General features: G+C 73.4%; 37 protein-coding genes (2 of these 37 only partly in view). 25 read left to right on the top strand and 12 right to left on the bottom strand.

Annotation, left to right across the window (positions count from 1 at the left end; translation table 11 throughout):
- Nucleotides 1–597: the 5' portion of a hypothetical protein gene (locus PT931_RS09085; protein WP_456245250.1), read on the bottom strand. Its footprint begins 297 nt before the window's first position; only the first 597 of its 894 coding nucleotides appear in the window; it begins with the start codon at nt 595–597; its stop codon lies beyond the left edge, outside the window.
- A gap of 136 nt (nt 598–733) precedes the next feature.
- Nucleotides 734–1,405: a GOLPH3/VPS74 family protein gene (locus tag PT931_RS09080; protein WP_456245249.1), complete on the bottom strand. Its 672-nt coding sequence runs from the start codon at nt 1,403–1,405 to the stop codon at nt 734–736.
- Between the two features lie 53 nt (nt 1,406–1,458).
- On the opposite strand from PT931_RS09080, the gene PT931_RS09075 reads away from it, so the two are divergent.
- From PT931_RS09075 to PT931_RS09065, 3 genes are all read left to right on the top strand, one after another.
- Nucleotides 1,459–2,049 (top strand): TetR family transcriptional regulator C-terminal domain-containing protein, encoded by a 591-nt coding sequence (locus PT931_RS09075; RefSeq protein ID WP_456245248.1) that lies wholly within the window; start codon nt 1,459–1,461, stop codon nt 2,047–2,049.
- Nucleotides 2,050–2,136: 87 nt separating this feature from the next.
- Entirely contained in the window at nt 2,137–2,868 is a 732-nt protein-coding gene (locus tag PT931_RS09070) for an SDR family NAD(P)-dependent oxidoreductase (protein ID WP_456245247.1), read from the top strand.
- Nucleotides 2,868–3,080 carry a tautomerase family protein gene (locus PT931_RS09065; protein ID WP_456245246.1) on the top strand — a complete coding sequence of 71 codons (213 nt, stop codon included), beginning with the start codon at nt 2,868–2,870 and terminating at the stop codon, nt 3,078–3,080. Before PT931_RS09070 ends, PT931_RS09065 begins: the two co-directional genes overlap by 1 nt.
- A gap of 111 nt (nt 3,081–3,191) precedes the next feature.
- Here PT931_RS09065 and PT931_RS09060 read toward each other — a convergent pair whose 3' ends face one another.
- From PT931_RS09060 to PT931_RS09050, 3 genes are read right to left on the bottom strand one after another with little or no spacing between them, the layout of a single operon-like run.
- Nucleotides 3,192–4,103, bottom strand: a complete 912-nt coding sequence (locus tag PT931_RS09060) for a TauD/TfdA family dioxygenase (RefSeq protein ID WP_456245245.1) — start codon at nt 4,101–4,103, stop codon at nt 3,192–3,194.
- Nucleotides 4,100–9,550 carry an amino acid adenylation domain-containing protein gene (locus PT931_RS09055; RefSeq protein ID WP_456245244.1) on the bottom strand — a complete coding sequence of 1,817 codons (5,451 nt, stop codon included), beginning with the start codon at nt 9,548–9,550 and terminating at the stop codon, nt 4,100–4,102. Before PT931_RS09055 ends, PT931_RS09060 begins: the two co-directional genes overlap by 4 nt.
- On the bottom strand, nt 9,547–12,660 hold the full coding sequence (locus PT931_RS09050; RefSeq protein ID WP_456245243.1) for a non-ribosomal peptide synthetase: 3,114 nt from the start codon (nt 12,658–12,660) through the stop codon (nt 9,547–9,549). The genes PT931_RS09055 and PT931_RS09050 overlap by 4 nt, the downstream gene beginning before the upstream one ends.
- A 212-nt stretch (nt 12,661–12,872) precedes the next feature.
- Here PT931_RS09050 and PT931_RS09045 point away from each other — a divergent pair, with 212 nt between their 5' ends.
- The 7 genes from PT931_RS09045 (at nt 12,873) to PT931_RS09015 (ending at nt 28,314) form a co-directional block, all read left to right on the top strand.
- The gene (locus PT931_RS09045; RefSeq protein WP_456245242.1) at nt 12,873–13,076 is read left to right on the top strand and encodes an MbtH family protein; all 204 of its coding nucleotides are present in this window, start codon (nt 12,873–12,875) and stop codon (nt 13,074–13,076) included.
- Nucleotides 13,073–14,848 (top strand): non-ribosomal peptide synthetase, encoded by a 1,776-nt coding sequence (locus PT931_RS09040; protein ID WP_456245241.1) that lies wholly within the window; start codon nt 13,073–13,075, stop codon nt 14,846–14,848. The genes PT931_RS09045 and PT931_RS09040 overlap by 4 nt, the downstream gene beginning before the upstream one ends.
- On the top strand, nt 14,845–16,494 hold the full coding sequence (locus tag PT931_RS09035; RefSeq protein ID WP_456245240.1) for a beta-ketoacyl synthase N-terminal-like domain-containing protein: 1,650 nt from the start codon (nt 14,845–14,847) through the stop codon (nt 16,492–16,494). Before PT931_RS09040 ends, PT931_RS09035 begins: the two co-directional genes overlap by 4 nt.
- Nucleotides 16,491–18,785, top strand: a complete 2,295-nt coding sequence (locus PT931_RS09030; protein ID WP_456245239.1) for a lantibiotic dehydratase — start codon at nt 16,491–16,493, stop codon at nt 18,783–18,785. Before PT931_RS09035 ends, PT931_RS09030 begins: the two co-directional genes overlap by 4 nt.
- Nucleotides 18,782–22,240: an amino acid adenylation domain-containing protein gene (locus PT931_RS09025; protein WP_456245238.1), complete on the top strand. Its 3,459-nt coding sequence runs from the start codon at nt 18,782–18,784 to the stop codon at nt 22,238–22,240. Before PT931_RS09030 ends, PT931_RS09025 begins: the two co-directional genes overlap by 4 nt.
- Nucleotide 22,241: 1 nt before the next feature.
- Nucleotides 22,242–27,569, top strand: a complete 5,328-nt coding sequence (locus PT931_RS09020) for a beta-ketoacyl synthase N-terminal-like domain-containing protein (protein ID WP_456245237.1) — start codon at nt 22,242–22,244, stop codon at nt 27,567–27,569.
- Nucleotides 27,570–27,921: 352 nt separating this feature from the next.
- On the top strand, nt 27,922–28,314 hold the full coding sequence (locus tag PT931_RS09015; RefSeq protein ID WP_456245236.1) for a hypothetical protein: 393 nt from the start codon (nt 27,922–27,924) through the stop codon (nt 28,312–28,314).
- 69 nt (nt 28,315–28,383) lie between these two features.
- Here PT931_RS09015 and PT931_RS09010 read toward each other — a convergent pair whose 3' ends face one another.
- Nucleotides 28,384–28,914, bottom strand: a complete 531-nt coding sequence (locus PT931_RS09010) for a MepB family protein (protein WP_456245235.1) — start codon at nt 28,912–28,914, stop codon at nt 28,384–28,386.
- 223 nt (nt 28,915–29,137) lie between these two features.
- Between PT931_RS09010 and PT931_RS09005 the strand changes: the two genes are divergently transcribed.
- The 7 genes from PT931_RS09005 (at nt 29,138) to PT931_RS08975 (ending at nt 41,618) form a co-directional block, all read left to right on the top strand.
- Nucleotides 29,138–32,098: a M4 family metallopeptidase gene (locus PT931_RS09005; RefSeq protein ID WP_456245234.1), complete on the top strand. Its 2,961-nt coding sequence runs from the start codon at nt 29,138–29,140 to the stop codon at nt 32,096–32,098.
- 424 nt (nt 32,099–32,522) lie between these two features.
- Nucleotides 32,523–33,692 carry an ROK family protein gene (locus PT931_RS09000; protein ID WP_456245233.1) on the top strand — a complete coding sequence of 390 codons (1,170 nt, stop codon included), beginning with the start codon at nt 32,523–32,525 and terminating at the stop codon, nt 33,690–33,692.
- The gene (locus PT931_RS08995; protein WP_456245232.1) at nt 33,689–34,789 is read left to right on the top strand and encodes a Gfo/Idh/MocA family protein; all 1,101 of its coding nucleotides are present in this window, start codon (nt 33,689–33,691) and stop codon (nt 34,787–34,789) included. The genes PT931_RS09000 and PT931_RS08995 overlap by 4 nt, the downstream gene beginning before the upstream one ends.
- 10 nt (nt 34,790–34,799) lie before the next feature.
- On the top strand, nt 34,800–37,631 hold the full coding sequence (locus PT931_RS08990) for a PQQ-dependent sugar dehydrogenase (RefSeq protein WP_456245231.1): 2,832 nt from the start codon (nt 34,800–34,802) through the stop codon (nt 37,629–37,631).
- A 100-nt stretch (nt 37,632–37,731) separates the two neighbouring features.
- Nucleotides 37,732–39,846: a ThuA domain-containing protein gene (locus PT931_RS08985; protein ID WP_456245230.1), complete on the top strand. Its 2,115-nt coding sequence runs from the start codon at nt 37,732–37,734 to the stop codon at nt 39,844–39,846.
- Between the two features lie 124 nt (nt 39,847–39,970).
- Nucleotides 39,971–40,981, top strand: a complete 1,011-nt coding sequence (locus PT931_RS08980; protein WP_456245229.1) for a sugar phosphate isomerase/epimerase family protein — start codon at nt 39,971–39,973, stop codon at nt 40,979–40,981.
- A 34-nt stretch (nt 40,982–41,015) separates the two neighbouring features.
- The gene (locus PT931_RS08975) at nt 41,016–41,618 is read left to right on the top strand and encodes an EboA domain-containing protein (RefSeq protein WP_456245228.1); all 603 of its coding nucleotides are present in this window, start codon (nt 41,016–41,018) and stop codon (nt 41,616–41,618) included.
- 27 nt (nt 41,619–41,645) lie between these two features.
- Here PT931_RS08975 and PT931_RS08970 read toward each other — a convergent pair whose 3' ends face one another.
- Together PT931_RS08970 and PT931_RS08965 are read right to left on the bottom strand one after the other, a co-directional pair.
- On the bottom strand, nt 41,646–42,173 hold the full coding sequence (locus tag PT931_RS08970; RefSeq protein WP_456245227.1) for a hypothetical protein: 528 nt from the start codon (nt 42,171–42,173) through the stop codon (nt 41,646–41,648).
- Nucleotides 42,174–42,397: 224 nt separating this feature from the next.
- Nucleotides 42,398–43,324 carry a proline dehydrogenase family protein gene (locus PT931_RS08965; protein WP_456245226.1) on the bottom strand — a complete coding sequence of 309 codons (927 nt, stop codon included), beginning with the start codon at nt 43,322–43,324 and terminating at the stop codon, nt 42,398–42,400.
- Between the two features lie 143 nt (nt 43,325–43,467).
- Between PT931_RS08965 and PT931_RS08960 the strand changes: the two genes are divergently transcribed.
- Complete coding sequence (locus tag PT931_RS08960; protein WP_456245225.1) at nt 43,468–44,640, top strand: PucR family transcriptional regulator; 1,173 nt, start codon at nt 43,468–43,470, stop codon at nt 44,638–44,640.
- Here PT931_RS08960 and PT931_RS08955 read toward each other — a convergent pair.
- The 3 genes from PT931_RS08955 to PT931_RS08945 are packed head-to-tail and all read right to left on the bottom strand — an operon-like array spanning nt 44,637 to nt 46,362.
- Entirely contained in the window at nt 44,637–45,104 is a 468-nt protein-coding gene (locus PT931_RS08955) for an NUDIX domain-containing protein (RefSeq protein ID WP_456245224.1), read from the bottom strand. The genes PT931_RS08960 and PT931_RS08955 overlap by 4 nt on opposite strands.
- A gap of 14 nt (nt 45,105–45,118) precedes the next feature.
- Complete coding sequence (locus PT931_RS08950; protein WP_456245223.1) at nt 45,119–45,925, bottom strand: inositol monophosphatase family protein; 807 nt, start codon at nt 45,923–45,925, stop codon at nt 45,119–45,121.
- On the bottom strand, nt 45,922–46,362 hold the full coding sequence (locus PT931_RS08945; RefSeq protein ID WP_456245222.1) for a DUF5919 domain-containing protein: 441 nt from the start codon (nt 46,360–46,362) through the stop codon (nt 45,922–45,924). The genes PT931_RS08950 and PT931_RS08945 overlap by 4 nt, the downstream gene beginning before the upstream one ends.
- 152 nt (nt 46,363–46,514) lie before the next feature.
- Between PT931_RS08945 and PT931_RS08940 the strand changes: the two genes are divergently transcribed.
- Nucleotides 46,515–46,814 (top strand): hypothetical protein, encoded by a 300-nt coding sequence (locus PT931_RS08940; protein ID WP_456245221.1) that lies wholly within the window; start codon nt 46,515–46,517, stop codon nt 46,812–46,814.
- A 262-nt stretch (nt 46,815–47,076) separates the two neighbouring features.
- Here the strand turns inward: PT931_RS08940 and PT931_RS08935 are convergent, their stop codons facing one another.
- A complete protein-coding gene (locus tag PT931_RS08935) occupies nt 47,077–48,507 on the bottom strand; it encodes a PepSY-associated TM helix domain-containing protein (protein ID WP_456245220.1) in 1,431 nt (476 codons plus the stop codon).
- A 188-nt stretch (nt 48,508–48,695) separates the two neighbouring features.
- On the opposite strand from PT931_RS08935, the gene PT931_RS08930 reads away from it, so the two are divergent.
- The 6 genes from PT931_RS08930 to PT931_RS08905 form a co-directional block, all read left to right on the top strand.
- Entirely contained in the window at nt 48,696–49,190 is a 495-nt protein-coding gene (locus PT931_RS08930; protein ID WP_456245219.1) for a TspO/MBR family protein, read from the top strand.
- A 41-nt stretch (nt 49,191–49,231) separates the two neighbouring features.
- Nucleotides 49,232–50,005, top strand: coding sequence for a DUF1206 domain-containing protein (locus PT931_RS08925; RefSeq protein WP_456245218.1), 774 nt, complete (start codon nt 49,232–49,234; stop codon nt 50,003–50,005).
- A 223-nt stretch (nt 50,006–50,228) separates the two neighbouring features.
- Nucleotides 50,229–52,181 (top strand): S8 family serine peptidase, encoded by a 1,953-nt coding sequence (locus PT931_RS08920; protein WP_456245217.1) that lies wholly within the window; start codon nt 50,229–50,231, stop codon nt 52,179–52,181.
- Nucleotides 52,182–52,300: 119 nt separating this feature from the next.
- Entirely contained in the window at nt 52,301–53,233 is a 933-nt protein-coding gene (locus tag PT931_RS08915; RefSeq protein WP_456245216.1) for a hypothetical protein, read from the top strand.
- Nucleotides 53,234–53,512: 279 nt separating this feature from the next.
- Nucleotides 53,513–56,326 carry a glycosyl hydrolase family 95 catalytic domain-containing protein gene (locus tag PT931_RS08910; protein ID WP_456245215.1) on the top strand — a complete coding sequence of 938 codons (2,814 nt, stop codon included), beginning with the start codon at nt 53,513–53,515 and terminating at the stop codon, nt 56,324–56,326.
- A gap of 197 nt (nt 56,327–56,523) precedes the next feature.
- On the top strand, nt 56,524–57,671 hold the 5' portion of the coding sequence (locus PT931_RS08905; protein ID WP_456245214.1) for a serine/threonine-protein kinase. It continues 436 nt past the right edge of the window; the window shows 1,148 of its 1,584 coding nt (coding positions 1–1,148); its start codon is at nt 56,524–56,526; the stop codon falls past the right edge of the window.

The following is a 57,671-nucleotide window of genomic DNA, read 5'->3' as shown; positions in this document are numbered from 1 at the left end:
GAGGAGGGCGTCCACGTCGGCCGTGCGGTACATCGGCACCGTGACCGTGGCGCCCTTGTTCCGGCCGGCGGCGGCCCGGCGGTGCGCGTGCGGGCTGAGCCAGCCGGCGGCGAGGCAGTAGTCGAGGTCGAGGCGGCGCACCCCGAGGTGCGCGGCGGCCTCGTCGAGGGTCAGCAGCCGGTCGGCGGCCAGCTCGGCGACGAGCGCCGGGTCGGCGGCGAGGACCTCCAGGTCGGCCACCGCGTACCGGCCGCCCGCGCCGGGCTCGATGCCCCGCTCGGCCGTGAGCCGCTGGAAGTCCTCCTTGTTCCAGCCGAGCAGCTCCAGCGCCCCGCTCGCGGACTTGCTGACGGCCCGCCAGTTCTGCCGTCGCTCGACGATCTCCGCGATCTGGTCCTTGTCGACCCCGTCGAGGTCGTTGAGCCGGAAGATCGGATTCCCCTTGTACTGCCCGACGGGTACGAGCGCGCCGGCCGCGGCGAGGTCGTCGATGTCGCTGGGCTTGACCCGCAGGCCGGTGCGCTCGGAGAGCCGTTCGGCGGAGCGGTGACTACCGAGCGGGGCGGTCGAGGCGCGGGGAGTTTCCTGTTCGGGCATCACCTACGGTATCCCGGGCCGCACCCCGGGCCGCCGGCACTGCCCCACCCGCCCCGCCGCGTCACACCGGCCGCCACCCACCCGCGTCCCGTCCCGCCCGGCGCGCCCCGCCCAGCGCGTCGCACCGGGCCGGGCCCTAACCGCTGGTCGCCGCCGTGGCGGCCGTCGTGGCCGCGACGCCGGCCAGGACGGCCGCCTGCACCTCCGCGATGGCCTTGCGGACCGCGTCGGCGGCCCACGCCCCCTCGCTGATCTCCTTCAGCCGGGCCTTGACCTGGCCGCGCGGCAGGTCCCCGAAGACCTTCCTCTCGAACCCGACCGCGCCGATCAGGGCGCACAGCGCGGCGGTGCGGGCGGGGACCTCCCCGGTCCCGGTGACGGCGGCCCGGATCCGCCCGAGGGCGTCGGCCTCGGCGGAGGATGTCGCGCCGTGCGCGTCCGGGTAGCGGGTCCGGGGGAAGACGAGCAGGACCTTGTCGTGTTCGGCGCGCAGGATCCCGGCCGCGACGAGCTGGTCGAGCACCTGCTGCCGGCCGTACTTCCCGAGCAGGTTCACCCAAGCCTTGGGGGTCCGGGCCTTCTCGGCCGCGATCCGGGCGAGCGCGGCGTCGGTGGGGGAGTCGCCGACCGGGCGGGGGTCGCGCGCGACGACCTTGCGGCCCGAGACCTCGATGCGTTCGGCGAGCGCGAGCTCCAGCAGCAGCGCCCCGCCCACGCCCGCGGTGAGCTGGGCGGAACCCAATCGGGAACCGCCGGCGGCGTCGCGGGTGAGGAGGACGAGTTCGGCGGCGAGGGAAGGAACGGTCATGCCGTCCAGATTACTGGTTGACATTCCAAGACGACCGGTCGTATGTTCTTCCCATGGCGCGACCGAGACTCAGTGACGGCACCCGTACGCGGCTGCTCGAGGCGGGTGCGGCCGCGTTCCTGGAGAACGGCTACCACGGCACCGGCATCAAACAGATCCTCGACGAGGTGCGGGTGCCCAAGGGCTCGTTCTACAACTACTTCGCCAGCAAGGAGGACCTGGGCGTCGCCGTCATCCGCTACTACCGCGACTGCACCGCCCGGAGCATGGCCGACGCGATGGAGAACGCCCCCGCCCCGCTGGTCGGGCTGCGGACGTTCTTCGAGCGTCAGATGGCCGCGTTCGAGGAGGCCCGGTTCGCCGGGGGCTGCCTGCTGGCGAACCTGGCCGGTGAGCTCGACGGCAGCGACGCCTGTCGGGACGCGCTGGCCGTGGCGTTCCGCGCCTGGCGGGACGACGTGCGCGACGCGCTCGCCGCCGCCCAGCGCGACGGCACGGTCCGGGCGGACATCGACGCGACGGAGCTGGCGGACGTGCTGGTCGAGTCGTGGGAGGGCGCGGTGATCCGGATGAAGATCGACCGCTCGCTCGAACCGCTCGACCGCTGCCTGCGGCGCCAGCTCGACGGCTACTTCCGGCCGTGACCGGGAGGGCCGGAGTCCGGCTCTCTTTTTTTGCCCCAATTCCAAGACGACCGGTCGTATATCGACCGGCCCAGCACAGGAGAGAACATGTCCAGAACCGTCATCGTCACGGGCTCGTCCAGCGGGATCGGGCTCGACATCGCCCGGGGCTTCCTCGACCAGGGCGCGAACGTGGTCCTCAACGGCCGCGACGCCGACAAGCTCAAGGCCGTCGTCGCCGACCTCGGCCAGCCCGACCGGACGGCCGCCGTCGCCGGGGACAACAGCCTCCCGGCCACCCGCGAGGCGCTGGTCCGCACCGCCGTCGAGCGGTTCGGCTCGGTGGACGTGCTGGTCAACAACGCCGGCATCTTCGGGGCCAAGCCGTTCCTCGACGTCACCGAGGAGGACCTCGACAGCTACCTGACCGGGAACCTGAAGAGCACCTACTTCACCACCCAGGCCGTGGTCCGGCAGATGGCCCGGCAGGCCACGGGTGGCGCGGTCGTCAACATCGGCACCGTCCTGATCGACCACGCCGTGACCAGCCTGCCCGCCTCGGCGCCCCTGGTGAGCAAGGGCGGCGTGCACGCGCTGACCACCAGCCTGTCCGCCGAACTCGCCCCGCTCGGCATCCGGGTCAACGCGGTCGCGCCCGGCATCATCCGCACCCCGTTGCACGCCGCGTCCAACGTCGACGGGCTCGGCGGCCTGGCCCTGCTCGACCGGATCGGCGAGGTCTCGGAGACCACGGCGGCCGTGCTGTACCTGGCCGACGCCACGTTCACGACCGGGCACATCCTGCGGGTCGACGGCGGCTACGTCACCGGGAGGGCCTGATGCCGTACGTGAACATCAAGATCACCCGCGAGGGGGGTACGACCGGCGAGCAGAAGGCCGCGCTCATCCACGGGGTGACGGAGCTGCTCCGGCAGGTACTGGACAAGAATCCGGCGACGACGTTCGTGGTCATCGACGAGGTCGAGCTGGAGAACTGGGGCGTCGGCGGCCTGCCCGTCGAGGACTACCGGGCGGCCCAGAAACAGCAGTGACCAGGGCCGGGCGCGCCCTCCGCTCCGACGGGGACGCGCCCGGCGGGTACACCGCAAGCGGCCCCGGGCCCGTGGACGTCCACGGGCCCGGGGCCGGCACCACACCACCGGTCAGGGCGCCGCCGTCATCGCGACCAGGATCCGCCGGTCCCCGGTGAACGGCTGCCGCCCGTGCGCCACCAGCATGTTGTTGACCACCATCACGTCCCCGACCCGCCACGGCAGCGCGAGGCTCACCTCGTCGTAGGCCTCCCGGATCGCGTCCAGGTCCGCGGCCGTGATCGGGGAGCCGTCCGCGAGGGTGGCGTGCCGGGGCAGGTCCTGCACGGCGTACAGCTCCTGGAGCATCTCGCTGACCTCGGCGTCCAGGCTGGACACGTGGAACAGGTTGGCCTGGTTGAACCACACGTCCTCGCCGGTGACCGGTTCCTTCTGGGTGGCGGGCCGGTGGTGCCGGGTGCGCAGGCCGTAGTCCGTCCACTCGAACTGCTGGCCGTGCGCGGCGCAGTACCCCTCGACGACTGTGCGGTCCTCGGTCTGGAACGCCTCCTGCCAGGACAGCCCCAGGTCCTCCTGGAACGCCCGGGTGTAGACCACCCCGTCGGCGAACCGGTCGCGCACCTCCTGCGGGATCCGGCGCAGCATCGCCCGGCTGTCCGCGATCGGGGTCGCGCCCCCGGTCTCGGCGGCCGTGTGGCAGACGAAGAACAACCGCCCGGGCCAGGTGTCGGAGTAGGAGTTCTCGTTGTGCATCGGAATGGACTGCGCCGCCGGGTACTCCGTGGAGGTGTAGATGTTGCCCTGCACCTCGCTGCGCGGCGTGGACCGCTCCGTGTACTCCAACGGCTCCCCGCCCACGGTCCGCACCACCCGGTCGAACAGGTCCAGGTCCGCGGGCAGCCCGCGCAGCAGCACGGCCCCGACGGTGGCCAGGTCGGCGTGGATCGCGTCGAGATCGTCCAGCGACTCGGTCACGGTGTGCACGGCCAGCGACGTGTGGCCGTTGCCGACGAGTTCTCTCATGCCGCTTTCCTCTCTTCCAGGCGGCGCGCGCGTTCCTGGGCGCCGACGAGGTCGTCGGGCAGCGCGTCGGGGACTTCGGTGTCGAACCGGCGCAGGATCCGCATCCGGAACGCGACGACGGTGATCAGGGCCATCACCAGGGCGAACACGATGTAGGTGAGGCCGATGCCCCGGCCCGCGCCGACGCCGAGCACGAGGCCCACGGAGTCGGCGAGCGCGCCGTCGGGGGCCATCGCGGACCCGAACAGCCGCACGGCCAGCGGGGCCAGGATCGCGAACCCGATCGGGAGGGTCGACCAGGCGATGGTCTGGTTGAGGGCGAACACCCGGCCGTGGAACCGCTGGGGCACCTTGACCTGCACGACGGTCACGTAGATGCCCTGCGAGACGGTCATCGCCATGGCCATGGTGAACACGCCGACCGCGACCACGGCCACGGACGGGTGCAGGCCGGTGATGAGGCAGCCGGCGGCGATGCCCAGGTTGCCGATCAGCACGCCGATCATCCGGCGGCTGCGGGGGCCGCCCCACACGGCCATCAGGGTGCCGCCCGCGACCGCGCCCAGCGCCTCGGCGAGGACCGCCTGGGCCACCTGGGCGGGGCCGCCGAACGACAGCACCAGCGGCGGCAGCAGCACCAGGGCGGGGGCGAGGAAGATGTTGGCGATCGCGAAGTACGCGAGCATGGTGCGGAAGCCGCGGTGGTTCCACGAGTACCGCAGGCCGCCCGCGATGGCGGTGAGCAGCCGTTCCTTCGGCCGCCAACCCATGGTGTCGGGGAACCGGACGAACAGCAGCACCGTGACGGCGAGCGCGTAGCTGGCCACGTCGATCGCGAGGATCCCGACCAGTCCGATCGCGGCGAACAGCCCGGCGGCGATCACCGGCATCAGCAGTACCGCGAAACCGTTGCTGAGCTGCGCCAAACCGGTGGCCTGCCCGAGGTACCGCTTGGGCACCAGCTGCGGGACGGCCGCCTGGAACCCGATCCGCTGGAACGCGCCGGCCGCCGAGCCCAGGGACAGCAGCACGTACAGCGGCCACAGCGCGGTCTGCCCGGTCCACAGCAGCAGTGCCAGGGTCAGCTGGATCGCGCCGGCCGTGCAGCTGGCGGCCATCATGATCTTCCGCCGGTCGGTCCGGTCGATGATCGCGCCGGCCACCGGCAGGGTGAGCACCCCGCAGATCAGCGACGCCGCCCACAGCAGGCCGAGCTGGGCCACGGAACCCGTCTTCGTGTACAGCCAGATCGGCACCGCGAACGCGGTCAGCGCCGAGCCGGTCGAGGAGACCAGCTGCCCGACGGCCACGCTGAGGAACCGGCCCATGCTGGGCGCGACGGTGGCCGGCGGCGGGGTGTCGCCGGGGTGCCGCCAGTCGTGCAGCGCCCAGGCCGCGTCCTCGCCCTTGGCAGCCACCTCGACCGCCCGCACGTCGCCGGCCCGGACCGCCGGGTGCACGGTGCTGACGATCTCGGCGAGTTCGTCGGCGCGGTGCTTGAGGAAGAAGTGTCCGGCCTGGTCGAGGACGACGAGGGCCACGGTGTCGGTGAGGAACTGCCATTCCGTGTACCGCTCGGCGTGGTAGTCCGTGACCGGGTCCTCGGAGCCGACCACGGAGATGATCGGCGCGCGGAGCTTGTCGACCTTGTGGTTGAACAGCTCCGTGAAGTACGCCTCCGCGGCGACCCCGTCGGCGCGCATGTTGGTGATGATCCGGTCGGCCTGCTCGGGGTCGAGTTCGCTGGTGTCCACGCCCATCGACGCGAGCCAGTTCGTGTAGAACCGGTTGCTGCGGAACTTCTCCATCCGGGCGCGCAGGTTGCCCCACGCGCCCTTCAGCCGGGCGAACGGGAAGATGGCGCCGATGTACACGGCCTCCAGTTCGCGGCCGGCGGCCTCCAGGCGGCGGGCCACCCCGACGGTGACGGCGTTGCCGACCCCGCAGTGGCCGTACAGGACCAGCGGGCCCTGGACGCGTTCGAGGATCTCGGCGGCCACCCGTTCGACCAGCTCGTCGAAGGGCAGGCCCTCCTCGGACAGCCCGACGTCGTGGCCGGGGATGGCCACCGACCACAGGGCGTGGCCGGCGGGCAGCGCGTCCGCGAGCGGCTGGTACACGATGGCGCTGCCGCCGCCGTAGGGCAGGCAGACGTACGACAGGGTCCGGGCCCCGGGCTTCGTCAGCTCGTACAGCAGCCGGCGCGGCCCCGCCTCGCCCTCGCCGTCGACGAACACGCCCAGCTCGGCGATGGTGCGGTGCGCGAACAGGTCCATCACCCCGACCGCGCGGCCGCCGTCGAGCACCTTGCGCAGCCGCGCGACCACCTGGGTCGCGAGCAGCGAGTGCCCGCCGAGGTCGAAGAAGTCGTCGTGCACGCCGAACGCCTCGGTGTTGAGCACGTCGGCCCACACCCGCCACACGGCCCGTTCGGTGTCGGTGCCGGGTTCGACCAGGGCGGCGGAGGCGTCGCGCTGGGCCTGCGGCGCGGGCAGCGCGGCCCGGTCGAGCTTGCCGTTCGGGGTGAGCGGCAGGGTGTCCAGGCTGGTCACCGTGCCGGGCACCATGTAGTCGGGCAGGGTCGCCTTCAGCGCGGTGCGCAGCTCGGCCGGGACGGCGTCGCCGACGACGTACGCGGCGAGCCGCTGGTCGCCGGGGGAGTCCTCGCGGACCAGGGCCACGGCCTCGCGGACCCCCGGCTGGTCGAGCAGCGCGGCCTCGATCTCGCCGAGTTCGATCCGCTGGCCCCGGAGCTTGACCTGGCCGTCGATCCGGCCGAGGAACTCCACGGTCCCGTCGTGCCGCCACCGGGCCAGGTCACCGGTCCGGTACAGCCGGGCGCCCGGGGTGGTGCCGAACGGGTCGGGGACGAACCGGTCGGCGGTCAGCGCGGGCCGGCGGTGGTAGCCGCGCGCCACGCCCACGCCGCCGAGGTGCAGCTCGCCGGGGACCCCGACCGGCGCGGGCCGGCCGTGCGCGTCCAACACGTACACCGCGAGGTTCTGGATCGGGGCGCCGATCGGCACGCTGGCGAGGTCGGCGAGCGCGTCGGGACGGCAGTGCCAGCTCGTCACGTCGATCGCGGCCTCGGTGGGCCCGTACAGGTTGTACAGCGCGCACTCCGGCAGCCGGGAGGTCAGCGCCACGGCGGAGGCCACCGGGAGCGCCTCGCCGCTGCACAGCACCCGGCGCAGCGACCGGCAGTCCTCGACACCGTCCTCCGCGAGGAACACGGCGAGCATGGACGGCACGAAGTGCGCGGTGGTGATCTGCTCGGCGGTGAGGAGTTCGCGCAGGTAGCCGGCGTCCTTGTGCCCGCCGGGCCGGGCCAGCACGAGGCGCGCGCCGGCCAGCAGCGGCCAGAAGAACTCCCACACCGACACGTCGAAGCTGGCCGGAGTCTTCTGCAGCACGGAGTCCGCGGCGGTCAGCCCGTACTCCTTCTGCATCCAGTCGAGCCGGTTCACGATGCCCCGGTGGGTGTTCGTGACGCCCTTGGGCCGGCCGGTGGAGCCGGAGGTGTAGATGACGTAGGCCGCGTTGGTCGGCCCCGCGAGGGGCTCCGGGTTCCCGTCGGGCTGCCCGGACCACTCCGCCGGGTCGTCCAGGTCCAGGACCAGCGCGTCGGTCGCCGGCAGGTCCGCGCGCAACGCCCGCTGGGTCAGCACCACGGGCGCGGCGGCGTCGCCGAGCATGAAGGCCAACCGCTCCTTCGGGTACTCCGGATCCAGCGGCAGGTACGCCGCCCCCGCCTTGAGCACGCCCAACAGGGCCACCGGCAGCTCCACGGACCGCTGCGCGCACACGCCCACCAGCGACTCCGGCCCGACCCCGAGGGCCCGCAGCCGGTGCGCGACCTGGTTGGCCCGCGCGTTGAGCTCGGCGTACGTGAGGCTCGTGCCCTCCACCGTCAGCGCCACCGCGTCGGGCGCGCCCGCGACCGTGGCCTCGATCAGGGAGTGCAGGGTCGCCTGGTCGGGGAAGGCCGCGCCGGTGGCGTTCCAGCCGTCGGTGACCTGGACCCGTTCCTCGTCGCGCAGCAGGTCCAGGGTGGACACCGGCGCGTCCGGCCGGGCCACGACAGAGGCGAGCAGCGCGCGCAGGTGCCCGGCCATCCGGACCACCGTCGACTCGCCGAACAGCGCCGTGTTGTGCACGAGCCGGCAGCGCAGCCCCGAGGCGATCTCGACGACGTGCAGTTCGAGGTCGAACCGGGTGGCCTTCAGGTCCATCGGGTTCCACTCGAACGACAGGTCCGAGGTGCCGGCCGTGTCGATCCGGCCCATCTCGTAGTTCTGCAGCACGAACATGGCCTGGAACACCGGCGACCGGCTGACGCTGCGCGGCACGCCCAGCGCGGTGACCAGCCGCTCGAACGGCACGTCCGCGTGGTCGAAGGCGTCGAGCACCAGGTGCCGGGTCCGGTCGAGCAGCTCCACGAACGTCGGGTCGCCGGCCAGCTGGGCGCGCAGCGGCAGCATGTTGACGAACATGCCGACGACGCCCTCCAGTTCCGGCCGGGCCCGGCCCGCCGAGGAGGAGCCGACCGCGAAGTCGTCCTGGTCGGCGTACCGGGACAGCAGCACCTGGTACGCGGCGAGCAGGGCCATGAACAGGGTCGACCCGTGCTCGCGGGCGAGGCGGCCCACGTCCTCGGCCAGCTCCGCCGGGATGTGGAACAGGTGCCAGTCGCCGTCGAACGTCTGGGTCGCCGGCCGGGGCCGGTCGGTGGGCAGCTCCAGCGCGGGCACGCCGGCCAGGCGTTCGCTCCAGTGCGCCAGGTTGCGGTCCAGCTCCGTACCGGCCAGGGTGGCGCGCTGCCAGTGCGCGAAGTCCCCGTAGGAGATCGGCAGCTCGGGCAGTCCGGCCCCGGTCCCGGCCCGCGCGCCGTGGTAGGACGCGGCGAGGTCGCGCAGCAGGATGTCCACCGACCAGCCGTCGCCGACGATGTGGTGCGAGGACAGCAGCAGGATGTGGTCCTCTTCGGCCAACGACACCAGCGTCGCGTGCAGCAGCGGCCCGCTGACCAGGTCGAACGTCTCACTCGCCGCCGCCTCGACCACGGCGCGCGCCGCGTCCTCGTCGGCCGCCGCCACGATCCGCAGCGGCACCTCCACCGTGTCCGCGACCTCCACGGTGGGCTGGCCGTTCTCGTCGGCCGGGAACCGCATCCGCAGCGCCTCGTGCCGGGCGGGCAGCGCCGCGAGGGCGTGCCGGAGCGCGTCGAGGTCGATCGGCCCGCGCAGCCGCAACGGCACCGGGATGTTGTACGAGGTGGTCCCCGGAGCGAACTGCTCCATGAACCAGACCCGTTCCTGCTGGTACGACAGCGGCGGGGCGGTGCCGGCGGGCCGGGTCGGGATCGGTGCCGGCCCCTCGGCGGTGGCGGCGCGCTGCCGGAGCCGGCGCTCCAGCAGGGCCGCGCGGGCGGACTTCGTGTCGGTCATGCGGGACCTTCCTCGGCGAGCAGCTGCTCGATCTCGGCGTCGCTGAGCTGGTCGAGCTCCTCGGCGAGTGAGCGTTCGATCTCGGCGGCGAGCTGCGCCACCACCGAGTGCGTGAACAGACCCCGGGTCGGGATCGTCACGCCGGTCCTGCTCCGGAGCCGGGCGATGGCCCGGATCGCGAGCAGGGAGTTGCCCCCCAGTTCGAAGAAGTCGTCGTCCGCGCCGATCCGGTCCAGGCCGAGCAGTTCGGCGAACACCTCGGCGACGAGTTCCTCGGCCGCGCCCTCGGGGGCCGCGAACGGCCGGGCGGCGGCGGGGCCCGGGGCGGGCAGGGCGCGCCGGTCGAGCTTGCCGTTCGGGGTGAGCGGCAGCGCGTCCAGGACGACGAACGCGGAGGGCACCATGTAGTCGGGCAGCACCGCGCCGAGCGCCGCCGGCAGGGTCGCCGGGTCCGCGTCGCCGACCAGGTACCCGACCAGGCGCGGGTCGCCCGGGGTGTCCTCGCGGGCGACCACGGCCGCCTCGCGCACACCCGGCCGGTCGCGCAGCACCGCCTCGATCTCGGCCGGCTCGATCCGGTAGCCGCGGAGTTTGAGCTGCTCGTCGGCCCGGCCCAGGTAGTCCACGGTGCCGTCGGGCCGCCAGCGGGCCAGGTCGCCCGTCCGGTACATCCGCTGGCCCGGGGGACCGTAGGGGCAGGGCAGGAAGCGGTCGGCGGTCAGTCCGGGCCGGCCCAGGTAGCCCCGGGTGACGGGCACCCCCGCGACATACAACTCGCCGGGTACGCCGGGCGGCACGAGCCGCAGCTGCGCGTCGAGGATGTGGATCCGGGTGTTCCAGATCGGCCGGCCCACGGACACCGGCCCGGCGGGCAGCGGCTCCCCGGGCGCGATCCGGGCCGCGACACAGCCGACGGTCGCCTCGGTCGGCCCGTACTCGTTGATGACGGCCGCCCCCGGGTGCCGGGCCCGCCAGGCGTCGACGGCGTCGGCGGACAGCGCCTCCCCGCCCAGCACCAGGTCCCCGGTGGGGGAGGACTCGTCGGGCAGCGTGGCCAGCAGGGCCAGGTGGCTGGGGGTGGCCTTCAGGAACGTCGGCGCCTCCGCCGGCGGCTCGGCCAGGGAGGCCAGCTCCACGGTGCCGCCCGCCGTCAACGGTCCGAACAGGCCGGTGACGGTGAGGTCGAACGCGACGGGGGAGTGCACGAGCGCCCGCCCGGCCAGGCCGGGGTAGGTGTGCCGGGACCAGGCCAGGTAGGCGGTCACCGAGCGGTGTTCGACCATCACGCCCTTGGGGCGGCCGGTCGAGCCGGAGGTGTAGAGCACGTAGGCGAGGTTGCCCGGCCCGGCGACGGGACCTGCGGTCCCGGGTGCCCCGTCCCATTCATCCGGATCGTCCAACCGCAGCTGCTCGACCTCGGAGGCCAGCTTCCCGCAGGTCAGCACCACCTTCGCCCCGGTGTCGGCGACCATGTAGGCCAGCCGGTCGTCCGGCAGGTCCGGATCCAGCGGCACGTACGCGGCGCCCGCCTCCAGGACACCGAGCAGGCCCACGACGAGGTGCACCGAGGGCTCGGCGTGCACCCCGACCACGCTCTCCGGGCCCACGCCCAGGCCCCGGAGCCGCCGCGCGACCCGTGCGACGCGCCCGGAGAGTTCGGAGTATGTCAGCGTTTCGGAGCCGTGCCGCAGTGCCGTCGCGTCCGGGGTGCGGGCGACCTGCTCGGCGAACAGTTCGGGCAGGGTGCGCTCGGGCACGTCGGCCGCCGTGCCGTTCCAGCCGTGCAGGACAGCCTCGTGCTCCTCGTCGGACAGCAGCGGCAGCTCCGACACGGCCGTGTCCGGAGCGGCGAGCGCGCCGGTGAGTAACCGCAGGTAGCGGGCCACCACGGACTCGGCGGTGGCCCGGTCGAACAGGTCCGTGCGGTACAGCAGGCGGCACTCGCCGGCCGTCACGTCGAACGCGAGATCGTCCTTCGTCGTGTTGTACGCCAGCGGCTCGATCCCCGTGTGCGGGATGAAGTTGAACCCCAGCTGGTACAGCGGCTGGGTCCCCGGGTCCCGCTGGGGCGCCAGCGCCTCGACCACGGTCTGGAACGGCAGCGCGCCGTGCTCCATCGCGTCCAGCATCGCCGTGCGGACCTGCCCGACGAGGCCCGCGAACGACGGGTCGGCGGCGGTGTCGACCCGGATCGCGAGCTGGTTGACGAACATGCCGACCAGCGGTTCGAGCTCGGGCAGGTCCCGGCCGGCCGTGGTGACGCCCACGACCAGGTCACCCTGGCCGGACAGCCGGGACAGCACCGCCGCGTACCCCGCGAGGAACACCATGAACGGGGTCGCCGACAGGGTCCGGCCGGCGGCCGTCACCGCGTCCAGCAGGCCCGCCGGCAGGTCGAACCGGACCTCGTCGCCGGCGTAGCCGAGCTGCGCCGGACGGGGGCGGTCGGTGGGCACGGTGTGCACCTCGGGGGCCCCGGCGAGCTGGCCCCGCCAGTACCCCAGATGCTGGTCTTTGACCTGGTCGGTGAGCTGTTGACGTTGCCAGACGGCGTAGTCCGGATAGCCGATCGCCAGCTCCGGCAGCCTGGCCGGCCGGCCCTGCACGGCGGCCGTGGCGAGTTCCTCCAGCTCGGAGGACAGCACCAGGTAGGACCCCGCGTCGAACACGATGTGGTGCACGACGAACGTGACCATCCACCGGTCGTCGGCGATCCGGGACAGGAGGGCGCGCCACAGGGGGGCGTGGTCGGTCGGGATCGCGGTGCGCGCCATGGCGAGGCCGGCCTCGGCGATCCGGGCGGCACGGGCCTCGGCGGGCAGGTCGCGGAGGTCCTCCACCCGCGCGTCCACCGGCACCTCGGCGTGCACGACCTGGGTCAGCACGCCGTCGTCGAGCCGGAAAGCCGTGCGCAGCGGCTCATGCCGCCGGACGAACTCCGACAGCGCCGCGGTCATCTGGTCGGCCTCCGCCGACACCGGCAGCACGACCTGGACAGGCAGGTTGAAAACCGTTGAGCCGGGGTCGAGCTGGTCGGCCAGCCACACCCGTTCCTGGCCGAAGGAAGCGGGGAACTCCCACGGTCCGACAGTCGGCTCTGACTTCGTCACGGACACTCCAAAAAGGGTGGTACGGGTTCGCAAAGTTTGGGCCATTGTAGTCAGTGATCATGGCGTGGCTAATGCCCACCTTTCGCATCGAAGAGAGTGCGTTTGCCCCTGACAAAGATGAATTCTCCCTGGTCGTTGGGGGTGGCAAGGGGCGGGTACAAAGGACGGACGGGCGATGTAGGCTGCCCCCTGGTCGATCATGGGAGGGCACGATGACCAAGATCCTTTGTGTCGTACGCAATGACGAATTGCAATACTCCGTCTGGGTCGCGGACCGCCCGCTCCCCGCTGGCTGGACCAGCACGGGGTTCACCGGCGACCGCGAGGAGTGCCTGGCGCACATCGACGAGGTGTGGACCGACCTGCGGCCCCGGAGCCTGCGCGAGGCGATGGCGTCCGACCCCGCAGCGGCGTGAGCGTCACCGCGGGGTTCGCGGCGGCCGCGCTCCGGCACCCCGGCTCCGTCGCCGTCGTCGACGACGAGGGCGCCGTCACCTACCGGGCCCTGGCGATGGCGGCCGGCGGGCTCGCCACCACCCTCGGGCACGCCCGGTCCGGCCACGCCGGCCGGACCGGCCTGCTCGTGGGCCACGGCGCGCCGTTCATCACGGCCATCCTCGGCACCCTCGCCGCGGGCCGGTGCCACGTGCCCCTGGACCCGGGCTACCCGCGCGACCGGCTCGCGCACATGATCGACCGGGCCGACGTCGACACGATCGTCGCCGGCCGCGCCCAGCTCGACCTGGCCCGTGACCTGGTCGGGGACCGGTCCGTCCGGCTCGTCGTCGCCGAGGACACCCGCCCGGCCCCGCTGGCCGTGCGCGACACCGACCCCGACGCGCCCGCCTACCTCCTGTTCACCTCCGGCTCGACCGGGCGGCCCAAGGCCGTGGCGCAGACCCACCGCAACCTGCTGCACGGTGCCCGCAACCAGGTCACCAGCATGGGCATCACGGCGGCCGACCGGGTGAGCCTGCTCGCGTCGTTCAGCTTCGACGCGGCGATCCCGGACCTGTTCCCGGCGCTGCTGGCCGGCGCGACCGTCGTCCCCGTCGACCTCCGCCGGCACGGGCTCGCCCGGCTCGCGCCGCTGCTCGCCGAGCGCGAGGTGACTGTCTACCATTCGACACCCACGGTGTACCGGTTCCTGCTCGACTCCCTCGCCCCCGCCGACCGGCTGCCCCGGATCCGGGCCGTGCTGCTCGGCGGCGAGGAGATGACCAGGTCCGACGTGGAGCGCGGCCGGCCCCGGTTCGGCCCGGACTGCGTGTTCGTCAACGGCTACGGCGCGACGGAGTTCACGTTCGCCACCCACCACCACGTCACCGGTCCGCTATCCGACAGCGCACAGGTCCCGATCGGCCGCCCGCTGCCCGGCTACGACGTGGCGCTCCGCGACGGCGAGATCATCATCCGCAGCCCGCACCTGGCCCCCGGCTACGTGGGCGACCCCGAACTCACCGCCACCCGGTTCTTCACCGACGCCGACGGCACGCCCGCGTACCGGACCGGTGACCTGGGACAACTCCTGCCCGACGGCACCCTGGTGCACCGGGGCCGCGCCGACCGGCAGGTCAAGATCCGCGGCCACCTGGTCGAACTCGGCGAGATCGAGGCGCACCTGGCCGCGCTGCCCGGCGTCGTCCGCGCGGTCGCCACCACCCGCGTCGACCCGGTCGCCGGCACCGAGATCCTCGCCTACGTGCAGCCCGGCACGCCCGCGCCGACCCCGACCGCCCTGCGCCGGGAACTCGCGCTGCGCCTGCCCGAGCACCTGCTGCCCCGCGCGGTCGTCCTGCTCGACGCGCTGCCGCTCACCCAGAGCGGGAAGGTCGACGTCCTGGCGCTGCCCGCCCCGGCGGCCGTCCCGCGCCAGCGCGCCGCCCCCCTGGCCCGGGAGTCCGAGCGGACCGTCGCGGAGGTGTGGACCGCCGTCCTCGGCGTGACCGTGCAGTCCCCGGCCGACAACTTCTTCGACCTGGGCGGCAACTCGCTGCTGCTCGCCCGGGTCCAACGCGACCTGGAGGCGCGCGGCATGCGGCTGCCGATGGTGACCCTGCTGGAGCACGCCACGGTGTCGGCGCTCGCCGCGCACCTCGACGGAGACTCCGACGGGGTCGAACTGACCGGCGTCACCGACCGGATGGCGCGCCGCCGGGCCGCCCGGCGGGACCGGGCGGCGTCATGAGCGGGGACGACATCGCCGTCGTCGGGCTCGCCGGCCGGTTCCCGGGCGCGGACACCGTCGCCGACCTGTGGCGCAACCTCCTCGACGGGGTGGACGCGATCACCGACCACACCGCCGACGAGCTGCGCGCCCTCGGGATCGGCCCCGGGCTGCTGGCCGACCCGGCGCACGTCCGGGCCAGCGGTTTCGTGCCCGGGGTCGAGGACTTCGACGCGGAGTTCTTCGGCTTCACCCCCGACGAGGCGGCCCGCACCGACCCGCAGCACCGGCTGTTCCTGGAGACCGCCTGGCAGGCCCTCGAGGACGCCGGCCACGACCCGACGCGCGGCACGGCCACCGTCGGGGTGTTCACCTCGGCGGCCGTGAACAAGTACTTCCTGTACCACCTGTTCGGCAACCCGGCGCTCGGCGCGTTCGACCCCGACGACTGGGACGGCCGGCTGCTCCCGCACCAGAGCGCCGACCACCTGCCCGGCCAGGTCGCCTACCGCCTCGGCCTGACGGGCCCGGCCGTGGCCGTACAGACCGCCTGCTCCAGTTCGCTCGTCGCCGTGTGCCTGGCGGCGCAGAGCCTCGCCGACTACCGGTGCGACCTGGCCCTGGCCGGCGGGGTCAGCGTCACCTGGCCGCGCTACCGGCACCCGGGCGGCGGGATGGTCTCGGCCGACGGGCGCTGCCGGGCCTTCGACGCCGACGCCGCCGGATCAGGATTCGGTACGGGTGTCGGGGTCGTCGCGCTCAAGCGGCTCGAGGACGCGGAAGCCGACGGCGACCACGTGTACGCGCTGCTGCCCGGCTGGGCGGTCAGCAACGACGGCGCGGACCGGGCGGGCTTCGCCGTCCCCGGACTGGCCGGCCAGATGTCCGCCGTGGCCGAGGCGATGGAGTGCGCGGAGGTGTCCCCGGCCGACATCGGCTACGTGGAGGCGCACGGCAGCGGTACCCCGCTGGGCGACGCGATCGAGGTGGAGGCCCTGACCCGGGCGTACCGGGCCACGGGCGCGACCGCCACCGGCTACTGCGCGCTCGGCGCCGTGAAGTCCGGCATCGGGCACCTCGACGCCGCCGCCGGGGTGACCGGCCTGATCACGGCGGTCCTCGCCGTCGCGCACGGCCGGATCCCGCCGAACCCGCACTTCGTGAAGCCCAACCCCGAGATCGACTTCGGGTCCTCGCCGTTCTTCGTGCCCACCGCCGCCGGGGACTGGCCGGTCGACGGGCCGAGGATCGCCGGGGTCAGCGCGTTCGGCCTCGGCGGCACCAACGCGCACGTGATCGTCGCCGAGGCGCCCCCGGCACCGGAGACCCGGGCCTCGACCGGGCCCTGGACCCTGCGGTTGTCCGCGCGCACCCCGGCGGCCCTGCGCGCGGCGGCCGACCGGCTCCGCGCGCACCTGCTCGCGCGGCCCGACCTCGACCTCGCCGACGTCGCGCACACCCTCGACGTGGGCCGCCGCCGGTTCGAGTACCGGGCGGCCGTCACCTGTTCCACCGTCGCCGAGGCAGTCGCCCTGCTGGCCGACCCGCCCGCCGACGCCACCGTCCCCGAGCAGCCCGCCGCGCCGGGACAGCGGATCCCGCTGCCCACGTACCCCTTCCAACGCGGCCGGCACTGGATCGACCTTCCCGAACGGAGCACCCCATGACGGCACCCCACCGGTTCCCGCTCGGCGCGGACGGTTGGTCGGTGTGGCGGGACGCCATCCTGCGCACGGCCGGCTTCCCCGCCTCCGGGCTGACCGTGTTCTCCGCGCCGGAGTGCGCCGCCGCCGCCGACCGCGACGACGCCGAGGAGTTCGCCCGGCTGTTCGACGAGGCGATCGGGGCCGGCACGGCGCACCTGGCGACCGTCGCCGCCGACCCGCTGCTCCGCGAGGCGGTCACCTGGCAGAACCCGGGCATGCTCGGCCTGCTCGACAAGGTCGCGCACCCGACGGGCAACCGGAACGCCGACCGGCGGTACCGGGAGGAGATGCTGCTGCGGTACTGGATGCGGTACTGCGGCAAGAACGAGACCATCGGCTTCTTCGGCCCCGGCTGCTGGGTGCGGGTCGACCCGACCGCCCCGGACGCGGTCACCGTGCGGGTCGGGGAGAACCTGACGAAGCTCCGCAAGGTCTCCTTCGAGTACTGGCCGCTGGCCGCCTACGCCGACCTGCTCACCGCCGACCCCGCGATCCGCCGCGACCTGCCCCCGATGCTCCGGCCGCACCTGTGGCTGGTGGGCCGCGACCTGTTCCGCGCCATGCAGCCGCCGGTCCGGCTCACCGCCGTCGAGGCCGCCGCCCTGGCCGCCAGCGACGGTCGGCGACCCGCGCACGAGGTGGCCGCCGGGCTGCTCGCCGACCCGGCGCTGGGCCTGCGGACCGAGGGGGACTGCTACCTCCTGTTCGAACGGCTCGTCGAGCGCGAACTGCTCCGCTGGGACGCCGGGCTGCCCGTCAGCCCCGACGCCGAACGGATCCTGCTCGACCGGATCGCCGCCATCTCCGACGACGACGCCCGGGGCCGCGCGTCCGCCGGCCTGGCCCGGCTGTCCGACGCCCGGGACCGGGTCGCCGCCGCGGCCGGGGACCCCGGGGCCCTGATCGCCGCCCTCGTCGCCCTCGACGAGGAGTTCACCGCCGTCACCGGCCTCGCCCCGCGCCGCAATCCCGGCCAGGCCTACGCCGGGCGCACCCTATGCTACGAGGACACCAGCCGCGACCTGGAGATGGTGTTCGGCGCCCCGCTGCTGGACAACGTCGCCCCGGCGGTGGAGATCCTGCTCCAGGCCGCGCGCTGGCTCACGGTGGCGCTGGCCGGGGCGTACCGGGCCGCGCTGGCCGAACTGTACGAGGAGCTCGACACCCCCGGCACGGACGGCGTCTCTCTCGCCGACGTGTGCTACCTGGCCCAGGGCCTGTTCTGGGGCACGCCCGGCGACCGCCCCGTGGACCACGTGGGCACCGAGTTCTCCCGCCGCTGGGCCGGGCTGTTCGACTTCCCCGAGGGCGGCGGCTCGCTGACCTTCGCCGCCGCCGACCTCGCCGGCCGGGTCACCGAGGCGTTCCCGGCCACCGCCCCCGGCTGGTCGGCGGGCCGGGTGCACAGCCCCGACCTGCAGATCTGCGCGCCCGACGTCGAGGCGATCAACCGGGGCGACTACGTCGTGGTCGTCGGCGAACTGCACGCGGCGATGCCGACGCTGGACTGCCGGGTGTTCGCCTGGTCGCATCCCGACCGCGAGGGCATCATCTCCGACCTGCTCGCCGACTACGGCGGCCCCAGGGTCCGGCCGCTGTTCCCGGCGGACTGGCCGCGCAACTCCGGCCGGCTCCCGCTGTCGGAGTGCGCGCCCGGCGAGTGGCAGCTCGCGATCAGCGACACGCCCGGTGCCGACCCCGACCACCTGGTGGCGGCCACGTCCGTCCGGGTCACCGCCGAGGGCGACGACCTCGTGGCCACCGGCCCCGACGGGCAGCGCTGGCCGCTGCTGGAGATGTTCTCCGGCTGGCTGTCCCTGCACGCGCTCGACGCGTTCAAGCTGACCGCCGCCGCGCCGCGCACCCCCCGGGTCACGATCGACAAGGTCGTGGTCGCCCGCGAGACCTGGCGGACCACGGTCGCCGCCACCGGCCTGGCCGACATCAAGGACGAACGGGCCCGGTTCCTGGGGGTACGGCGCTGGCGGCGCGAACTCGGCCTGCCCGAGCAGGTGTACGTCAAGGTCGGCACCGAGACCAAGCCGTTCTACACGGACCTGAGCAGCCCGCACTTCACCCGTTCCCTGTGCTCCATGCTCCGGGCCGCCGCCGTCGACGGTGGCGGGGACGTGTCCGTCACGGTCAGCGAGATGCTGCCCGTCCCGGACCAGGCCTGGGTGCCCGACGCCGCCGGCCGCACCTACTTCAGCGAGCTGCGGCTCCAGCTGACCGACCCCGAGGAGGTCAAGTGACCACCGTCGCCGACCGGATCCTCGCCCAGGCGCGCCGCACCCCCGACGCGGTGGCCGTCCGGCAGTGGGACGTCGAACTGACGTACCGCGAGCTGGTCGCCGGGGCCGTCGCCCTCGCACGGGAGCTGCGCGCGCACGGCGCCGGCCCGGAGAGCCGGGTCGGGATCTGCGCCCGCCGCCGCCCCGGCATGGTCGTCACCGTCCTGGGTGTCCTGCTGTCCGGCGCGGGCTACGTGCCCCTGGACCCGGACAGCCCCCGCCAACGGCTGCTGGACATCGTCGCCGACGCCGGTACCACGCTCGCGGTGGCCGACGAGGACGGCCGTACCCTCCTCGAGGGGTGCGGGTTGGACCTGGTCGCGGTGCCCGGGGGACCGGCGCCGGCCGTGGACCTCGACACCGTGGGGCCGGGCCCCGCCGGTCCGGACAACCTCGCGCACCTGATCCACACGTCCGGCTCGACCGGGCGGCCCAAGGGCATCCTGACCACGCACCGCAACATCCTCGGCTTCGTCGACGGCTGCGTGGCCACCACCGGCGCGGGCCCCGACACCCGCTCGTTCGGGTTCGCGTCCCTGGGCTTCGACGCCGCGACGATCGACCTGTTCGTGACCCTGAGCGTCGGGGGCGCCGTGCAACTCGTCGGGGACGCCGACCGGCGCGACCCGGCCCGGCTGCACCGGTTCCTCCGCGAGCACCGGGTCACCTGGGGGATGGCCACCCCGACCGTCCTGGCCCTGCTCGACCCCACCGACCTGCCGGACTGGCTGCTGGTCATCTCCGGCGGGGAGGCGCTGCCCGCCGAGCTGATCGAGGCGTGGACCGGCCCGGGCACGCCGCCCGGCCGGCGGTTCCTGAACACCTACGGCCCGACCGAGACGACGGTCTACACCGTCACCGGCGACCTCGCCGCCCCGATCTCCGGGGCCGTGCCGCTGGGGGTGCCGATGCCGGCGCACCGGGCATATGTGGTGGACGCCGACCTGTGCCTCGTCGGCCCCGGCGAGGAGGGCGAACTGCTGATCGGCGGGCCCGGCGTGGCCCGGGGCTACCTCGACCAGCCGGCGCTGACCGCCGGGAGTTTCGTGCCCGACCCGTTCTCCGGCGAACCCGGGGCCCGGCTGTACCGGACCGGGGACGTGGTCAGCTGGCGGCCCGACGGCCGGCTCGCGTTCCTGGGCCGCCGCGACGGGCAGATCAAGCTCCGCGGGCAGCGGATCGAACCCGGCGAGATCGAGGCCGTGCTGCGCGAACACCCCGGGGTCGACCAGGCCGCCGTGGAGGCGGTCGAGGGCCCGACGGGGCTGGAACTCGTCGCGTTCGTCGCGCCGGCCGACGCACCCGACCGGGAGGCGCTGCGCGCGCACGCCGGCGTGCGGCTGACCGGGCCGATGCTGCCGAACCGGTTCGTGCACCTCGACGCGTTGCCGAGGACCGCGAGCAACAAGGTGGACCGGGTGCTGCTGCGGAGCCTCGCGGCGGATGTCCTGGCGGAGGCGCCGACCGCCGGCCCGGCCCCGGCCGCCGGCCCCGCGACACCGCCGCTCCGGACGGACGCCGCCGACCCCGTCGCCACCCACTGGCGGCGCATCCTCGGCACCGCCCCGGCCCCCGGCGACGACTTCTTCGCCGCCGGCGGCCACTCCATCGCCGTGATGCGCCTCGTCGCCGCCCTCCGCTCCGACCTGCGCCGCGACCTCACCGCCGAGGACGTGTACGCCGGCCGCACCGTCGCCGGCATCACCGACCGGATCGCCGCGCGCGCCCCGATCGAGGGCCCCGACCTGAGCACGGGCAACCCGCCCACCCTGTCCCCGCCGCAGCGCCGGATGTGGTTCCACGACCAGCTCGCGCTCGACGGGTCCCCGTACAACATCGCGCTCGCCGAGCGGCTGCGCGGACCGCTCGACCCGGAGGCGCTGGCCCGGGCGCTGACCGCCGTCGCCGCCCGGCACGAGGTGCTGCGCTGGCGGATCCCGGCCGAGTCCGGGGTGCCGTACCCGGTCAGCGCGCCCCCGACGGAGGTGCCGCTGCCCCTGGTGGACCTCACGGACCGGCCCGCCGACCTCGACGGGCTGCTCGAGGCGGGGGCGGGCGTCGCCCTGGACCTGGCCACCGGCCCCCTGTGGCGGGCCACTCTCTACCGGCTCGCCCCGGACGAGCACGTCCTCGCCGTCACCCTGCACCACGTCGTGTTCGACGGCTGGTCCACGGCCCCGTTCTTCGCCGACCTGGCCGCCGCGTACGCCGGACACGCCCTGCCCGCCCCCGAGGCCGGGTACGCCGACTACGCGGTCTGGCGCGCCGAACGCGAGGCCCGCGACGGCGACGCCGACCTGACCTGGTGGCTCGGCCACCTGCGCGGCGCCCCGACCGTGGTGGAACTGCCGACGGCCCGCACCCGGCCGGCCGTGCAGACCTACCGGGGCGCCCGGCGCACGGTGCCCCTGCCGGCCGACGCCGACGCCGGGGTGCGGCGGGTGGCCGCCGACCTGGGCGCCACCCCCGCCGCCGTGCTGCTCGCCGCGTTCACGGTCGTGCTGCGCCGCCGTACCGGGGACGCCGAACACGTGCTCGGCGCGGTGCTGGCCGATCGGCGGCTGGCCGCGTTCGACGACCTGGTCGGCTTCTGCGTGGACGTGGTGCCGGCCCGGCTCCGCACCACCGACGAGTCGACCTTCGCCGACCACGTCCGGGCCTGCCGCGACGAGCTGCGGGTCATCGCGGAGCACCCGAGCGCGCCGCTGGAACGGGTGGTGGACGCGCTGCGGCTGGCCCGGGACCCGAGCCGGCCGCCGCTGATGCAGATCCTGTTCAACGTGCTGAACTTCGACCTGCCGGCCCTGGCCCTGCCCGGACTGCGGGCCGAACCGGTGGGCGTGCAGGTGCCCGGTTCCCCGTTCGACCTGACGGTGTACGTGGCCGAACGGGCCGGCCTGCTCGCGTTCGACCTGCTGCACAACCCCGACGTGTACGACGAGGCCCTGATCGGCGCGCTCTTCGCCGACGTGGTCACCGTCCTCACGGAGGCCGTCGCCGCACCGGACAGCAGGCTCGCCCACCTCGCGCCCCTGATCCGCACCGAGGCGACCCGCCTCCGGACGGCGCCGCCCGCCCCGGTGACCCGCGGTGCCGGCGGCGCCCCGGCGACCGAGACGGAACGGCTCGTCGCCAAGGTCTGGGCCGAGGTCCTGGGCCTGGACACCGAACTCGGCGTCGCCGACAACTTCTTCGACATCGGCGGCACCTCCATGGCCGCCGTCGCGACCCGGGCCCGGCTCACCGAGCTGCTGGGCCGCGAACTACGGGTCGTGGACCTGTTCCGCTATCCCAACATCCGCGCGCTCGCGTCGTTCCTGGACGGCGCGACCGAGCACCCCGAACTGGCAAGGGCGGCCCAGCGGGCCGCCATGCGCCGCGGCAGTGCCGCCCGGCGCAGAACCCGAGGAGACTGACATGGACGAGGACTACACCGTCGAGCCGATCGCGATCGTGGGGATGGCGGCCCGGGTACCGGGCGCCGGGGACACGTCGACGTTCTGGCGGAACCTGGTCGACGGGGTCGAGTCGGTCACCCAGTTCACCGAGGCGGAGCAGCTGGCGCGGGGGGCCGCGCCCGACGAGTTGGCGGACCCCGGCTGGGTGAACGCCGGCCCGGCCCTGGAGGCGGCCGACTGCTTCGACGCGCCCCTGTTCGGCTTCACCGCGCAGGAGGCGTCGGTCACCGACCCGCAGCACCGGCTGTTCATGGAGCTGGCGCACACCGCCCTGGAGGACTCCGGGCACGACCCGGGCCAGTTCGACGGCACCATCGGGGTGTACGCGGGCACCGGCGGCAACGGGTACCACTGGAAGAACCTGATGCACAACGAGCGGGTCCGCACCGCGCTCGCCGGCGGGCTGACCATGTCCACCGGGAACTCGCCGAACTACGTGGGCACGCTCGTGTCGTACCGGATGAACCTGCGCGGCCCGAGCATGACCGTGCACACCGCCTGCTCCACGTCCCTGGTGACCCTGCACCTGGCGTGCGAGGCGCTCCGCAACGGCGAGTGCGACCTGGCCCTGTCCGGCGGCGTGTCCGTCGAGCACCCGTACGCGATCGGCTACGTCGGCGTCGAGGGCTTCATGTCCCCGGACGCCCGCGTCCGCCCGTTCGACGCGGGGGCCAACGGCACCGTGTGGGGCAGCGGCGGCGGCGTGCTGGTCCTCAAGCGGCTCTCGGAGGCGGTGGCCGACGGCGACACGATCCGCGCCGTGGTGCTCGGCAACGCGGTCAACAACGACGGCTCGGACAAGGTCGGCTTCTCCGCGCCGAGTGTGATGGGCCAGGCGGAGGTCATCGCGCAGGCGGTGGCCATGGCGGGCGTCGAGCCGCGCACGATCAGCTACGTCGAGGCGCACGGCACCGGCACCGCGATCGGCGACCCGATCGAGGTCGCGGCCCTGTCCACGGCCTACGGCGCGGGCACCACCGACCGGGGCTGGTGCGGCATCGGCTCCGTGAAGTCCAACATCGGCCACCTCAGCCAGGCCGCCGGCGTCGTCAGCGTCATCAAGGCCGTCCTGGCCATGGAGCACGGCCTGATCCCGCCGACGATCAACTACGAGCGCCCCAACCCGGCGATCGACTTCGCCGACAGCCCGTTCTACGTGGCCAGCACCCTGACGAAGTGGGAGACCGACGGCGGTCCGCGCCAGGCCGGGGTCAGCTCCTTCGGCATCGGCGGCACGAACGCGCACATCATCCTCGCGGAGGCCCCGCGGGTACCGGCGACCCCGGCCGAGCCCCGGGCCCGGCTCCTGCGCCTGTCGGCCCGCACCCCGGAGGCGCTCGCGGCGGCGGCGGGCCGGCTCGCCGACCACCTGACCGCTTTCCCGGACGCCGACCTCGCCGACGTCAGCCACACCCTGCGGATCGGCCGGACCGCCCGGGCGCACCGGGCGACGCTGGTGGCGACGGACCCGGCCGACGCGGTGCGCGGGCTGCGCGACGCCAAGCGGCTGCGCACCGGCGAGGCCCCGGCGAAGACCCCGCCGGTGGCGTTCCTGTTCACCGGCCAGGGTTCGCAGTACGTGGGGATGGGCGCCGAGCTGTACCGGTCCGAGCCGGTGTTCGCCGCCGCCGTGGACGAGTGCGCGGCGCTGCTGCCGGACCTCGACGTGCGCGCGCTGCTGTTCACCGACGAACGGCTCGGCGAGACCCGGTTCACCCAGCCGGCCCTGTTCGTCCTGGAGTACGCGCTGGCGAAGGTCTGGGAGAGCTTCGGGGTCCGGCCGGCCGCGATGATCGGCCACTCGATCGGCGAGTACGTGGCCGCGACCCTCGCCGGGGTCTTCGCGCTGCCCGACGCGCTGCGGCTCGTGGCGACCCGGGGCGCGCTCATGCAGTCGATGCCGGCCGGCGCGATGCTCGCCGTGCAGAAGGACGCCACCGAACTGGCCGACCTGCTGCCCGCCGACGTCACGATCGCGACGATCAACGCGCCCGGCAGTTGCGTGGTCGCGGGGACCGTCGAGGCCGTCGAGGCGTTCGCGGCCACCCTCAAGGCCGCGAAGATCGGCTCCAAGGCCCTGCGCACCTCGCACGCCTTCCACTCGGCGATGATGGACCCGATCCTCGACGAGTACGCCGCCGCCGTGGCCGCCGTGCCCCGCACCGCGCCCACCGTGCCGTTCCTGTCCAACGTCACCGGGGACTGGATCACCGACGAGCAGGCCTGCGACCCGGCGTACTGGGCCGCCCAGCTCCGCCAGCCCGTCCGGTTCGCCGACTGCGTCGCGACGCTGCTCGCGAGGGGCGAGCACGCCCTCGTGGAGGTCGGCCCCGGCCGCCAGTTGTCCGGCCTGGTCCGGATGCGGCTGCCCAAGGGTTCGGCCGCCCCGCTGACCAGCCTGCCCGGCCCGGGTGACTCCGCGACCGACTCGACCGTGATGCTCGGCTCCGCCGGTGCGCTGTGGAACGTCGGGATCGGGGACGGGCCGGACTCGCAGGGCCGGCGGGTGCCGCTGCCGGAGTACCCGTACGAGCGGAAGAAGCACTGGGTCGACGCCGACCCGATCGACGCGGGCAGCACCGCCCGGCCCGTGCGGCGGGGCCCGCTGCCGCTGGAGGAGTGGTTCGCGGTCCCGACCTGGAAGCAGCTGCCGTCCGCGCCGGGCACGGCCGACCTGACCGGCTGCGCGCTGTTCGTGGCCGGCCCGCGCGGCGAGGCGCTGCTGGCGGCGCTGCGCGCGGCGGCCGTGGCCGTCACCGAGGTCCGGCCGGGGGACGCGTTCGCCGCCACCGACACCGGCTTCGTGATCCGGCCGGGGGAGCGCGCCGACTACGAGGCGCTGGTCGCCGCGCTGGACACCGACGCGTTCGTGCACGCCTACGCGCTGGACGCCGAGCCGGCCGGCACGGACATCGCCGCCGCATGGTCGGCCCAGGAGCGGGGCTTCTTCAGCGTCCTGCACCTGACCCAGGCCCTGGCCGGCGCGCAGCGGACCGAGGGCGTCCGGCTGGACCTGCTGTCGGCCGGCACCGCCGACGTGACCGGCGCGGACCTGACCAGCCCGGAGCACGCGACCCTCGACGGCCTCGCCCGGGTCCTGCCGCTGGAGCTGCCGGGCCTGACGGTCCGCCGGATCGACGCCGGCCCCGACACCCGCCCCGACGCCCTGGTGGCGGAGCTGGCCCGGGTGGCCGACCCGGAGGTCGCGCTGCGGTCCGGCCGCCGGTGGGCGCAGGACTATGCCCAGGTCAGCCTGCCGGCGGGCGAGTCCGCGGCCGGTCTGCGCGACGGCGGCACCTACCTGATCACGGGTGGCCTCGGCGGCATCGGCATCACCCTCGCCGAGGAACTCGCGCACCGGGCCCGCGCCCGCCTCGTGCTGCTGTCCCGCTCGGGGCTGCCGCCGCGCGCGGAGTGGGCCGGGCACGTCGCGACGCACGGCGCGACCGACCGCACCGGCCGGGCCATCGCCGCGATCGAGCGGATGGAACAGCTCGGCTCCGAGGTGCTGGTCGTCGCCGCCGACGTGACCGACCCCGAGGCCCTGGGCCTGCTGCGGACCGAGCTCGGCCGGCTCGACGGCATCGTGCACGCCGCCGGCCTGGCCGGTGGCGGCATGGCCGAGATCAAGGACCACGACACCGCCAGGGGGGTACTGGCGCCCAAGCTCGCCGGCACCCTCGCGCTCGCCGCCGCGTTCGGCGACGCACCGCTGGACTTCGTCGTGCTGTGCTCGTCGGTGACCTCCGTGTCCGGCGGCTTCGGCCAGGTCGACTACTGCGCCGCGAACGCCTTCCTCGACGCGTACGCCCGCAGCGGCCTGGGCTTCGGCGCCCGGGTGCTGTCCCAGAACTGGGGCGGCTGGGCCGAGGTCGGGATGGCCGCCGAGACCGCCGCGCCGGCCGGCTTCCGGGCCGGGGTGCGCAGCGCGTTCGCCGAGCGGGTCTCCGCCGGCACGCACTGGTTGCTCGAGGAGCACCGGATCGGTGGCGTGCCCGTGGTCCCCGGCACCGGGCACCTGGAGTACGTCCGGACCGCGCTGTCCACCGTGGAGCGGCCGGGTCCGGAGCACGTGGTGGAACTGCGCGACGTGGCGTTCCTGGAGCCGATGGCGGTGCCGGACGGCACGGCCTCGGAGTACCGGGTCGAGCTGGACGGGGACGAGTTCCGGGTGGTCGGGCGGCGGGACGGCCGGGACACGGCGCACGTCACCGGTACCGGCGGCTGGGTCCTCGCGCCCGCCGCGCCGCTCGACGTGGCCGGGATCAGGGCCCGTACCCGTCAGGTCGCCACGCCCGAGGGGGACCGGGTCAGCCTGCTCGCCTTCGGCCCGCGCTGGGACAGCCTCCGCGAGGTGTACGCCGGACCGGACGAGGAACTCGCGCTGATCGAGGCCCCGGAAGCCGCCCTGGTCGACCTGGACCGCTGGGTGCTGCACCCGGCGCTGCTGGACGTGGCCACCGCGTTCGGCAGCCGGGGGGAGGGCTCCTACCTGCCCCTCGGCTACGGCACGGTGACCGTGCACGCGCCGCTGCCGGCCCGGTTCCTGAGCCACCTGAAGTACGCCGACCAGGGCGCGGGGGAGATCATCGCCGCCGACGTGACCCTCGCGGACCTCGACGGCCGGGTGCTGGTGTCCATCACCGACTTCGTGCTGCGGAGGGTGGACGGGGCTGCGGTGTCGGGCAACCTCACCGGAGCCGGAGCCGGAGCCGGAGCGTCGTCGTCGGGTCCCGCCGGTGACCCCGCCTCGACCAGCGGTCCGGCCGCGGGCTCCCGCGTGGCCCCCGGCGCGGGCACGGCGGCCACCTGGGGCATCCGCCCGGTCGACGGCGCGGAGGCGTTCTGCCGCACCCTGGCCACCGACCTCGGCCCCCAGGTCGTGATCCACCAGGCGACGGTGGCCGACCTGATCGCGGGTACCCGCGAGGTCACCACCGACACGGTCGAGGAGGGCGGGGCCGGCGGCGCGGGCGGCCGGGCCGTGTCCTCCGAGGGCGGCGCGCCGACCACGGAGCTGGAGGGCCAGGTCGCCCAGGTCTGGCGGGACGTGCTCGGCGTGGAGCACGTCGGGGTCGACGACGACTTCTTCGACCTGGGCGGCAACTCCCTGGTCGCGGTGCAGCTGATCTCGTACCTGCGCAAGGCCGTCAACGTCCGGCTGCCCATGCGGGAGCTGTTCGAGGCGCCCACCGTGGCGGGCCTGGCGGTCGTCATCGAAAGGATCCGCGCGGAGAAGTCCGCGCCCGAGGCGCCGACCACGATTCCCCGGCTCGCCCGGGGCTGACCGGTTCGGCACCGGGGGTCGGGTCTTCCAGCGCGCACTGGACGGCCCGGCCCCCGGCCTTTTCCCGAGGGAGCCGGGCCCCGCGCGCGGCGGCGTTGGGCCTGGCGGCCGAGCGGGCGCGGGAGAAGGAATCCGGCCCACCCGCGCGGCCGCGCCGAGCGGCCCGGCCACCCGGGTCCGGCCCGGGGAACTTGTGCCACCCAAAGGGGACATGTCAGATGTGTCCCGCGTCACGGCCACAGTACTGGAAAGATTGTTTATCTTTTCCGGACGCTGGGATAGCGTGATCTTGCGCGCGCGTCTCACCACTGTCGACAGTCCACATCGGACCACCACTCTGGGAGCGAACAAGATGAAGGCCATCACCACCGTCCGCCGGATCGCCGCCGCCCTGGGCTCCGCCGCCGTCGTCTCGGCGGCCCTGATCGCGGCCCCCACCGCGGCGCAGGCCACCCCCACCTGCACCGCCACCTACGCGGACATCGACCTGCCCAACCGCGCCGCCTACTGGAGCGTCACCTGCACGACGGCCGCGCGGGTCTTCGTGGACGCGCAGCTGTGGTACGACAACACGACGCTGGTCAACCTGCCGGACGCCGGGGCCCGACAGCTCGCGGCCAACGAGACCTGGACCGTGTACACCCAGGACGCCACCCACACGGGCGCGGCCTGGCACGGCGTGCTGCACATCGTCCAGGAGTACCCGAGCGGGCCGCCCGCGGTGCTCGCGCACGTCTCCAAGTAGTACCCACCGGGCGGGAGGGGCGCACCCCCTCCCGCCCGGCTCCGTGGCACCGTTCCGCGCGGGAGCCGGTCACGGGTGGTGGAGCCGCCGGGCGGGTGCGGGGTCGACGCTCCCGTCCGCGGGCAACGGCAGGAAGTACCCGAGCTGCCAGGACTGGGTGGCCCCGGCCTGCCGGCTCGTCGTCGCGACCCACGGCGGGTACACCCGGATCGCGCGCTTCCCGCCCACCCCGTCCCGGGACACCACACCCCGGTCGACGAGTACCGCGCGGGGGAACACGAACTGCCCGCGCCCGTCGCCGACGGCGACCACGAACAGGTCCACCGCGTCCCCGGTGTCGAAGGGCCGGATGGGCCCGGCCGCGGACCGCCGCCACAGTGTGACGAACTGGCCGACCTTCGTCGGGGTCGTCCGCGCCACCCGGAACACGACGGCCGACCCGTCGAGCGTGAAGGTGTGCGCCCCGTACTCCGCGCTCTCCGGTTCGGGAACCGGCCGCGAACAGGTGAAGCCGCACGGGTCGTAGACGAGGGCCCGCGCCGCGAGCAGGGCGCCGTGCGTACTGCCGGGCCACGGGTCGGGGTCGGGCCGCGGGTCCACCGTACCTCCGTGATGTCTGCCGGGTGTCGACCGCGATCCTCCAGGGTCCCGCCGCCCGGCCGACGGCGCCCCGGGGTCTCCCTCCTGGCCCGCGTCGTGTAGGCGGCGCGCCCCGGGCCGGCAAGGGTCTGACAAGGGTGCCGACCACCGAGGCAACTCTTAAGAAACCTTGCTGTTCTGTGCTACAAGAGACTTCGATCTATATCTATAGAGGAGTGTCACGGTGAAACGTTTCCTCGCACTAGCTCTCGCACTGGGGGCGGTCCCGGTCGCGGCCTGGGCCGCGCCCGGTGCGGCGGTCCCGGCCCCGGTGCCCGTCGCCCAACCCAGTTCCCAGGTCCGCGCGGTCCAGGCCGCCGACCGCGCCGTGGCCAGTGGCCTGGACTCCCTCGCCGCGGGGAGCAAGGACCGCTACGAACGCGGGATGATCACCCCCTGGATCAACGACCTGTACTCGGTCGCCTACGAGCGCACCTACCGCGGTCTGCCCGTCGTCGGCGGCGACGCTGTCGTGCTCGCCGACGGCCAGGGCCGGGTCCGGGTGACCAACGCGGCGTCGAAGAGCCCGATCGGCGTGTCCACGGTCCCGACCGTCACGGCCCGCGCGGCCGAGGCGACCTCGCGGACGAAGCTCGCGTCGGTGACGAAGGTCGACTCGCACCGCCTCGTCGTCTACAGCCTCGGCGACGTCACGCCGCGGCTCGCGTGGGAGACCGTCCTCAGTGGGCGGACCGCCACCGCGCCGAGCCGCCTGCACGTGTTCGTCGACGCGGCCGACGGCACGGTTCTCGGCCAGCAGGACGACGTGCGGGCCGGCACCGCCAACAGCCAGTGGAACGGTCCGAACCTCGCGATCGACACCACCCAGTCCGGCTCGAACTACACGACCGCCGACCCGGTCCGGCCGGGCGTCGTGTGTCAGGACTACGCCACCAAGCAGGTGTTCTCGAAGACCACGGACACCTGGGGCAACGGGCAGGCCACGTCCAAGGAGACCGGCTGCGCCGACGTGCTGTGGTCCACCAAGCAGCAGTGGGACATGCTGAAGAACTGGCTCGGCCGGACGGGCATCAACACCCAGGGCCGGGGCGTGCCGGTGCAGGTGGGCCTGAACCAGGTCAACGCGTACTGGACCGGCGACCACATCGAGATCGGGCGCAACAACGCCAACCAGTGGATCTCCTCGATGGACGTGGTGGGCCACGAGCACGGCCACGCGCTGGACCAGTACACCCCGGGCGGGGCGGGCCAGGAGGCCGGGCTGGGTGAGGGTACCGGTGACATCTTCGGCGCCCTGACCGAGGCGTACGCCAACGAGTCCGCGCCCTACGACGACCCGGACTACCTGGTCGGCGAGAAGATCAACCTGGTCGGCAACGGGCCGATCCGCAACATGTACAACCCCTCGCTGGTCAGCAACGACCCCAACTGCTACTCGTCGGCCATCCCGGGCACCGAGGTGCACAAGGCCGCCGGACCGCTGAACCACTGGTTCTACCTGCTCGCCGAGGGCAACGCCCCCGGTGGCGGCAAGCCGAACAGCCCGATCTGCGCCGGCGGACCCGCGTCGGTGACCGGTGCCGGCATCCAGAACGCCGGCAAGGTGTTCTACGGCGCGATGCTGCTGAAGACCTCGGGCATGACGTACAAGAAGTACCGGATCGCGACCCTGCAGTCGGCCAAGACCCTCGACCCGACCTGTGTCCTGTTCAACAAGACCAAGGCCGCGTGGGACGCGGTCACGCTGCCGGCCCAGCCGGGTGAGACCACCTGCACCGCCACGCCGGCCAACGACTTCTCCCTGTCGCTCAGCCCGGCCAGCGGCAGCGGGCAGGCCGGCGCGACCCTCACCAGCACGGTGGGCGTCCAGCTGGTCAGCGGCAACAACCACAACGTCAACCTGTCCGTGGCCGGGGCCCCGGCCAACACCACCGTCACCGTCACCCCGACGGTGCCCACCGGCGGTACGGGCACCCTGTCCGTGGTGACGACGGGTGCGACCGCGCCCGGCACGTACCCGATCACGGTCACCGGCGTCGGCGCCACCACCCACACCGTGGTGTACAACCTGACCGTCACGGCCGCGCCGAACAACGACTTCTCGGTGTCGGTGAGCCCGAACTCGGGCACCACCCAGGCCGGCGGCACGCTCACGACGACGGTGCGCACCGCGACCACGTCCGGCAACCCGCAGACGGTCACCCTGTCCGGCCGGGGCCTGCCGGACGGCGTCTCGGTGACGTTCGACCCGCCGACCGTCACGTCCGGTGGCACCTCGACGGCGACGATCACCACGGCGGCCAACGCCGCGGCCGGTACGAGCACCTTCGCGGTGGCCGGGGTCGCGGACTCCGGCACCCGGACCGACGGCTACACGATCACGGTGACGACCGAACCGACCGGGGACGACTTCCTGGTCTCGGTCAACCCGAACGCCGGCACCACCGAGGCGGGCGGCAAGCTGACCACCACGGTCACGACGACCACCACGGCCGGCAACCCGCAGACGGTGACCCTGTCCGCGCAGGGCCTGCCGACGGGCGTGGTCGCGGTGTTCGACCCGCCGACCGTCACCTCGGGCGGCACGTCGACGCTGACCCTGATCACGACGACCGACACCCCGCCGGGTTCGGCGACGTTCGCGGTCGTCGGCGTGGCCAACTCGGGCACCCGGACCGACGGGTACACGATCACGGTCACCGGCACGACCCCGGGCGACGACTTCTCGGTGACCCTGAGCCCGGACAGCGGTTCGGTCCAGGCCGGGCAGTCGACATCCTCGACCGTGGGCACGGCGACCACGTCCGGGAACCCGCAGCTGCTCACGTTCAGCGTGGCCGGTGCGCCGACCGGCGTCTCGGCGACGGTCTCCCCGTCCTCGGTGACCTCGGGCGCCTCGGCGACGCTGACCCTGGCGACCACGTCCGGCGCGGTGCCGGGCACCTACCCGATCACCGTGACCGCGACCGCGCCGAGCGGTGCGCACTCGGTGACCTACACCCTGACCGTGACCGGTACCAGCGGTTGCGGCGGCGTCGAGGCCTGGAGCTCCGGCCGGTCCTACGGTCCGGGTGACCGGGTGTCGCACAACGGGCACCTGTGGAACTCGGTCTGGTGGTCCACCGGCGCCGAGCCCGGCGCGCCGCAGTCCTGGGCCGTCTGGAACGACGGCGGGGCCTGCTGATCCCAGTGGTCCGTCGGCTCCCGTGACGGACCACTGACCACCCGGGTCCATCCCGGCGGGGCCGTGCGACCGGTGCCCGCCGGGGTGGACCCTCCACGGCGCCGCCGCGTCCCCGCCACGGGACGCGGCGGCGCCGCCGTGTGCGCGATCGGCGCGGTCCGAGCACGTCCTGCGCGGAGCATGCTCTTTTGCTGCGTGTTTTCCGGGGCGCACGGTCCCCTCAGGACCGCCCCGGGCCCGCGTCGGGGCCTCCGGCCGGACATTCCCGCGCAACCCATTCGAAACAAACCCATCGACGGGTACCCAAGTCGGACAGCTTTCGTCGGGCTCGGCAAAACTTCTGCGCGAACGAGCAGATCGATGGACTTGAGTAGCGGAAGCCACTACTGTCCGGTCCTCACAGGACCCGACAGGAAGGGCCGCGATGAGTCCACTGCGATACCGGCTGCTGCGGCGGCTCCGGGACGAGGGGCCGGTGTCCCGCGCGGAGCTCGCCGCCCGGCTGGACGTCCCCCGGTCCCGGCTGGCCGGCGAGCTGGAGACCCTGCACGACGACGGGCTGATCCGGGAGGCGGGCCTGGCGGCGTCCCGGGGCGGCCGCCGGTCCCCGCTGATCGAACTCGCCCCCGACCTGCGGCTGGCGGCGGTGGACCTGGGCGCCACCTCGCTGGACGTCCGGATCACCAACGGCCACCTGGATCCCGTCGCCTCCTACAGCGAACCCGTCGACATCCGGCAGGGCCCGCGCACCCTGCTCCGCCGGGTCAACGAGATCCTCGCCAAGGCCCGGGCCGACGGCGCGTACGACCGGCTGCTGGCCATCGGGATCGGCATCCCCGGCCCGGTCAGCTACCGCGACGGCGTACCCATCTCGCCCCCGATCATGCCCGGCTGGGACCACTACCCGATCCGCGAACAGCTCGGCCGCGACCACGGCTGCCCGGTGGCCGTCGACAACGACGTGAACATCATGGCCATCGGCGAACGGCACGGCGGGGTGTCCCGCTCGGTCGACACGGTGCTGTTCGTCAAGATCGGCACCGGGATCGGCTGCGGCATCCACATCGACGGCAAGGTGTTCCGGGGCCCGGACGGCTGCGCCGGGGACATCGGCCACATCCAGGTCGACCCCGACGGCCTGCCGTGTTCGTGCGGCAACATCGGCTGCCTGGAGGCGCACTTCGGCGGCTCGGCCCTGACCCGCGACGCCCTGGCCGCCGCCCGCGACGAGTCCTCGCCCGCGCTGGCCGCCCGGCTCGCCGAGGCCGGCACGGTCACCCCGCTCGACGTCGCCGAGGGCGCGGCGGCCGGCGACCTGGTCTGCATCGCGCTGGTCCGCGACGGCGGCCACCGGCTCGGCGTCGTCCTCGCCGGCCTGGTCAGCTTCATCAACCCGTCGATGATCGTGATCGGCGGCGGCCTCGCCGGACTGGGCCACATCCTGCTCGCCGAACTCCGCAGCGTCGTCTACCGCCGTTCCCTGCCGATGGCCACCGGGAACCTGCCCGTCGTGCTGTCGGAGCTGGGCTCCAGCGCCGGGGTGATCGGCGCGGCCGTCCTGGCCAGCGACCTCGCGTACGGACAGCCGTCATGAGGACCGGGGTCCGCCCCGAGCGGGGCCGGCTCAGGGTCGGCATGGTCGGCCACCCCGCCACGGGCGCGGCGCACGCGCTGGCGTGGCGGGCGGTCAACCGGGACCTCGACCTGCCGCTGCGCGCCGAGCTGACGGCGGTCTGCGGTCCGGGCCCGGCCGGGGGAGCCGCCGCGGGCCGGCTCGGTCGGGCCGGGCGGTACGCCGACTGGCGGGACCTCGTCGCCCGCGACGACATCGACCTGATCGACATCTGCGCGCCCGGCCGCGACCACGCCGGGATTGCCATCGCGGCCCTCGACGCCGGCAAGCACGTGCTGTGCGGGAAACCGCTGGCCGACACGCTCGCCGAGGCGGAGGCCATGGCCGGTGCGGCCGTCCGCGCGCACCGCAACGGGGTCCGCGCGATGTGCGGGTCCAGCTACCGCCGGGTGCCGGCCGTCGCGCTGCTGCGGGACCTGGTGGCGGCCGGCCGGCTGGGCACGGTCCGCCGGGTGCGGGCCACGTACCGGCGCGACCGGACCGAAGAGCCCGCGTGGTGGCCGCGGGTGGGCGCCGGGAGCGACCTGGGCGCGCACGTCGTGGACCTGGCCCAGTACGTCACCGGGCGGCGGGTCACCGGGGTGACCGCCGTGACGGGGCCCTCCGTACCCGGCGCCCGGCGCGGCCGGAGCACCGTGGACGACGCCACGCTGGTCGTGGGCCGGCTCGACGGGGGAGGGCTCGCCAGCTTCGAGACCGGCCCGGCGGCCGGGCGGCGCACCGCGCTGCGGATCGAGGTCGACGGGGACCGCGGCAACCTCGCGTTCGACCGGGACCGCCCCGACGAGCTGGCCCTGCACGAGGCCAGGGGCGCCACCATCCTCCGCACCGGACCCCGGCGCGCCCCCGGCGCCGGGCACACCCTGACCCATCAGCTCCGCGACCTGATCGCCGCGATCGGCGCGGGCACCGACCCCGGGCCCTCGTTCACCGAGGCGCTCGGCGTGCAACTCGTCCTCGACGCGGCCGAACGCAGTGCGGCGAACGGCGCCGGGTGGACCACGGTGCACCACCCGGGCGAGCGCGTCCGACCCCCCGCAGGTACCCCTCGAAACTAAGGAACTCGCCATGGCCCCCTCCCCTCGGTGGCGTGCGCGGCTGACCGCCGCCGCGCTGCTGGCCCTCCCGCCCCTCGCGGTGACCCTCCCCGCCGCCCCCGCCCAGGCCCACGTCGTGATCAACGCCGCCGACTACCAGCAGGTGACCCTCGCCAAGGGTGTCGCCGAGATGGGCGAGCCGATCAGCATGGCCGTGCTGCCCGACCGCTCCGTGCTGCACACCTCCCGCGACGGCACGCTGCGCCTCACCGACGCCGCCGGCGCCACGAAGGTCGCCGGCAAGCTCGCCGTCTACCAGCACGACGAGGAGGGGCTGCAGGGTGTCGGCGTCGACCCGGCCTTCACGACCAACCGCTTCCTCTACCTGTACTACGCCCCGCCGCTGTCCACCCCCGCGGGCGACGCCCCCACGACGGGTACCGACTTCTCGGCCTGGAAGGGCGTCAACCGGCTGTCCCGGTTCGTCCTGAAGGCCGACGGCACCCTGGACCTGGCCAGCGAGAAGAAGGTGCTCGACGTCGACGCCGACCGGGGCATGTGCTGCCACGTCGGCGGGGACATCGACTTCGACGCCGCCGGCAACCTGTACCTCAGCACCGGCGACGACACGAACCCGTTCAACTCCAACGGGTACAGCCCGCTGGACGAGCGCACCGACCGCAACCCGGCCCTGGACGCGCAACGGACCTCCGCCAACACCAACGACCTGCGGGGCAAGGTGCTCCGGATCAAGGTCAACGCCGACGCCACGTACTCGATCCCGGCCGGCAACCTGTTCGCCCCCGGCACGGCGAGGACCCGGCCCGAGATCTACGCGATGGGCTTCCGCAACCCGTACCGGATGACCGTCGACAAGCCCACCGGCGCCGTCTACGTGGGCGACTACGGCCCCGACGCGGGGGTCAGCGACCCGAACCGGGGACCGGCCGGCCAGGTCGAGTTCGACCGGATCACCTCGCCCGGCAACTACGGCTGGCCGTACTGCACCGGCACCGCCACGGCCGCCGAGACCTACAACGAGTGGAACTTCGCCACCAACGCGACCGGGCCGAAGTACACCTGCTCGGGCCCGACGAACAACTCGTTCCGCAACACCGGCCTGGCCACCCTGCCCGGCGCGCGGGCCTCGTGGATCCGGTACGGCGGCGACGCCGGCTCCCCGCCCGAGTTCGGCTCCGGCTCCGAGTCCCCGATGGGCGGCGCCGTCTACCACTACGACCCGGCCTCGACCTCCCCGGTGAAGTTCCCCGCCGACCTCGACGGGCACTTCTTCGCCGCCGAGTTCGGCCGGCAGTGGCTCAAGGCGATCGACGTGCAGGCCAACGGGGCCGCCGGGGACATCACGGCCTTCCCCTGGACGGGGACCCAGATCATCGACACCGCGTTCGGCCCCGACGGCGCGCTGTACGTCCTGGACTACGGCACCGGCTACTTCAACGGCGACGCCAACTCCGCCCTGTACCGGATCGACCACATCGGCGGCGCCAACCGGGCCCCGACAGCCGTCGCGTCGGCCGACAGGACCTCCGGCCCGGCGCCCCTGGCGGTCACCTTCTCCTCGGCCGGCAGCGTCGACCCCGAGGGTGGCGCGCTGACCTACGGGTGGGCGTTCGGCGACGGGGGCACGTCCACGGCCGCCGACCCGGCGCACACGTACGCGGCCAACGGGCGGTACACGGCCACCCTCACCGTGCGGGACCCCGCCGGCAACACGGCGACCGCCAACGTCATCGTCACCGTGGGCAACACCGCGCCGACCGTGAACCTGTCCCTCCCCGGTGACGGCCAGCTGTTCTCCTTCGGGGACACGGTGCCGTTCCAGGTCGGCGTCACCGACCCCGAGGACGGCGCGGTCGACTGCTCCAAGGTCACGGTCACCTACCTGCTGGGCCACGACCAGCACGCGCACGCCATCACCTCGGCCACCGGCTGCACGGGCACCATCGCCGTGCCCGTGGACGGCGAGCACGACGCGTCGGCGAACGTGTACGGGGTGTTCGACGCCCAGTACACCGACAACGGGGCCGGCGGGCAGCCCCCGCTGACCACCCACACCCAGAACGTCACCCAGCCCCGGCACCGCCAGGCCGAACACTTCGCCAGCTCCGCCGGGGTGAACACCTTCACCAAGGCCACCGCCGAGGGCGGCCGGACCGTCGGGGACATCCACAACGGCGACTGGGTCGGCTTCACCCCGTACCGGGTCGGCAACGTGGTGTCCTTCGACGCCCGGGTGTCCTCCGGCGGCGTCGGCGGCACGCTGACCCTGCGCGCCGGCTCACCCACCGGCCAGGTCCTGGGCTCGGCCACCGTGCCCGTGACCGGCGGCTGGGAGACCTTCACGACCGTCACCGGTGCCGTCGCGACACCTCCGACGGGTACCACCGGGCTGTACCTGGTCTTCACCGGCGGCGCGGGCGCGCTGTACGACGTGGACGCGTTCACCCTGGTCACGTCCTCGGCGCGGGTCGGCCCGATCAAGGGCGTGGCCGGCAGGTGCGTGGACGTCGCGGGCGGGGCCACGGCCGACGGCACGAAGATCCAGCTGTACACGTGCAACGGGACCGGCGCGCAGACCTGGACGGTCACCGGGTCCACGCTGCGGGCGGTCGGCAAGTGCCTCGACGTCGCCGGGGGAGCGACGGCGGCCGGCACGAAGGTGCAGCTGTGGACCTGCAACGGCACCGGAGCCCAGAACTGGGCCGCGCAGGCCGACGGGACGCTGCGCAACCCGGTGTCGGGGCGGTGCCTGGACGCGTCGGGCGGCAGCTCGGCGGACGGCACCCAGCTGCTGATCTGGGACTGTCACGGCGGGGCGAACCAGAAGTGGGCGCTGCCGTGACCCGACGACCGCCGGGTGGGCGGCGCCCACCGCCCACCCGGCCCGTCCCGCACCTCCATCCTCGCGTTCCGAGCCCCCTGCGCTCCGAGAGGCACCAGCCATGAGAATCCTGCTCACCCGGTCCCTGGCGGTGACCGCCCTGGCCCTGGCCATGGTCACCGGCCCCACCGCCACCGCTTCCTCCGGCGGCCCCGTGGCCCTCCCGCCGGCCCACGCGGCCCAGGCCGCCGACACCCCCTACAAGGTCCTCGTCTTCTCCAAGACGGCCAGCTTCCGGCACGACTCCATCCCCGCCGGCATCCAGGCTTTCCGCGACCTGGGCGCCACCAACGACTTCACCGTCACCGCGACCGAGGACGCCAGCACCTTCACCCCGACCAACCTGGCCCAGTACCAGGCCGTCGTGTTCCTCAGCACCACCGGCGACGTCCTCAACGCCACCCAGCAGTCCGCGTTCGAGTCCTACATCCGGGCCGGCGGCGGCTACGTCGGCGTGCACGCGGCGGCCGACACCGAGTACGGCTGGCCGTTCTACGGCGAACTCGTCGGCGCGTACTTCACCTCGCACCCCGCCCAGTCCCAGGCCACCGCCGCCGTCGAGGACCGCGCGCACGCCGCCACCGCGCACCTCGACCCCACCTGGTCCCGGTACGACGAGTGGTACAACTACCGGCTCAACCCGCGCGGCGACGCCCACGTCCTGGCCACCCTCACCGAGTCCAGCTACAGCGGCGGCACGATGGGGACCGACCACCCGCACGTGTGGTGCAAGCGGTACCAGGGCGGCCGGTCCTTCTACACGGGCCAGGGCCACACCATCGCCTCCTACGCCGAACCGGCCTTCCGCGCCGAACTCCTCGGTGGCCTGAGGTACGCCGCCGGCCGCACGAAGGCCGACTGCCGCCCCGAGACCGGCTACACCCCGCTGTACAACGGCTCCACCACCGGCTGGTCCCAGGCCGGGCCGGGCGGCTTCACGAACGCCAACGGCACGCTCACCTCGCACGACGGCCTGGGCCTGCTGTGGTACTCCGCCAGGGAACTGCGCTCCTACTCCCTCAAGCTCGACTGGCGGCTCGCCGGCGACGACAACTCCGGGGTCTTCGTCGGCTTCCCGGCCAGCAGCGACCCGTGGTCGGCCGTGAACAACGGCTACGAGATCCAGATCGACGCCACCGACACCCCCGACCGCACCACCGGCGCCGTCTACGGCTTCCAGTCCGCCGACCTGGCCGCCCGCGACGGGGCGCTCAACCCGCCGGGGGAGTGGAACACCTACGAGCTCCTGGTCGAGGGCGAACGGCTCCGGGTACTCCTCAACGGGGTGCTCATCAACGACTTCACCAACACCGACCCGGCCCGGTCGCTGCAACAGGGCCACATCGGCCTGCAGAACCACGGCACGGGCGACGACGCGTCCTTCCGCAACATCCGGCTCCGGGAGACGGGCACCTACCCGACCCAGGCCGAGTACGCCTCCGCCGCGAACACCGACGGGCCGAAGCTCTACCCGCACGCGGCACACGGCGGCGCGGTACTCGGCGACGTCGCCCCGGGGGACTGGGCCGCCTACAACGACCTCGACCTCACCGGGGTCACCGCCTTCACCGCGCGGGTCGCGGGCGTCGGCTCCACCGGGGGCCTCCAGATCCGCGCCGACTCCCCGACCGGCCCGCTGCTCGGGACCGTGGCGGTGCCGGTCACCGGCGGCTGGGAGAACTACGCCGACGTCAGTACCCCGCTGACGGGTGTGCCCTCCGGCCGGCACACGGTGTACCTCGCGTTCACCGGCTCGTCCTTCGACGTGGACGACTTCACCCTGGTCACCTCCTCGGCGCGGGTCGGACCCGTCAAGGGCGTGGCCGGCAGGTGCGTCGACGTCACGGGCGGCGCGACGGCCGACGGGACCAAGCTCCAGCTGTACGGCTGCAACGGCTCCGCGGGCCAGACCTGGACCGTCGCCGGTACGACCCTGCGCGCGCTGGGCAAATGCCTCGACGTCGCCGGGGGCGGGACCGCCAACGGCACCCGGGCGCAACTGTGGACCTGCAACGGGACCGGCGCCCAGAACTGGGCCGCCCAGGCCGACGGCACGCTCCGCAACCCCCAGTCGGGGCGCTGCCTGGACGCGTCGGGCGGCGGCTCGGCGGACGGTACCCCCCTGTTGATCTGGGATTGTCACGCCGGACCGAACCAGAGGTGGACCCTGCCCTGACCGGCCCCGGGTGGGCGGCCCCTCCGCCCACCCGGCCTTTCCCGACCGCCCGGGCCCCGTTTCCGGCCCGGGCGGCCCCTCCGTCCTCGGCCACCCGCCCCGACCACAGATCGTGAGACCCGACATGACCCGACCGATCACCCTGTTCACCGGCCAGTGGGCGGACCTCCCGTTCGAGGAGGTCTGCCGCCTGGCCGCCTCCTGGGGCTACGACGGCCTGGAGATCGCCTGCTGGGGCGACCACTTCGACGTCGCCCGCGCCCTGTCCGACGACACCTACGTCAAGGACCGGCGCGCGATCCTGGCCCGACACGGCCTCACCACCTACGCCCTGTCCAACCACCTCGTCGGCCAGGCCGTCTGCGACCACCCGATAGACGACCGGCACCGCGCGATCCTGCCGGCCGCCGTCTGGGGCGACGGGAACCCCGAGGGCGTCCGCCGCCGCGCCGCCGACCGGATGAAGGACACCGCCCGCGCCGCCGCGCTCCTCGGCGTGGACACCGTCGTCGGCTTCACCGGCTCCCCGATCTGGCACCTGCTCGCGATGTTCCCCCCGGTGCCGGAGTCCACCCTCGACGCCGGGTACGCCGACTTCGCCGCCCGCTGGCACCCCGTCCTCGACGTGTTCGACGAGGTGGGCGTCCGGTTCGCGCACGAGGTGCACCCGGGCGAGATCGCCTACGACTACTGGACCACCCGCCGCACCCTCGACGCGATCGGGAACCGCCCCGCCTTCGGCCTCAACTGGGACCCGTCGCACATGATCTGGCAGGACCTCGACCCGGTCGCGTTCATCCTCGACTTCGCCGACCGGATCTACCACGTGGACTGCAAGGACACCCGGATGCGGGCCCGCGACGGCCGCCGGGGCCGACTCTCCTCGCACCTGGGCTGGGGCGACCCGCGACGCGGCTGGGACTTCGTGTCCACCGGCCGCGGCGACGTCCCCTGGGAGGACTGCTTCAGAGCCCTCAACCACATCGGGTACGCCGGCCCCGTCTCCATCGAGTGGGAGGACGCCGGCATGGACCGCCTGGCCGGCGCACCCGAGGCCCTGGCCTTCGTCCGCCGGATGAGCTTCGACCCGCCGACCGGCGCGTTCGACGCGGCATTCAGCGAGCAGGATCGATGATATCGACCCCGACGGCACGCTGAGGAGGACCCGCATGACCCCGGACCGGCTGCGCGCCGCGCTCGTCGCCGTACCCGACCGCGACTGGCTGGTCGGCGCGCTCATCCGGGTCACCGTCGAACCCGCCACCGTCGTCGGCTACTACTCGGTCGCCCGGCGCCGCTGCGGCCAGGTCGCCCTCCCGGCGGCCCCCGGCTGGACCGCGGACGTGGCGGCCCGGGTCCTGCTGCTGTCCGTCCTCCCGCTGTGCGGCACCCGCCTCACCGAGGTGGTGGAGCAGCTCTACCAGTTCGGCGACCCGACCGAGAAGCTCGCCGTCCTGCGCGCCCTGCCCATGCTGGACCTCGGCCCATCGGCGGTCCCGGTCCTGCACGACGCCGTCCGCAGCAGCGACCCCCGCCTCCTGGCCGCCGCGATGGGCCCGTACTCCGCGCACCTCGACGACGGGGCCTGGCGCGGGGCGGTGCTGACCTGCGTGCGGACCGGGGTCCCGCTGGCCGTGGTGCACGACCTGGAGCGGCGCGCGGACGCGGGGCTGGCGGAGCTGCTCGCGGCCCACGCGGCGGAGTGCCTGGCCGCCGGCCACCAGCTGTCCCCGGACGCGGCCGCCCTCCTGCACCGCCTCACGGCCGGTTGAGGTGGGCTCGCGCCGCGCCTTTCGACATCAGGGCAGCTGTTTCCTGGCCTCGATCCACGTCAGGAGCAGATCCATGGTCGGCCCCGGCCGCAGGTGGACAACGAGTCGGTCAACGTGGGCCGTGAGGTTCTTGTGACGGCGAAGGTCGCCGATCTGCTCGATCGGAAGGCTGCGCCAGTCGGCGGCGAGGGCCACGGCCTGTGCGGGCTCGTGGGTGAGTGCCACGAGTGTGTCGGCGGCGAGGACCTCAGGGTCGTAGGCCGACTCGGGACCGGGGCCGAGATTCTCGATGATCCAGGTGCGGAGCGTGAAGTCCACGCGCAGCACCCTGGCCCGCTCCCACGGGCCGTCGCCCTGACCCCGCCTGTTCGCCTCCAGGGACAGGGCGGCCCACTGCAGGCGGGCCTCTCGAGGCTCATCGGAATGACAGGCGTGCCATTGTGCGATGAGCCGGACCCCTTCCAGTTCGTTGCCCTGGACCTCGGCGGCGCGAGCCTTCAGGCGTTCGATCCGCCACGTACTCATCTCGGTCGGTTCGTCGCGCTCAGCGCTCAACGTGCCTCGTCTCGGACAGCGGGAAGGCCGAAGCCGACGATAGCGCTGTCGCGTGGTGGCGGCCGCTCGGAGCGGGTCGTCGACGGTCCCGGCCACCGAATTAGGTGAGGTCCGGGTCGGCGGACCCGGTCAGGATCCGCCGCCCCGCTCCCGGCCGGCCCGCCGGGCAGTAAGAACCCTGGACCCCGCCCTCGCCCGCCAAGGAGTGGGCGGGGCCCAGGTGGTCAGCGGCTGAACAGCGAGCGCGCGAAGAACGCCAGGTTCGCGGGCCGCTCGGCGAGCCGGCGCATGAAGTAGCCGTACCAGTCCTCGCCGTAGGGCAGGTACACCCGGACGACGTGGCCCCGGGCGGCGAGCGCGCGCTGCTCGGTGGCGCGGATGCCGTAGAGCATCTGGAACTCGTAGCTGCCCGGTTCGCGGCCGAGCTCCTCGCCGAGCCGTTCGGCGATGTCGACCATGCGCAGGTCGTGGGTGGCGATCATCGGGTACGCCTTGGAGTTCATCAGGATCCGCATGCACCGCGCGTACGCGAGGTCCACGTCCCGCTTGGCCGCGTACGCGACCGTGGCGGGCTCGGCGTACGCGCCCTTGACCAGGCGGACCCGCGAACCGGCGGTGGCCAGGTCCGCGCAGTCGGCCTCGGTACGCCGCAGGCAGGACTGGAGCACGGCCCCCACCCAGGGGAACTCCTCGCGCAGGTCCCGCACCGTGCCGAGCGTGGCGTCGACCGTGGTGTGGTCCTCCATGTCGACGGTGACCGTGGTGCCGGCCCGCTGGGCTGCCTCGCAGATCGCGACGGCGTTCTCCAGGGTGACCTGGGCCGCGTCGGTGGCGAGCTTCTGCCCGAGGGCGGACAGCTTGACGGACACCTCGACCTGGGCGGGCAGCCCGAGGTCGGTGAGCCGGGCGAGCAGCGCGAGGTAGGCGTCGCGGGTGGCGGCGGCGTCCTCCGCGTCGAGGGTGTCCTCGCCGAGGTGGTCGATGGTGACCGTCAGCCCCCGGTCGACGAGCCCCGTGGTCGCGCTGACGGCCTGGTCGAGGGACTCCCCGGCGACGAAGCGGTCGGCGAGCCGGCGCAGGGCGGGCGTGCCGGTGACCGCCCGGCGCATGCGCGCGCTGCGGGACGCGATCAACAAGGGTTGCGAGAACACGGTCAGACCTCCTGAGGGGGCCGCAACGGGGCGGTGACGGAGAACCTATGCGCCCCACCGGCCGCACTCAACAGACAAACGTCACAAGCTCCAAGCCTTTTTCCGGTACGAATGCTCAGCGCTCGCGTGCGAGAATCGGGCTCATGAGGCCTGACCTGCAGGACATCGTCGACCGGGTGTCCCGGCTGCTGTCCGCGCCCGTGACCCTGGAGGACCGCGACTTCCAGCTCGTGGCGTTCGGCTCCCAGTCCGGCGGCATCGACGCGGTCCGGCAGCGCTCGATCCTCGACCGCCGGTCCGCCCCCGAGGTCCGCGAGTTCTTCGAACGGTTCGGCATCGCCACCAGCGACGTCCCCGTCCGCACCCCGGCCGACCCGGCCCGCGACCTGCTCGCCCGGGTCTGCCTGCCCGCCCGCTGGAACGGCGTCACCTACGGCTACCTGTGGCTGCTCGACGAACGCCACGACCTCGACGACGCCGTCCTCGGCGCGGCCATGCACAGCGCCGCCCGGGCCGGCGCCATCATGGCCCAGCAGGCCCGCGCGAAGGAACGGATGTCCGACCGCCTCCAGGACCTGCTCTCACCCGACCCGGGCACCGCCGAGGCCGCCGCCGAGGAGATCGTCGAACTGGGCGTCCTGGACCGGGACGTACCCGTCGTCGCCCTCGTGCTCCGCACCGTTCCGGAACCGGCGGCCCACGCCGTACCCATCAATCTCTGGCGGTTGCCCCAGTCCGTCCTGGCGGCCACCGACCACGACCACCTCACCCTGCTCGCGCCCCTGGCCGACGCCGCCGACCTCCGCCCCGCCCACGCCCTGGCCCGCCAGGCCCTCACCCTCTACGCCGAACAGCTCCCACCCGACCTCCGCCCGCACGCCGTCGCCGGCCTCGGTGCCCCCCGCCCCGACCTGGTGCACGCCCGCGAGAGCTGGCGCGAGGCCCGCCTGGCGCTCCGGGCCAGCGCCGAGGTCCCCGCGCTCCGCCCGGTGGCCAGCTGGCCCGACCTGGGCATCTACCGCCTCCTCGCCTGCGGCCCGCCCCGGGCTCTCCGCCACGCGGTCCTCGACGACGCGGCCCGCCGCCTCCTCGACCACGGCGACCCGGTACTCCTCGCGACCGCCACCACCTACCTGGACGAGGCGGGCAACGTGCAACGCAGCGCGGCGGCGCTCGGCATCCACCGCCAGACCCTGTACCACCGCCTGGGTCGGATCCAGCAGATCACCGGCACGGACCTGGAACGCGGCCAGGACCGCCTCCGCCTGCACCTGGCCCTGACCCTGTCCCCCCTCCTGCACCCGGGCACCCCCTAGCGGAGCGCTGCCCGGATTCCGTTGCGGAAGTCCTCGACGCGGGCTCGGATGCGTTCGTGCATCGGGAGTCCGGCCACCTCTTCGAATGTGCAGAAGGACAGCTCAGTCGACTCTTCGCTCACCTGGAGAGTCCCGCCGGTGACGTGCGCGGCGACGCAGACCGAGAACTCCTGGCGCACCTCCCCGTCGTCGTAGGAGAAGACGTGGCGAGGGTCGGAGTACACCGCGATCACGTAGTCGCACTCGATGGTGAGGCCGGTTTCCTCCAGCACCTCGCGCTGGGCCGTCTCCTCGATGGTCTCGCCGATCTCCATCACCCCTCCGGGCAGCGCCCAGAGGTTGTTGTCCACTCGTCGGTGTAGCAGGATTCGTCCGGCGGCGTCCACGACGACGGCCGACGCCGCCGGTCGCAGCGAGTTGGCGGAGGGGGCCGCCGGGTCGTCGTAGTAGTCGACTCTGGCCATGTGGACCTGCTTTCTCAGGCCCCGCGGACGTGGGCTTCCGCGCGCCGGATCGCGTCCACCAGTTGCCCGACGATGCCGGGAGCACCCGCGATCGTGGCCTCGGAGTCGAAGGTGTGCGGGGAGCCGTCCCGATCGACCACGACGGCCCCCGCCTCGCGCGCGATGACCACCCCGGCGGACGTGTCCCACGGCTTGTTGGACATCGTGACCGAGGCGTGCACCTTGCCGTCGGCGAGCCAGGCCAGGTCCGTCGCGGCGGTGCCCAGCATTCTCAACCTCAGTGCCCGCTGTGCGAGGTCCTCGGTCAGCGCGAAACGCAGCGCGTTCTTCTCGGCCGCTCCGGTCCCGACCGCGAAGTCACCCATGGCGATCACCGCACCGTCGAGGTCCGCGACGTCCCGGACCCGCATTCGACGGGTACCGCAGTAGGCGCCGGCGCCCTCGACAGCGTGGTAACGAGCACCGAGGAAGGGGAGCTCGATGACCCCGAGGACGGTGCGTTTCCGGTGGACCAGCCCGAGCGAGACCGCGCACAGGGGCATGCCCTGGACGAAGTTGACGGTCCCGTCGATCGGGTCCAGCGCCCACAGCAGCTCTCCGGTCGCCGCGGTCAGCCCGTCCTCCTCGCCGAGAAACCCGATGTCCGGGGTCTTGTCCGTCAGATACGACCGGACGGCGCGCTCCACCGCGAAGTCGACATCGGAGGCGAAGTCCCGGTCACCCTTGGCGGTGAGTTTCTCCGGTTCGTGGTCGCGGATCAGGTCACTCGCGAGGGCGACCGCGTCGAGGGCTGTCGTGAGGAGCGGCGCGAACTCGCTCATGACAGGCTGCCTCGTTCCCACAGGGAGGTCATCACCTGATCGAACGTAGCGAACAGGCCGTCACCGCCGCCACCGCGACGCAGCACGAATGTCGGAGAGTCGACCCCTCTGGACGCCGGCAGATACGGCTGCATCACGCAGAGAGAGTCGTCCACCGTGAAGATGTTGAAGCGAATCGTCTCGTCATACGTACCGATGATCATTCGCTTCTGTGCGTCCTTGGGCATTCTCGACCGGACGCGTTTCAAGGTCTGGATGTTGAGTTCGGTGAGTCCCGACAGGTGCCCGGGACCGTATCCCTCCTCGCCCTCGCGCTGCTTGATCGCGTCACCCGCCGGGTCGAGGAACAGGCACCGAATCTCGGAGCCGCTCTCGACCAGGGTTCTCCACCGCTGCTCCGGGTACTGCTGGCAGATCAGATTCAGGGAGAGTCCCACCGTTCGGGAGTTCGATCCGGATCGGCGGATACCTCGACTGACGTGGCGACGGTTGGTGAAGTCAGGAAAGTGTCAGTAGTGGAGTGGGTGGTGTACCCGGGGATGGAGGGTGTGGGAGCCTTCGGGCATCCCTCTACAGTGGAGCGTGCATCATGCTCAAACGTGTTCTCGCCCTGGCCGCCGTCACCGCCGCCCTGGTGATCCCGGGAGCCACCCCGGCCACGGCCGCACCCGCCCCGGCAACGCAGTCCGGCCGTAGCGCCGCCATCAGCTGGCCCGAACCGTGGTCGGCGTACAGCTACCACCCGACCGACGGTCACTGCTTCTGGGCGGGGGAGAACTACCGCGCCCAGTCGTGGTCGAACCAGTACTACTGCGCCTACGAGCCGGACCCCTACCGCTACGGCACCGACTGGGTCCTCTACATCAACGACCTGTACGCCCAGGGGTAGGCACCGGCGGCCCGGGACGTGGAGCCGCCCGGGGGCGCAGCGGTGCCCCGGGACGTGGAGATGCCCGGGCCGCCGGGATCGGAGGTCGCCCCGATCCCGACGTCCCGGGCACCGGTCCCGGATCCGAAACGCACACGTGTGAAGTCGTCGCCGGACCTCCCGGTCCCGGATGCTTCTTGTAGGGCGCTCCCTGTCGGCGGTTCCCACAGCGAACGGATCGTTCGGGCGTGGTGTTCCAGCCCGTGGGCGGGGAGCTGCCCACTCAGGCCCGGAGCGCCTGCGCGGTTCGGCGGCGGCGGGCCAGGGCGAACAGCAGGTCCAGGACGACGAACGCCAGCAGGCTCAGGCCGAGGAGCGGAATCGCCCAGCCGATCGCGACGACCACCAGCGGACCGGGGATCAGCACCCACAGCGGCAAGTGCCGCCAACCGCCCCGGGCCGGCGGTGCACCCAGCGGAGCCCGGCGGTCCGAGCGGGTCGGGCGGCGGCGCCACCACATCCGGTAACCGAGGACGATCAGGGTCGCGATGCCGACCGCCAGGAGGGCGAGCGCGATCTGGTTGGCCAGGCCGAACAGGCGGCCCATGTGTGCCTGGATCCCCAGGGTGGACAGTTTCGCGAGGAACGGGCGGTCGGAGAAGCGCGCCTGCGCGGTGACCGTGCCCGTCGCCGGGTCCACGGCGGCCTGGTCGCGGCGGACCGGCCAGGTGTTGTCGACCTGGGTCGCCGTCCACGCGGTGCCCGGTCCGGCGGCCACGCCCAGTTCGAGGGGGCCGTCGAGGCCGGCGGACCGGGCGGCGGCGTACACCTTGTCGAAGGTCGCCGGATCCACGGTGGAGGGAGCGCCGGCCGCGCCGTGGCCCTCGTGGCCGGCCGAGGAGGAGGCCCCGGGGCCGCCGGGCAGGCCGGTGTCCAGGGGGGTGGCGGTCGCGCGCAGGGTCTCCAGGGCCGCGCCGAAGTTCTCGCCGGCGTAGGTGGACCAGGTCAGGCCCGTCGCCGACAGGCCCAGTGCCCCGACCAGGACCCAAACGCCGATGCTCGCGTGCCAGGACCGGGTGCCGCGTACCCCGCGGGCGCCCCGCTCCGGCAGGAGTACGGCGCGGGCCCGGCGGCGCGCGGTCCGCTGCCGGGACAGCCACAGCACCAGGCCGCCGAGGGCGATCACCCACAGCCAGCTGGCGGCGAGTTCGGAGTAGAGCCGGCCGGGTTCGCCGAGTTGCAGGTGGCGGTGCAGGCCGTCGAGCCAGGTGGTGACCGGGGTGGAGCCGAACCAGGTGGTCAGCTGGCCCTGCACGGTGGCGGTGTGCGGGTTCACGAACACCGTCCGCCGGTGGTCCTCGTCGAGGCCGGGCAGGGCGAACACGACCCGGGTGGTGGCGTCGCCCTCGGCCGGCAGGACGCCCGTGACGGTGCCGGCGGGGAGCGCGGCCTGGGCGGCGGCGACCTGGTCGGCGAGGGGGCGGGTGCCGCCCGTGGTGCTGGACGCGGTGAGCACGTCGCCGTAGACGAGGTCGTCGATCTGCGGGGTGAACGCGTACAGCAGGCCGGACAGGGCCGCGACCAGCAGGAACGGGGCCACCAGGACGCCGGCGTAGAAGTGCAGGCGGCGGAGCAGGGGGAGGACCGACCACACCGGCGCCACCGGCCCGTCGGCCTGGTCCGGGGGAGCGGTCGGGGAGAGGGCAGTGGACACGGCGGACTCCAGCGGGGCGAGGGGAACACGGACGCTGCCCCTTCAGTCGGCGGGCGCCCCGGTCCAGTTCCCTGCCGGTGGGTGACGTGGCCCACGGGGTCCGCCGGGAACTTTTCGGCCCCGACACGCGACGCGAAGACCGACGGAAGAACCGTTTCAGGGGTACGCGGGAAGGGTAGGTGTCCGGGATGAACCATTCTGTGCTCGCCCGGCCCCGCACGGAACTCGCCCGCTGGCTGGGCCTCGCGGTCTTCGGGGTCGTGGTGGCCGCCGCCGCGGCGGTCGGCGCGCTGGGCGTGGGTACCGCGGCGGAGGACTACGCCACCCTGGACCGCCCGTCCTGGGCGCCCCCGGCCTGGCTGTTCGGCCCGGTCTGGACGGTGCTGTACGTGATGATCGCCGTCGCCGGCTGGCTGGTGTGGCGGCGCACGGGGCTCACCGGCTCCGCGATGGCACTGTTCGGCACCCAGCTCGTCCTGAACGCGCTGTGGACCCCGGTCTTCTTCGGCCTCGGCCGGTACGGCCTGGCGCTGATCGTCATCGTGGCGATGTGGTGCGCGATCGGCGCGACGATCCTCCTGTTCCGGGCCGTGTCGCGCCCCGCCGCCGCGCTGCTCCTGCCCTACTGGGCGTGGGTCACGTTCGCCACCGCGCTCAACGCCGCGATCTGGTGGGCCAACTGACCCACGGTTTGGCGACGGCCCGGAACGGGCAACCACTCTCCATGTCCCCCCGTAACCCCGCACGCCAGGCCGCCGACAGCGACACCCTCGAGTTCTGGGCCCGCGCCGGGCTCGTCGGCTGGGGCGTCACCCACCTCCTCGTCGCCTTCCTCGCCGCCCAGATCGCCCTGGGCCGGCCCGACAAGGAGGGTGACCAGTCCGGGGCGTTGGCCACGATCGCGGAGCACCCGTTGGGGGTCGCGGCGCTGGTCGCCGTCGCTCTCGGGTTTTTCGCGCTGGTCGTCTGGCAGGGGCTGGAGGCGACCGTCGGCGACCACAAGCCGTGGGGCCGGATCGCCGCCGTCGGCCGGGCCGTCATCTACGGGGCGCTGGCCCTCAGCGCCGGCAAGCTGGTGTTCGGCCAGGGCGGGTCGAAGGCCGACCAGCAGCAGACCCTGACCGCGAAGGTCCTGTCCAACCCGGGCGGGCAGTGGCTGGTGGGCCTGCTGGGCGTCGCGGTCGTGGTCGGCGCGGGCGCCCTCGTCTGGTACGGGCTGAGCGACCGTTACGCCAAGCACCTGTCGCGTACACCCACCTGGGTCACGTGGTCCGCGCGGATCGGCTACTCGGCGAAGGGCCTGGCCTACGCGATCGTCGGCGCGCTGGTCGTCGCGGCCGCGGTCACCTTCGACGCGGCGAAGTCCCGGGGCCTGGACGAGGCGCTGCGGACCCTGGCCGCCCAGCGGCACGGCACGCTGCTGCTCGGCCTCGTCGCCGCCGGCCTCGCCGCGTACGGGGTGTTCGGCCTGGCCCAGGCCCGCTACCGCAAGATCTGACCACGCGACGAAACCGCCGGGCACCGGTACCCGGAAAATGGTCTTGCGGGTCGACATCCGGTGCGAACCGGTCGAACCCGCCCCGCGCCCCCTCGAAAGTTTCTGTCAAAAAACAGTTTTGGAACAGCAGTTCCGCCGAAGTCCTGTCCGACCTGTCGCGCGCGGACCGGCCGTTCCTACCCTGCTTGCCTGGTACGACCCACCCCTCAGAGGAGAACCAGGCATGAGGAACAGAACAGCGGGTGTGCTCGTCGCGGCATCCGTCACGATCGGTTTCGTGGCCGTGGCGGGGCCCGCAGCCCAGGCCGCCGAGGGCGTCATCCGCAACGCGGGCGCGCCGACGGCGGTGTCGGGCAAGTACATCGTCGCGTTGAAGGACGCCCCGGCGGGCGTGGCGACCGCCGCGGCCGTCCGGTCGCGCGCGGACGGGCTGACGAGCAAGTTCGGCGGCTCCGTCGGGTACGTCTACGACCAGGTGCTCGGCGGGTACTCGGCCCGGATGACCGAGTCCCAGGCGCGCCGGCTGGCGGCGGACCCCTCGGTCGCCTATGTCGAGCAGGTCCAGACGATGGGGATCGCCGACACTCAGAACAACCCGCCGAACTGGGGCGACGACCGGATCGACCAGCGGGACCTGCCGCTGAGCAAGTCCTACACGTACCCGTCGAACCCGGGTCAGGGCGTCACCGTGTACGTGCTGGACTCCGGCCTCAACCCGAACCACTCCGAGTTCACCGGCCGGGTCAAGCAGGGCTACGACTTCATCGACAACGACTCCAACCCGGCCGACTGCCACGGGCACGGCACGCACGTCGCCGGCACCGCCGTGGGCACCACCTACGGGGTCGCCAAGAAGGCCAACGTCGTGTCCGTCCGGATCCTGAACTGTCAGGGCAACGGCGAGGACGACCAGATCCTGGCCGGCATGAACTGGATCAAGAGCAACGCGGTCAAGCCGGCCGTCGCCAACTACAGCGTCGGCTGCGGCAGCCGGTGCAGCAGCGACTCGCTGGACAACGCCGTGAAGGCGCTGATCGCGTCCGGGGTGCAGTTCGTGCAGGCGGCGGGCAACAACAACGACGACTCGTGCTACTTCAGCCCGCAGAAGGTGCCGGCGGCCATCACGGTCGGCAACAGCACCAGCGGTGACGCGCGGTACACGGGGACCGGGCAGTCCAACTACGGGTCCTGCCTGGACATCTGGGCGCCGGGTACGGGGATCATCTCGGCCTCGTACAGCAGCAACACCGGAACCGCGACCATGACGGGTACGTCCATGGCGTCCCCGCACACGGCCGGCGCGGTCGCCCTGTACCTGGGCGCGAACCCGAACGCCACCCCGCAGCAGGTCCGCGACGCGCTCGTCAACAACGGCAGCACGGGCAAGCTCACCGGCATCAACTCCGGCTCGCCGAACGTGCTGCTCTACACCGCCTTCATCGGCGGCGGCACCCCGACCGACCCGTCGGTGACGAACCCGGGCAACCAGTCCACGGCCGTCGGCGGCACGGCGAACCTCCAGCTGCAGGCGTCCGGCGGCACCTCGCCGTACACCTGGAGCGCCTCGGGTCTGCCCGCCGGCCTGTCGATCGGGTCGAGCACCGGCAAGATCACGGGCTCGCCGACGACCCAGGGCAGCAACAACGTGACCGTGACCGTCACCGACTCGGCCAACAAGACCGGGAACGCGTCGTTCACGTGGACCATCGGCGGCTCGGGCGGCTGCACGGCGACCCAGGTCGTCGGCAACACCGGCTTCGAGAGCGGCAGCACGCCGTGGACGGCGAACGCCAACGTCATCGGCAGCTGGTCGCAGCAGGCGGCGCACGGCGGCAGCCGGTACGCGTGGCTCGGCGGCCAGGGCGGCAGCCACACCGACTACGCGTCCCAGTCGGTGACCATCCCCTCGGGCTGCGCGACGGTGACGCTGCGGTTCTGGCTGCACATCGACACGGCCGAGACCGAGAACGTGGCCTACGACAAGCTGACCGTCACGCTGGGTAGCACCACGGTCGCGACCTACTCCAACCTGAACAAGGCGGCCGGGTACGCCGAGAAGGTGTTCGACGTGAAGCAGTTCGCCGGCCAGACCGTGACGCTGAAGTTCAACGGCGTCGAGGACTCCAACCTGCAGACCAGCTTCGTCGTCGACGACGTGACCATCTCCGCCTCGTAGAAAGCCCCCTCCGGGAGGACACGGCCGGCGCGTGGTCAGCGCGCCGGCCGTGCCGCCGGTTCCGACCACCTACTGGATCAACCCTTAACAATCCGTGACCCGGGGTGGATACTCCTGCTATGCGGGAGCAGATCATCGGCAGGGAACTGGCGCATGTCCTGCGGACCGGGCCGTTCTCCGCCGCGCTGCACCTGGCCATCGAGGCCAGTGGCCTGCGGATGGAGGAGATCCAGACCCGGCTCGCCGGCCAGGGGATCATGGTCAGCCAGACCACGCTGGCCTACTGGCGCCGGGGCCGCAGCCGCCCCGAGCGTCCCGCCTCGCTCCGCGCCGTGGGGGCGCTGGAAGGCATCCTGGGCCTGCCGGCGGACGCGCTCACCGCCCAGCTCGGCCCCCGCCGCCCGCGCGGCCGCTGGCTGGACCACCCGCCGGGCACGATGGAGATGGCCGAGGTCTGGTCGGACTCCGAGAGCCTGGGGGAGCTGCTGGCGGCCATCAACACCCCCGTGCACAACATCCTGCACCGGGTGAGCATGCACGACCTGTTCGTGATCGGCCCCGACCGCGGCGCGGTCACCCTCGCCACCCGCGCGGTCGTGCGCGCCACGGCCGACAAGGTGTCCCGCAGCGTGTTCGTCTACCACAACGACGAGGGCGAGGGCGGGCTGCCGACGGTGCACCCGGTCCGCAACTGCCGGATCGGCCGGTCCCGCACCGACCCCGACGGGGAGTTCCTCGTCGCCGAACTGATCTTCGACCGGGTACTGGGCACCGGCGACACGGCGGCCATCGAGTACGAGCTGCGGTTCGGTCCCGGCGCCGTCTCCGACCACTACCACCGCGCCTTCCCGGCCGAGGCGGGCGACTACCTGCTCCAGGTGCAGTTCGACCCGGAGGCGTTGCCGGCCCGGTGTTTCCGGTACAGCCGGCGGCGGGAGAACGCGCCCGACCAGGGGGTCCGCGAGGTGTGGGTGGGGGCCGCGCACGGGGCGCACCTGGTGGACCGGGACATCGCGCCGGGGCTGGTGGGGCTGCGCTGGGAGTGGGACTAGGGCCGCCGGCCCGGGCCTTCGTCCGCGCGCCGCGTGCGCGAACGCGCACCCATCCTGCGGACTCGCGCACAGCGTGTTCATTCGAGTGCCATATTGTTGAAACCTGTTCGTCACGGGTCCCGAATCGAACGCAGCCTCCTAGCTGGGAAAACTAGTCATCGGATGACACGCGCTGATCTCGGCGTTACATCGACGTCCACCTCGTGATCCATTGACATTCATCCGATCACTGCCTACGTTCAGCGGCACTGATTCGGACGTCGACAGGAGCGTGGCGAGATGGCGGACAACGACTACGGGACGGACCGCGGCCCCAGCCGCCGCGCGGTCCTCCGGACGTCCGGCGCGGCGGGCGCGGCCCTCGCCCTGAGCGGGGTGCTGCCGGCCACGGCGCACGCCGCCGCCCCGGCCGCCTCCGCCCTGGTTCCCGAGGCGACCGCGACCGAGCTGTGGTACCCGGCCCCGGCCGTCGAGAGCGCCATCATCTCCGAGGGCCTGCCCGTGGGGAACGGCCGGATCGGCGCCCTGGTCGGCGGCGACCCCGCCCGCGACTTCCTCTACCTCGCCGACGCCACCCTGTGGACGGGCGGCCTGAACGCGACCCTCCAGGGCGACGGCCAGTTCCCGTACGGCGTGAACGACTTCGGGTCCAACACCCTGCTCGCGAAGGTGTACCTGGCGCTGCCCGCCCACCCCATGTCCGCCGTCACCGGTTACCGCCGCCGCCTGGATCTCAGCAACGGCCTGGTCACCACGGCGTACACGTACCAGAACGTCACCTACCGCCGCGAGGTGTACGCGAGCCACCCCGACAACGTGCTCGTCGTCCGGCTCACCCAGAGCGGCGGCGGCGGCCACACCGGCACCCTGACCCTGAACGGCACCCACGGCGAGACCACCACCGCGAACGCCGGCACCGCCTCGTTCGGGGCGACCCTGGCCAACGGCCTGAAGTACGGTGCCGTGGCCAAGGTGGTCGGCACCGGCGGCACGGTCGCCGTCAACGGCGCGAACGTCACGTTCACCGGCTGCACCGAGGTCCTGATCGTCCTGAGCGGCGGCACCAACTACGTGCCCGACCCGGCGAAGAGCTTCCAGGACCCGGCCGTGGACCCGAAGGCGGTCGCGGGCACCCGGGCCACCGCCGCCGCCACCGCCGGGGGCGCGACCCTGCTGACCAGACACGTGGCCGACTACCAGGCGCAGTACCAGACGATGGGTGTCGATCTGGGCACCTCCACCGCCGCGCAGAGGGCCAAGGACACCTGGGCGCGGCTCACCGACCGGGCCGTGCCGGGCGCCCCGTCGGACCCGGAGCTGGAGGCCAGCTACCTGCAGTTCGGCCGGTACCTGACGATCACCGGCTCGCGGACCAGCGTCCCGATGAACCTCCAGGGCCTGTGGCTGGACCGGAACAACCCGGACTGGATGGCCGACTACCACACCGACATCAACGTCCAGATGAACTACTGGCTCGCCGACCGGGCCGGCCTCGGCGGCAACTTCACCGCGTTCGCCGACTACTGCGTCTCCCAGCTGTCCTCGTGGACCACCCAGACCCAGGCCCTGTTCAACGACCCCCGCAACGGTTTCCGCAACTCCACCGGCCGGATCGCGGGCTGGACCACGGCCATCTCCACCAACATCTACGGCGGCATGGGCTGGTGGTGGCACCCGGCCGGCAACGCGTGGCTGTGCAACTCGCTGTGGGAACACTACGAGTACACCCTGGACCAGGCGTACCTGGCGAAGATCTATCCGCTGCTCAAGGGCGCCTGCCAGTTCTGGGAGTCGCGGCTGCTCCTCGTCGACGACCCGGCGGGCGGCACCGGCAAGGTCCTGATCGCCGACAACGACTGGTCCCCGGAACACGGGCCGACGAACGCCAAGGGCATCACCTACGCGCAGGAACTGGTGTGGGCGCTGTTCGCGCAGTACCAGGCGGCGGCCTCGGCCCTGGGACGCGACGCGGCCTTCGCGCAGACCGTCGCGGGCCTGCAGGCCAAGCTCTACCTGCCCGTCGTCAGCCCCTCGACCGGCTGGCTCGAGGAGTGGATGACCCCGGCCAACCTCGGCGAGACCACCCACCGGCACCTCTCGCCCCTCGTCGGCCTGTTCCCCGGCGACCGGATCACGGTCGACAACAGCCCCACACCCCTGATCACGGGGGTACGCAACCTGCTCACCGCCCGCGGCATGGACTCCTACGGCTGGGCAGTCGCCTGGCGCGCCCTGTGCTGGGCCCGGCTGAAGGACGCGTCCCGCGCGTACCAGCTGATCCTCACCGCCATGAGGCCCTCGGTGAACTTCGGCAACGGCACGGCCCGCAACTTCCTCGACATGTACAGCTTCGGCAACCGGGCCACCTTCCAGATCGACGCGAACCTCGGCACCCCCACGGCCATGATCGAGACCCTGCTGTACTCCCGCCCCGGCCTGATCGAACTGCTGCCCGCGCTGCCCTCCGGCTGGGCCGCGGCCGGCCGGGTCACCGGGATCGGCGCGAGGGGCGGATTCGTCGTGGACCTGACCTGGGCGTCCGGCCAGGCCACCTCGGCCACCATCCGCAGCGTCGGCGGCACCTCCACCGTCGTCCGGTACGGCACCTGGACCCAGAACGTCACCCTGGCGCCGGGCGGCTCGGTCACGGTGACCCCGCCGCCCCGGCTCTCCGGCGACTTCGTGCTCGTCAACCGGCGCAGCGGCAAGGCGATCGACGTACCCGGGGCCTCGCAGACGGCGGGGACGGCCCTGATCCAGTACACCCAGCACGGTGCCGTGAACCAGCGGTGGCGGTTCGCGGACGTCGGCGGCGGGGAGTACACGGTGACGAGCGTCAGTTCGGGGCTGCTCGCCGACGTGAACGGCGGGTCCACGGCCGACGGGGCGACGATCATCCAGTGGACGGCGACCGGGGCCACCAACCAGCGGTGGCGGCTCGTGGACGCCGGCGGCGGGTACGTGAAGGTGGTCAGTGTGAAGAGCGGGAAGGTGGTGGGGGTGGCCGGGTCCTCGACGGCGGACTCCGCGGCGGTGGTGCAGCAGACGGATACGGGGGACAGCAGCCAGCAGTGGCGGATGCTCCCGGCCTGACATCCGGTGGGACGTTGATGACTGACGGTGACTTTCGGCCTCGTTAGTTGCGGTGATTCCGGGGGAATTCGCCTCCTGGCGCAGCTCACAGGCCGGGACCTCGCCCCGGGTCAGATAGCTGTACGTAGTCGGGGTCCGGGGAAACCTCCGTACCCCGACGGATGCCGGATCGACCGGCGGCTCTCTAGGCTCTGCCCATGAGTCAGCCGATGTGGACGGTTCCCGGTTACGACGAGGTCCGGGAACTGGGTCGGGGCGGGGCCGGTCGGGTGGTGCTCGCCGAGCACACCGAAACCGGGACCAAGGTCGCGATCAAGTACCTCGCGGACGAGTTGTGCCGGACGCCGGAGCTGCTCGCCGGGTTCCGGGCCGAGGCGCGGCTGCTCGCCGAGTTGAGCGCGCCGAACATCGTGCGGCTGTTCGAGTACGTGGAGACCGACGCCGCCGCCGCGATCGTGATGGAACTCGTCGACGGCGTGCCGCTGCGTGCCCTGCTCCGCGAGCACGGGGCGACCAGCCCCGAGGCGGCGCTGCACGTGCTCAAGGGTTCCCTGCTGGGGCTGGCCGCCGCGCACGTCGCCGGGGTGGTGCACCGCGACTACAAGCCGGAGAACGTGCTGGTCACGACGCGGGGGGAGAGCAAGCTCGCCGACTTCGGGATCTCGGCGCGGACCGGGAGCACCGGCATCCTGGCCGGGACGCCCGCGTACATGGCGCCCGAGCAGTGGCGGGGGGAGCCGGCCAGTCCGCGCACCGACATCTACGCGGCGACCGCCACGTTCTTCGAGTGCGTGACCGGCGGGAAGCCGTACCCGGCGGAGACCCTGGACGGGGCCCGGTACCAGCACGAGCACGCCGACATCCCGGTCGGGGAGCTGCCCGGGCCGGTCCGGGAACTCGTCCGGCGCGGGCTGGCCAAGCGCGCGCAGGACCGGCCGAGCGACGCGGCGGCGTTCGTCGCGGAGCTGGACTGGGCCGCCAGCGCCGGCTACGGGCCCGACTGGGAGACCCGGGGCCGCCGGCAGCTCGCCGAACGCGTCGCCCTGCTGGCCCTGCTGCTGCCGCTCGGGGTCGGGGCCGTGCAGAGCGGCGCGGCGGCCAAGGGGGTCGTGGCGGCCAAGACGTTCCTCGGGCTCGGCCGGACCGCGAAACTCGTCACCGCCTCGTCGTTGGCGGTGACCGTCCTGGCGCTGGCCGCGTTCGGGTACGCGCTCGCGGGGCCCGGCGGCCCGTCCTCGGCGGATCCGGTCTCCGGGGGCTCCACGGTCGTCGAGCCGGGCACGCTGCCGTCGCCGGGGGTGTCGGGCGTCCTGCCGTCGGCCACGCCCTCGCCCTCGGCCACCGG

It is taken from the genome of Longispora urticae (assembly GCF_053902585.1).
Note: the sequence above shows the minus strand (reverse complement) of the source record. Positions and strands in the feature narration are given on the sequence as shown.

Bases quoted from the DNA above. Each gene is read 5' to 3' on its own strand.
- PT931_RS08980 (WP_456245229.1), top strand. From the start codon at position 39,971: ATGACCCGACCGATCACCCTGTTCACCGGCCAGTGGGCGGACCTCCCG.
- PT931_RS08990 (WP_456245231.1), top strand. From the start codon at position 34,800: ATGGCCCCCTCCCCTCGGTGGCGTGCGCGGCTGACCGCCGCCGCGCTG.
- PT931_RS09055 (WP_456245244.1), bottom strand. From the start codon at position 9,550: ATGACCGACACGAAGTCCGCCCGCGCGGCCCTGCTGGAGCGCCGGCTC.
- PT931_RS09035 (WP_456245240.1), top strand. From the start codon at position 14,845: ATGAGCGGGGACGACATCGCCGTCGTCGGGCTCGCCGGCCGGTTCCCG.
- PT931_RS08920 (WP_456245217.1), top strand. From the start codon at position 50,229: ATGAGGAACAGAACAGCGGGTGTGCTCGTCGCGGCATCCGTCACGATC.
- PT931_RS09070 (WP_456245247.1), top strand. From the start codon at position 2,137: ATGTCCAGAACCGTCATCGTCACGGGCTCGTCCAGCGGGATCGGGCTC.
- PT931_RS08975 (WP_456245228.1), top strand. From the start codon at position 41,016: ATGACCCCGGACCGGCTGCGCGCCGCGCTCGTCGCCGTACCCGACCGC.
- PT931_RS09060 (WP_456245245.1), bottom strand. From the start codon at position 4,103: ATGAGAGAACTCGTCGGCAACGGCCACACGTCGCTGGCCGTGCACACC.
- PT931_RS09020 (WP_456245237.1), top strand. From the start codon at position 22,242: ATGGACGAGGACTACACCGTCGAGCCGATCGCGATCGTGGGGATGGCG.
- PT931_RS09015 (WP_456245236.1), top strand. From the start codon at position 27,922: ATGAAGGCCATCACCACCGTCCGCCGGATCGCCGCCGCCCTGGGCTCC.
- PT931_RS09030 (WP_456245239.1), top strand. From the start codon at position 16,491: ATGACGGCACCCCACCGGTTCCCGCTCGGCGCGGACGGTTGGTCGGTG.
- PT931_RS08915 (WP_456245216.1), top strand. From the start codon at position 52,301: ATGCGGGAGCAGATCATCGGCAGGGAACTGGCGCATGTCCTGCGGACC.
- PT931_RS08950 (WP_456245223.1), bottom strand. From the start codon at position 45,925: ATGAGCGAGTTCGCGCCGCTCCTCACGACAGCCCTCGACGCGGTCGCC.
- PT931_RS09075 (WP_456245248.1), top strand. From the start codon at position 1,459: ATGGCGCGACCGAGACTCAGTGACGGCACCCGTACGCGGCTGCTCGAG.
- PT931_RS08910 (WP_456245215.1), top strand. From the start codon at position 53,513: ATGGCGGACAACGACTACGGGACGGACCGCGGCCCCAGCCGCCGCGCG.
- PT931_RS08940 (WP_456245221.1), top strand. From the start codon at position 46,515: ATGCTCAAACGTGTTCTCGCCCTGGCCGCCGTCACCGCCGCCCTGGTG.
- PT931_RS08995 (WP_456245232.1), top strand. From the start codon at position 33,689: ATGAGGACCGGGGTCCGCCCCGAGCGGGGCCGGCTCAGGGTCGGCATG.
- PT931_RS09065 (WP_456245246.1), top strand. From the start codon at position 2,868: ATGCCGTACGTGAACATCAAGATCACCCGCGAGGGGGGTACGACCGGC.
- PT931_RS08960 (WP_456245225.1), top strand. From the start codon at position 43,468: ATGAGGCCTGACCTGCAGGACATCGTCGACCGGGTGTCCCGGCTGCTG.
- PT931_RS08930 (WP_456245219.1), top strand. From the start codon at position 48,696: ATGAACCATTCTGTGCTCGCCCGGCCCCGCACGGAACTCGCCCGCTGG.
- PT931_RS08955 (WP_456245224.1), bottom strand. From the start codon at position 45,104: ATGGCCAGAGTCGACTACTACGACGACCCGGCGGCCCCCTCCGCCAAC.
- PT931_RS09045 (WP_456245242.1), top strand. From the start codon at position 12,873: ATGACCAAGATCCTTTGTGTCGTACGCAATGACGAATTGCAATACTCC.
- PT931_RS08985 (WP_456245230.1), top strand. From the start codon at position 37,732: ATGAGAATCCTGCTCACCCGGTCCCTGGCGGTGACCGCCCTGGCCCTG.
- PT931_RS09000 (WP_456245233.1), top strand. From the start codon at position 32,523: ATGAGTCCACTGCGATACCGGCTGCTGCGGCGGCTCCGGGACGAGGGG.
- PT931_RS09080 (WP_456245249.1), bottom strand. From the start codon at position 1,405: ATGACCGTTCCTTCCCTCGCCGCCGAACTCGTCCTCCTCACCCGCGAC.
- PT931_RS08925 (WP_456245218.1), top strand. From the start codon at position 49,232: ATGTCCCCCCGTAACCCCGCACGCCAGGCCGCCGACAGCGACACCCTC.